The organism is Paenibacillus contaminans (genome assembly GCF_003285015.1).
Classification (GTDB): domain Bacteria; phylum Bacillota; class Bacilli; order Paenibacillales; family NBRC-103111; genus Paenibacillus_V; species Paenibacillus_V contaminans.
In genome coordinates this window covers 173,014-230,684 of the sequence record NZ_QMFB01000013.1, presented here as the reverse complement: position 1 = coordinate 230,684, position 57,671 = coordinate 173,014, and the positions used below count along the sequence as shown (strand labels likewise).

General features: G+C 52.4%; 37 protein-coding genes (2 of these 37 only partly in view). 31 read left to right on the top strand and 6 right to left on the bottom strand.

What is annotated here, in order from left to right; genetic code table 11:
* From DQG23_RS22185 to DQG23_RS22060, 26 genes are all read left to right on the top strand, one after another.
* Positions 1-190: the 3' portion of a carbohydrate ABC transporter permease gene (locus DQG23_RS22185; RefSeq protein ID WP_238177976.1), read on the top strand. The gene continues 671 nt to the left of window position 1, outside the view; only the last 190 of its 861 coding nucleotides appear in the window; its start codon lies off the left edge, out of view; its stop codon occupies positions 188-190.
* Positions 191-316: 126 nt separating this feature from the next.
* Positions 317-1,642, top strand: a complete 1,326-nt coding sequence (locus DQG23_RS22180) for a neutral/alkaline non-lysosomal ceramidase N-terminal domain-containing protein (RefSeq protein ID WP_158560642.1) — start codon at positions 317-319, stop codon at positions 1,640-1,642.
* Positions 1,643-1,750: 108 nt separating this feature from the next.
* Positions 1,751-6,211: an FIMAH domain-containing protein gene (locus tag DQG23_RS22175; RefSeq protein ID WP_113033067.1), complete on the top strand. Its 4,461-nt coding sequence runs from the start codon at positions 1,751-1,753 to the stop codon at positions 6,209-6,211.
* Positions 6,212-6,828: 617 nt separating this feature from the next.
* On the top strand, positions 6,829-8,400 hold the full coding sequence (locus DQG23_RS22170) for an extracellular solute-binding protein (RefSeq protein WP_158560641.1): 1,572 nt from the start codon (positions 6,829-6,831) through the stop codon (positions 8,398-8,400).
* Positions 8,401-8,490: 90 nt separating this feature from the next.
* Positions 8,491-9,399: an ABC transporter permease gene (locus DQG23_RS22165; protein WP_238177975.1), complete on the top strand. Its 909-nt coding sequence runs from the start codon at positions 8,491-8,493 to the stop codon at positions 9,397-9,399.
* A 13-nt stretch (positions 9,400-9,412) separates the two neighbouring features.
* Positions 9,413-10,288 (top strand): carbohydrate ABC transporter permease, encoded by an 876-nt coding sequence (locus tag DQG23_RS22160; RefSeq protein ID WP_113033065.1) that lies wholly within the window; start codon positions 9,413-9,415, stop codon positions 10,286-10,288.
* Positions 10,289-10,550: 262 nt separating this feature from the next.
* Positions 10,551-17,999 carry an Ig-like domain-containing protein gene (locus tag DQG23_RS22155; RefSeq protein WP_113033064.1) on the top strand — a complete coding sequence of 2,483 codons (7,449 nt, stop codon included), beginning with the start codon at positions 10,551-10,553 and terminating at the stop codon, positions 17,997-17,999.
* Between the two features lie 725 nt (positions 18,000-18,724).
* On the top strand, positions 18,725-20,515 hold the full coding sequence (locus tag DQG23_RS22150) for a sensor histidine kinase (protein ID WP_113033063.1): 1,791 nt from the start codon (positions 18,725-18,727) through the stop codon (positions 20,513-20,515).
* Positions 20,516-20,518: 3 nt separating this feature from the next.
* The gene (locus tag DQG23_RS22145) at positions 20,519-21,571 is read left to right on the top strand and encodes a response regulator transcription factor (RefSeq protein WP_113033062.1); all 1,053 of its coding nucleotides are present in this window, start codon (positions 20,519-20,521) and stop codon (positions 21,569-21,571) included.
* Positions 21,572-22,179: 608 nt separating this feature from the next.
* Positions 22,180-26,697 carry a DUF4838 domain-containing protein gene (locus tag DQG23_RS22140; protein WP_113033061.1) on the top strand — a complete coding sequence of 1,506 codons (4,518 nt, stop codon included), beginning with the start codon at positions 22,180-22,182 and terminating at the stop codon, positions 26,695-26,697.
* A gap of 130 nt (positions 26,698-26,827) precedes the next feature.
* Positions 26,828-28,408: an extracellular solute-binding protein gene (locus tag DQG23_RS22135; RefSeq protein ID WP_113033060.1), complete on the top strand. Its 1,581-nt coding sequence runs from the start codon at positions 26,828-26,830 to the stop codon at positions 28,406-28,408.
* 93 nt (positions 28,409-28,501) lie between these two features.
* Positions 28,502-29,407: an ABC transporter permease gene (locus tag DQG23_RS22130; protein WP_113033059.1), complete on the top strand. Its 906-nt coding sequence runs from the start codon at positions 28,502-28,504 to the stop codon at positions 29,405-29,407.
* Positions 29,408-29,423: 16 nt separating this feature from the next.
* Positions 29,424-30,299: a carbohydrate ABC transporter permease gene (locus DQG23_RS22125; RefSeq protein WP_113033058.1), complete on the top strand. Its 876-nt coding sequence runs from the start codon at positions 29,424-29,426 to the stop codon at positions 30,297-30,299.
* Positions 30,300-30,338: 39 nt separating this feature from the next.
* Positions 30,339-31,715, top strand: a complete 1,377-nt coding sequence (locus DQG23_RS22120; protein ID WP_158560640.1) for a neutral/alkaline non-lysosomal ceramidase N-terminal domain-containing protein — start codon at positions 30,339-30,341, stop codon at positions 31,713-31,715.
* Positions 31,716-31,797: 82 nt separating this feature from the next.
* Positions 31,798-33,588 (top strand): sensor histidine kinase, encoded by a 1,791-nt coding sequence (locus DQG23_RS22115; protein ID WP_158560639.1) that lies wholly within the window; start codon positions 31,798-31,800, stop codon positions 33,586-33,588.
* A gap of 3 nt (positions 33,589-33,591) precedes the next feature.
* Positions 33,592-34,644, top strand: a complete 1,053-nt coding sequence (locus tag DQG23_RS22110; RefSeq protein WP_113033055.1) for a response regulator transcription factor — start codon at positions 33,592-33,594, stop codon at positions 34,642-34,644.
* 210 nt (positions 34,645-34,854) lie between these two features.
* Positions 34,855-35,664 carry an IclR family transcriptional regulator gene (locus DQG23_RS22105; RefSeq protein WP_158560638.1) on the top strand — a complete coding sequence of 270 codons (810 nt, stop codon included), beginning with the start codon at positions 34,855-34,857 and terminating at the stop codon, positions 35,662-35,664.
* Entirely contained in the window at positions 35,639-36,778 is a 1,140-nt protein-coding gene (locus DQG23_RS22100) for a mandelate racemase/muconate lactonizing enzyme family protein (RefSeq protein WP_158560637.1), read from the top strand. Before DQG23_RS22105 ends, DQG23_RS22100 begins: the two co-directional genes overlap by 26 nt.
* Entirely contained in the window at positions 36,775-37,722 is a 948-nt protein-coding gene (locus DQG23_RS22095; RefSeq protein WP_202865942.1) for a thiamine pyrophosphate-dependent dehydrogenase E1 component subunit alpha, read from the top strand. Before DQG23_RS22100 ends, DQG23_RS22095 begins: the two co-directional genes overlap by 4 nt.
* A gap of 22 nt (positions 37,723-37,744) precedes the next feature.
* On the top strand, positions 37,745-38,716 hold the full coding sequence (locus DQG23_RS22090; RefSeq protein WP_113033052.1) for an alpha-ketoacid dehydrogenase subunit beta: 972 nt from the start codon (positions 37,745-37,747) through the stop codon (positions 38,714-38,716).
* Between the two features lie 47 nt (positions 38,717-38,763).
* Positions 38,764-40,005 (top strand): dihydrolipoamide acetyltransferase family protein, encoded by a 1,242-nt coding sequence (locus DQG23_RS22085; RefSeq protein ID WP_113033051.1) that lies wholly within the window; start codon positions 38,764-38,766, stop codon positions 40,003-40,005.
* Positions 40,006-40,054: 49 nt separating this feature from the next.
* On the top strand, positions 40,055-40,459 hold the full coding sequence (locus tag DQG23_RS22080) for a RidA family protein (protein ID WP_113033050.1): 405 nt from the start codon (positions 40,055-40,057) through the stop codon (positions 40,457-40,459).
* Between the two features lie 13 nt (positions 40,460-40,472).
* On the top strand, positions 40,473-41,900 hold the full coding sequence (lpdA, locus tag DQG23_RS22075; RefSeq protein WP_238177974.1) for a dihydrolipoyl dehydrogenase: 1,428 nt from the start codon (positions 40,473-40,475) through the stop codon (positions 41,898-41,900).
* Positions 41,897-43,342, top strand: a complete 1,446-nt coding sequence (locus DQG23_RS22070; RefSeq protein ID WP_113033048.1) for a hypothetical protein — start codon at positions 41,897-41,899, stop codon at positions 43,340-43,342. Before lpdA ends, DQG23_RS22070 begins: the two co-directional genes overlap by 4 nt.
* A 17-nt stretch (positions 43,343-43,359) precedes the next feature.
* Positions 43,360-44,145 carry an SDR family NAD(P)-dependent oxidoreductase gene (locus DQG23_RS22065; protein WP_158560636.1) on the top strand — a complete coding sequence of 262 codons (786 nt, stop codon included), beginning with the start codon at positions 43,360-43,362 and terminating at the stop codon, positions 44,143-44,145.
* Positions 44,146-44,227: 82 nt separating this feature from the next.
* Positions 44,228-45,316: a DUF4432 family protein gene (locus DQG23_RS22060; RefSeq protein WP_113033046.1), complete on the top strand. Its 1,089-nt coding sequence runs from the start codon at positions 44,228-44,230 to the stop codon at positions 45,314-45,316.
* A 96-nt stretch (positions 45,317-45,412) separates the two neighbouring features.
* Here DQG23_RS22060 and DQG23_RS22055 read toward each other — a convergent pair whose 3' ends face one another.
* The 3 genes from DQG23_RS22055 to DQG23_RS22045 all read right to left on the bottom strand — a co-directional run bounded on the left by DQG23_RS22055 (position 45,413) and on the right by DQG23_RS22045 (position 47,339).
* Entirely contained in the window at positions 45,413-45,778 is a 366-nt protein-coding gene (locus tag DQG23_RS22055; RefSeq protein WP_113033045.1) for a hypothetical protein, read from the bottom strand.
* A gap of 15 nt (positions 45,779-45,793) precedes the next feature.
* Positions 45,794-46,516: an EcsC family protein gene (locus tag DQG23_RS22050; RefSeq protein WP_113033044.1), complete on the bottom strand. Its 723-nt coding sequence runs from the start codon at positions 46,514-46,516 to the stop codon at positions 45,794-45,796.
* Between the two features lie 160 nt (positions 46,517-46,676).
* On the bottom strand, positions 46,677-47,339 hold the full coding sequence (locus tag DQG23_RS22045; protein WP_113033043.1) for a GntR family transcriptional regulator: 663 nt from the start codon (positions 47,337-47,339) through the stop codon (positions 46,677-46,679).
* A 214-nt stretch (positions 47,340-47,553) separates the two neighbouring features.
* On the opposite strand from DQG23_RS22045, the gene DQG23_RS22040 reads away from it, so the two are divergent.
* The 3 genes from DQG23_RS22040 to DQG23_RS22030 all read left to right on the top strand — a co-directional run bounded on the left by DQG23_RS22040 (position 47,554) and on the right by DQG23_RS22030 (position 52,002).
* The gene (locus DQG23_RS22040; RefSeq protein ID WP_113033042.1) at positions 47,554-49,044 is read left to right on the top strand and encodes a M81 family metallopeptidase; all 1,491 of its coding nucleotides are present in this window, start codon (positions 47,554-47,556) and stop codon (positions 49,042-49,044) included.
* A 68-nt stretch (positions 49,045-49,112) separates the two neighbouring features.
* Positions 49,113-50,837 carry a dihydroxy-acid dehydratase gene (gene ilvD / locus DQG23_RS22035; protein ID WP_113033041.1) on the top strand — a complete coding sequence of 575 codons (1,725 nt, stop codon included), beginning with the start codon at positions 49,113-49,115 and terminating at the stop codon, positions 50,835-50,837.
* Between the two features lie 403 nt (positions 50,838-51,240).
* On the top strand, positions 51,241-52,002 hold the full coding sequence (locus tag DQG23_RS22030) for an SDR family NAD(P)-dependent oxidoreductase (protein ID WP_158560635.1): 762 nt from the start codon (positions 51,241-51,243) through the stop codon (positions 52,000-52,002).
* Positions 52,003-52,196: 194 nt separating this feature from the next.
* Here DQG23_RS22030 and DQG23_RS22025 read toward each other — a convergent pair whose 3' ends face one another.
* Positions 52,197-52,664: a GNAT family N-acetyltransferase gene (locus DQG23_RS22025; RefSeq protein ID WP_113033039.1), complete on the bottom strand. Its 468-nt coding sequence runs from the start codon at positions 52,662-52,664 to the stop codon at positions 52,197-52,199.
* A gap of 304 nt (positions 52,665-52,968) precedes the next feature.
* Between DQG23_RS22025 and moaA the strand changes: the two genes are divergently transcribed.
* On the top strand, positions 52,969-53,973 hold the full coding sequence (moaA, locus tag DQG23_RS22020) for a GTP 3',8-cyclase MoaA (protein WP_113033038.1): 1,005 nt from the start codon (positions 52,969-52,971) through the stop codon (positions 53,971-53,973).
* A gap of 293 nt (positions 53,974-54,266) precedes the next feature.
* Here moaA and DQG23_RS22015 read toward each other — a convergent pair whose 3' ends face one another.
* Positions 54,267-55,472: a serine hydrolase domain-containing protein gene (locus DQG23_RS22015; protein ID WP_158560634.1), complete on the bottom strand. Its 1,206-nt coding sequence runs from the start codon at positions 55,470-55,472 to the stop codon at positions 54,267-54,269.
* A gap of 290 nt (positions 55,473-55,762) precedes the next feature.
* On the bottom strand, positions 55,763-57,001 hold the full coding sequence (locus tag DQG23_RS22010; protein ID WP_113033036.1) for a C40 family peptidase: 1,239 nt from the start codon (positions 56,999-57,001) through the stop codon (positions 55,763-55,765).
* Positions 57,002-57,308: 307 nt separating this feature from the next.
* Here DQG23_RS22010 and DQG23_RS22005 point away from each other — a divergent pair, with 307 nt between their 5' ends.
* On the top strand, positions 57,309-57,671 hold the beginning of the coding sequence (locus tag DQG23_RS22005) for a GNAT family N-acetyltransferase (RefSeq protein ID WP_113033035.1). The gene runs 846 nt beyond the window's last position; the window shows 363 of its 1,209 coding nt (coding positions 1-363); it begins with the start codon at positions 57,309-57,311; its stop codon lies off the right edge, out of view.

The window sequence follows — 57,671 nt, the reverse complement described above, 5'->3', positions numbered from 1 at the left end:
CTTGCTGCGCAGTCTGATCATCGAGGATGACAGCGTGCTGAACAAGCCGTCCGGAGATTTGCTCGCGGCGACGCCGGAAATGATGAAGGCTGGCATTATTTTATTTGCAACGCTGCCGATTTTGCTCGTGTACCCTTTCCTGCAAAAATATTTTGTCAAAGGGGCGCTGCTGGGATCGGTGAAGGAGTAAGGCAAATGAAATGAGGCGGGGCGGTTGATCGGCTATTTTGAATAAGCATGTCGATTGGTGATGTCATCAAATTCTTATTATTTTACGGAGGCGTTTGTGATGAGGTTTTGCCTGAAGAGTGAGCGAATGACACCGGAAAGACCCGTTTTCATGCATGGATTCGGCGGCAGAACCCAAAAAAGCGAAGGCGTTCACGACGAACTCTACGTAAAGGCAGCCATGTTGGAAGCGAACAAAACGCTTCTTATCCTGACGATCGACGCGCTCGGTTCGGACCGCAGCTTCGTCGTCGGCATCAAGGACGCACTTCAGGAGAAGTTTGGGCTGGGGCACGACGAAGTGCTGATCAATTTTTCGCATACGCATCATTCGGTATTTTTGACCGGACTTGATGCCGGATTGCGCCGCGGTGCATACAGCATGGCTCAGGAGGGGTGGACCGATAGCGAAACGCAGCTTGATTACAGCGAGGATGAAGCTTTCTTTCGCTTCATGCGGGATACGATCTTGCAGATGACGGCATACTGCCGCGATCATTTGGAAGAAGGCGAGCTTGCGATCGGGCGGGGGAAATCCGATTTTGCGGTCAGCAGACGCAAGCCTGACGGGGACGGGGTAATATGGGCGCCTTACTACGAAGGCGAAATCGATAAGGAATTGCTAGTCGTGACGCTTACGGACCGCTCGGGCATGGTGAAAGGCATTTTGTACAATTACGGCTGCCATACGACAGCGATGGGACCGGATAATATGCTGTTGTCCAACGACTTCGCCGGTCAAACCTCGTGTGTGCTGGAAGAGTCGTATCCGGGTGCAACCGCGCTATTCCTTCAAGGCTGCGGGGGCGAATTGAAGCCGCTTAGAAGTGCTGCCGGAAGCCGCTTCAAAAGCTTGTCCATCGCGGAAATGATCGATTCGGGTACGGAGCTTGCGAACGATGTCAAAGCTATTCTGAAGCAAGGGGAGCTTACTCCTGTACGCTGCAACTTTAAAACGGCGCTGGCGGATCCTCTTCTATATACGGAGCAAACGGAGGCCGCTTTCTATGAGCCGATGACGAATCACCCCGATTATAATGCGTTCTATTGGAATTCTGCAAAACGGACGATGAGGGCGATCGAGGACGGAACGATCAAAGACCGTCTGCCTCATTGCATTTGCATTTGGCATCTTGACGACGATACGCGGCTGGTCGCCATGGAAGGGGAAGTTTCAACCGAGTACTCGCTTCTCATCAAAAAGCTGTTCGGCAGCTCGCGCACGACCCTGACGCTGGGCTATACGAACGGCGTATACAGCTACGTGCCGACGCGTAAAATGATTCGCGAAGGCGGATACGAGGCGGAATGCAACTTCTTCTTTCATTTGCGGGGACCGTTCGTACCGGAAATCGAAGATATTATCGTCGGACAAATCGTTCTTACGGACATGAAGTTATCGAATACCATGTAGGGAATGATCCCGCACTTTGCGGCAAGAGGATGTTTCATGGCAGCAGATTCGCTCTGCCGCTTCGATGCATCCCCTGGCTGCTAATCCGTTAAGGAGGTTACCTTGAAGATGAACAGTAAGTTGAAGAGAATGACGAATGTTGCTTTAAGCTTTGTTTTGTTGCTGATCGCTTTCACCGGTTCGGTTACGGTCGGTTCGAAGAAAGCCGAGGCGTCATTTTGGACCGACCCTTACGCGCATCTAGCGAATGGCAAGCTCCAATTGAAGGGCCCGGCCAACGCACATGATTTGCTGCTGCACGCGCTAAACTGGCAAAATACGCCCGGCACGGTTGTCGCCGAAGCGGACATTGAGCCCGTAACCAATCCGGGCGGTACGTGGGCGCCATCGTTGGCGTTGTATTGGGACACGGCCAAATACGTGTCGATCGGCGTATCCGTCGGCGGCGAATATACGTTAATGCCGGGAGGTCGAGTCGGAACCGCACCGCTCGGTAAAACGTATCGGGTCCGTATCGTATGGGAGAACGGCAACGTGCAGTTGTGGGGAAGCGAGAAGGGAACACCTCCTGTGCTGCTGCATACCGCTTCGGCTCCGGCTTCGGGACCGCCGCCGTATTTGATCGTAGGCAAAGGCTACGGAAGCACGTCCGCACCTTATACGAATGCTTTCCTTGCAAACGACTTTACCAGTCTGGGGACAAATGGCAGCGTTTACATGGACAACGTAGCGGTCTATGCGGACGGCGCGTCAAAGCTTGACGAAACATTTGCAAATGGTATCGATTTCAGTCGTTGGCGGATTGTGACGTCGCCGGCAAATGGAGCAACGCCGTGGAACGATCCTTATGCGCATGTATGGGACGGCAAGCTCCAGTTTAAAGGCCCGGTCAACGCGCATGACCTGCTGTATCAACCGTTTAACTGGCAAAGCGCGCCCGGCACGGTCGTCGCCGAAGCGGACATCGAGCCCGTAACCAATCCGGGCAGCACGTGGGCGCCATCGTTGACGTTGTATTGGGACACTGCCAGATTCGTATCGATCGGCATATCCGGCAGCGGCGACTTCACTTTAGTGCCGGGAGGGCGAGTTGGAACCGCGCCGCTCGGTAAAACGTATCGGGTCCGTATCGTATGGGAGAACGGCAACGTGCAGTTGTGGGGAAGCGAGAAGGGAACACCTCCTGTGCTGCTGCATACCGCTTCGGCTCCGGCTTCGGGACCGCCGCAGTATTTGATCGTAGGCAAAGGTTATGGCAGCACATATGTACCTTATACGAATGCTTTTCTTGCAAACGATTTTACCAATGTAGGAACAAACGGAAACGTTTACATGGACAACGTAGCGGTCTATGCGGACGGCGCGTTGCGGATTGACGACTCGTTCACGAACGGTGTGGATTTCAGCCGTTGGCAACTGCTCAAGTCGGGTCTCTTCCAGGCTGTAACAATTGAAAACTTGTTCCCCAATTGGGTGACTCCGGCGGAGCGGGGAGCCGCCTCGCCGCCTAAGGTACTCTACAAACAGGAGCTTTGGGACGATTACTATACGAACGTGCAGTCGTCGGCGGAGCTTCAGGCTTTGGCGGATGCACAGATCGCCGCGCTGGTCAGCGACGTGGCGCTCGCTATGAGCTACAACGATGCGCAAATCGCCAATATGATTCCGGTAACGACGCCGAACGCGGACTTGTTCACTCCGTGTCCGAGCGATCCGAATACGGGTTTCCCGCATGGCAGTTGGAGATGGGACCCGCAAGATCCGGATGTTATCTACTGCAAGGACAAGGCGTATCCGAATGCGGAGTATCCCGAGGAAGGCGTCTTGATCGCGAACTGGGGCGGTCTGGAGCAGCGGATTACGTTCTACAACAGAGAGACATACGTTTTTAACGGCTTCAAGCTGAACCCGAGCTTTACGTCCTACATTCGCGCCAAAAAAGTGACGTATATGTCCGAGATCGTCCGCAAAATCGCGATGCTGTACAAGCTGACCGGCGACACTTCTTATGCCCAGCAAGGCAAAAAAATATTGCTGCGCTTCGCCGAAGTGTATCCGCACTGGCTGCTTCATTCCGGATACGGAGAATTTGCCGATATGGATCCGAAGGAAGCTGCGTTCCGGATCAACAAGCTGCCTAACCCGGAGCTGACGTGGCCGGGCAATGTCCCCGATAAGGTGCTTCATGCCGGCTATTGGGCGGCAGGGCGCGGCAACGCCAACGGTATTGAGGGCTATTTCATCCTGCCTCTCGTCGTTGCCTATGATCTGCTGGGTGATGTTCAGGCAGGGGGACAGGCGTTGCTGACGAGCGCCGAACGGCTTGCGATCGAGCGGGATTTGCTGCTGGAGTCGGCTTCGCTTCTCATGGCCGATCGGTCCATGAACAATAAGACGATACACAATCTTACGGCGGCGGCCGCGATCGGCATAGCGGTAGGGGAGCCGACGCTCGTACAGTTAGGGGTGCAGGCGTTCAACCAGTTTTTGTCCGAGTGGTTCAAGGCTGACGGTTCGACGATTGAGACGCCTGCTTACGGCATGCAAGTGTTCACTCCTTTATTTTGGCTCGGAGAAATCCTCAACGGTTATTCCGATCCGGTCGGTTACGTGCTTCCGGGAGGAGCGCGGACGGACAATTTCCCGGTTTATGAACGTTCCGCCTACCGAATGGTGTTTAAGGCGATGGGTGAAGCGTTGCTGCCTTCGATGAATTATCCGTCCGTGGGTGATTCTTATACAACTAGCAGACCGTATGGGTACTGGTTTGGGAGCGGTGCCAAACAGACGGGCATCCCTTTGCTGTCGAGCTTGTTCCGCTATGGAGGCTTTGTTCCGATCGGAGCGTATAGCTTAATGTACCGTCCCGATGATCTGGAGCAGACCGAACCGCTGCTGCTGCCGGACGTTCTTTTCCCGCAGTGGAAGCTGGCGTATTTGCGGGGAGGAACGACTAACAGCGATAGCGCAGCGATCCTTAACGCAAGCGACTGGGGGACCCATCACCATTTGGACAGTCTGGATTTGAGCTATTGGGCGAACGGCGGCGAATCGTTATCCGATCTCGGCTATTTATGGGACAATCCGCAGCAAGCGATGACGGTTCGCTCGGCCGCTCATAATCTGGTTGTTGTGAATCAAAAAGACCAGAAGATGCTAGGGAGAGGCGGCAGCATCGGCTTTTATGAAATGCCGGGATCGATCCATGCGACCGAAGCAAGCTCCAGCGCATACGCGGAGACGGATGTCTATTCGCGTACGCTGCTGCAACTGCAGAAGACAGATAATAAGCCGGAATATCTCGTTGACTTGTTCCGCGTCCGCGGAGGAAACACGCATGATTATATCCTTCACGGTTCGACGGATAGCTTGACGACGAGCGGTATTCAGCTTGGGCAAGGCGGCGATTCCGCCGTCACGGCATACGGGTTGACGAATGTGCAGACCGCCGGAACGGATCAGGTATGGACTGCCGGCTGGGAGAATGCCGGCGGCGCCGGTCAGACGCAAGTATGGCAGGTTCCTATGACGGTGTCGGAATCGGTATATATCGGCGAAGGCTGGGGACAAAGGGGAGTCAACGATGCAGGGGCTCAGTTGCCTTATTTGGTCAGAAGGCTGAATAACTCGACGGGCGGCAGCACGTTCGCTTCCGTAATCGAATCGTACTCGGGCGCTCCGGGCATCCAGCATGTCGAGCCGTTGACCGTATCCGGCAACGTATACCGCCCGGCTGTGGATGCGCCTGTCGGCCTGCAAATCGGCGGGAACGGATGGCATGATTATGTGTTCAGCTCGCAAGGATCTTCGGCTGTCCCTGCCGATTTTGCCGCTGCAGCCGGTTCCGATCCGATTGCGTTCGGCGGCCGTTACGGGGTCCTGTCCTATAAGGATGACAATGGAAGCAGCGAGCTGCAATACGCATTCCTGGCCGGCGAAGGCAAGATCGAGCAAGACGGTCTGGGTATAAGCATTGAAGCTGGTCAGCAGAAGGAAGGATCCATCGTGCAAAGGCTTCAAGACGGCTTCGTCGCATCCGGTATTGTGGCGGATGCGGAAACATGGATAGGCAGCCATGTGCTCGTCAAGAAAGGAGCGGACTGGACCGCGTATCCGGTATTGGATGTGCAAACGGAAGCGGGGAACACGCGGTTTGTCACATATACGCCAAATGAAGGATTCCCGTTCGACGGCGGGGAGGCTTGGAAACTCATCCCTTATGCAGTAGCGAAGCGGAACGCGAGCGGAGCATGGGAAATTGCGGAATCCGCCGGTGTGGCTACGCTGATTAACAATGTCCCGATCACCGTGCAATCGATCATGGGTCATGTTGCCCAATTGGCTGCGTCCGGCGACGTTAACCAGACGTTTGCAGCCGAACTGTCCTACCGGCTGAATATCATCCGAATTTTAGAAGAACAAGGAGCGGGGCAGATCGCTGTTGCGTATATGCAGGATTTTTTGAATCATATCAATGCTCCGGCCGTTCAGGCGCAGCAACTTGTGTCCGCGCAAGCGACGGCGGTTCTGAACGGTGACGGCACGGCATTTATGCAAAGCCGAAGTTAGGCTGCATCATGCAGCAGCCATGCAACTAGACACTTTGCGGCAAGGGGGATGCCTTGCGGCAGCAGATTCGATCTGCCGCTTCGAGGCATCCCCTGGCTATTAATCCGTTCAGGCTGGATTCGCCAGCGATGTCTTGAAATTGACGGTCGCCTGGATACTCGTTGCAAACCTATCGAGCGCCAACATTCAAGTTTATTGCTGCAACTTGACGTATTAGAACGATTCTTAAATAACGCATCGCACAAAAGGACCGTTGGGTAAACTTCCCGGACGGTTTTTTTTATTATGTAAGCGCTCATCCAGCTTATGTTTACAATGCCGCTTTCTTCGAAAGCATTTATTTGCGATACCGCTTACATCAGTTAAAAATAGTCATGAAAGTATAAATACTTTCATGTTGCGGGTTTCCTATAATCTATATAATACATGATATCAGGCGGTGGCAGCACGCGCGTTTCTACCTCCGTCATACAGATTGACGGAACACTGAAATTTATCTTCGTGCGGAGTCCGCGATGGCACCGCGCGCCGGGAGGCGCACGCGGTGCGGAAAGAAAGTTTGACCGCCGACGTGTGACCGAGCACCGCTTCGAAGCATGAATAAGGGGGAAATAGTGATGAAATGTAAGCGGAAACATGCCGCAGTGTCCGGTTTGTTGGTTATGTCGCTGCTGCTTTCGGCTTGTTCGGGCGAAAAGGAGATCAAAGAGAATGAAACCGCCGCTCCGGCAGGGAAGCCGAAAATCAGCATTTTGACGACATCGCCCGCCGAATATACGCAAACCGTATCGGACTGGAATCAGAATGCCTATGTGAAGAAAGTAGAGGAACTGACCGGAACGGATCTCGAATTCGAGTTTCTGAATTGGGGCGACTATCAGACGCAGCTGACGCTTCGCTTCGCATCCGGCGAGCTGGCCGACTTGGTGCAATCGGGCGCGTTCGATTCGCCGGCCCATGCTCGCGCTGCGGAAGAGGGAGCGATTCTGGAGCTGAACGAGCTGATCGATAAATACGGCCCGAACCTGAAGGCGAAAATTCCCGAGAAGGTTTGGAAGGATCCGAGCATTAGCAAAAACGGCAAAATTTACGCGATTCCCGGACTCGTGCCTCATGCTCATACTGCGGTGCCGTTCATTCGCGAGGATTGGCTGCAAAAAGCCGGAATGAGCATGCCGGTTACGCTGGATGACTGGGTCGCTTATTTCGAAAAAGTGAAAACGATGGATATGAACGGGAATGGGGATCCGAACGACGAGTACGGCTTTTATGTGCGAGAGAACCTGGGCAGCAGCGATATGTTTTTCTATGAATTCGGCGTTGCCATGAACCATTGGGTGATGCAAGGCGATCAGTTCGTGCCGTCCGTCATTACCCCTAACATGAAAGATGCGCTGGCGTTCTGGAGGATGCTGTACAAGAAAGGCTACATCAACCCGAATGCGATCACGAATAAATATGCGGATTGGCAGGCCGGCATCACGAGCGGCAAAGCGGGCAGCTGGCTGCACTACGTCGACAACCTGGCCAATATGTGGGCGCCGGATCAATTCGTCGGCCAGCCGGATGCGAAGCCGGTCGTCATCGAGCCTCCGAAGGGGCCTCGCGGACAAGGCGTAGGACTTGCGAATACGGGCATGTATTACGTGTGGATCATTCCCGCCAAGACGAAAAATCCGGAGAAGGTCATTCAATTTTTGGATAAAGCTTGGAGCGATCCGGAGCTGCAAAAATTTTACACGTTCGGCCTGGAAGGCCACAACTATGAAATGGTGGACGGCAAAATGAAGTGGGATCCGACATCGCCGAACAATGCCAACAATATGGAATCGTTCGCTTACCAGGTGAACACGAATGTAACGGGCCACAGCGTGAACAATGACGAGGCCATTAAATTAAGCCCGTTCGCCGAACAACTGCAGCGCGGCTTCGCCATTTCCGAAAAATACAAAATCGAGGCCGATTCGATGTACATGCCGCTTCCGGAGGCGTTCAAAACGAGACCGGAGCTGCTGCCGAATTTCGTGAGCGGCTCGACGCTGCTGCTCGATATGTTCGCCAAAGTAATCACAAGCGATGTGGATATCGACGCCGAGTTCGACAAATTCGTGCAGGAATGGAAGCGCCGGGGCGGCGACGAAGCGATCAAACAGGCGACGGAATGGCATAAAAGCTTTTTCAGAAAATAAAGGGTGAAAGCGGCAGCTTTGCCCGGGCGGCCGGACGGTCCAAGGATCGCTCCGGTCTCCCAAATCAGGCTACGATAGGCGGCGGATGAATTGAAAGAACAGATAAGGAAGCTGCGCAGCAGCGACTCCTCGATGCTGTGGCTTATCGCCATGCCGGGCATTTTATATTTTATCGTTTTCAAATACGGACCTTTGCTTGGCAATGTCATTGCTTTTCAGGATTACAGCCTCTTCAAGGGTGTTTGGGGAAGTTCCTTCGTCGGCTGGAAGCATTTCATTTATATGTTTCAATACGAGGAATTTGTCAATCTGTTAAAAAATACGATGATTCTCAGCTTTTATCAAATCGCTTTCGGTTTCCCGGCACCTCTGCTTCTGGCTTTACTGCTAAATGAAATACGGTTCGGCTTATACAAGCGGACGGTGCAGACGTTGCTCTACTTGCCGCATTTTTTATCCTGGGTCATCGTCGGCGGCATTTTTATCAATTTGCTGTCTATCGACGGAATGGTAAACCGCTTGACCGGTTTTCTCGGCCTGCAATCGGTCGACTTTATGACGAATAAAAGCTTTTTCCGCGGCGTGGTCGTGATGTCGAGCATTTGGAAAGAGGTCGGCTGGGGCATGATTATTTATTTGGCTGCCATGAGCGCGATCAACCCTCAACTGTATGAAGCTGCAATCGTAGACGGAGCGGGACGCTGGCGGCAAATGTGGTCCATCACGCTGCCCTCGATATCGCCGGCGATTATCACGTTGTTCCTGCTCGGAATCGGCAATTTACTGGATACGAATGTAGAACAGATGCTGGTTTTGCTCAATCCGCTCGTGCGTCCGATCGGGGAAGTGATCGATACGTATGTTTACCGGTCGGGCTTGCTGGGGGCGCAGTTCAGCTTTACTACGGCCATCGGGCTTTTCAAATCGCTGATCGGGCTGACCATGATCGTTTGTCTGAATAGGCTCAGCAAACAACTGACCGGCAGCGGACTATATTGAAGGAGGTGAGGAAATGGTTTTCAACAAATCGGAGCGTCTTTTTCAAGCGGTCAATAATATCGTGTTTTTCCTGATCGGCTTGACGATGATTGCGCCGCTCATTCACCTTCTGGCCGTTTCGTTCAGCTCCCCGCTTTATGTGAACAGCAAGCAGGTATTGTTTTGGCCCAAAGGCTTCAATACGAACGTGTACGAGACGATATTCGGCCTTCAGACGATTTGGCGCGCGATGGGGGTCAGCGTTTGGATTACTTTGGCGGGGACGGCGCTGACGCTGCTGCTCGGCTCCTCGCTGTCGTATTCCCTTTCGCGAAAAAGCATGAAGGGCAGGGCTTTCGTGCTTAAAGCGATCGTCGTCACCTTCGTTTTTACGGCGCCGCTTATTCCCACCTATTTGCTTGTCGGCTCGCTTGGCTTGAAAAATACGCTTTGGGCCCTTATCGTCCCGAATGCCCTGAGCGCTTTTTATGTGCTGATCATCAAGACGTTTTTCGAGGGGATATCGCAGGAACTGTTCGAATCGGCCAAAATCGACGGCTGCTCCGAATTCAAAATCTACTATCGGATCGTGCTGCCTCTATCCAAGCCGGTCCTCGCGACAATCGCGCTTTTTCATGCGGTCTACCAATGGAACAGCTATTTCGGAGCGTTGATGTATATTCGCGATCGCGGGTTGTTCCCGCTGCAGATCATTTTGCGGAATATGGTTGTGGACGATCAGGCGCAGAGGGTTATACAAAACGCGAGCGCCGAGGCGATCCGCAGCACCACCCCCGAGATGATGAAGGCCGGTATCATTATGTTCGCGACTTTGCCGATCTTGATCGTTTACCCGTTTTTGCAGCGTTTTTTCGTCAAAGGGGCCATGCTCGGTGCGGTTAAAGAGTGAGCCGCAAGCATGACGCCATGATATGAAACCGCTATCAGCCGTGTGATGAAGCATGCCGTGCGACGCAAAAACGATTGGCGACGATCCGATCCGGTCGTGCGGCGGGCTGCTATATAAGGCGCTTCTAATAAACAAAGCTGCCGCCTGCTTCAATCAGCCAATGATTTTGAAGGGGGGATGGCCAACCAAGCGGCTTCAAGAAATGCATCGTCCTGATTCAACATTCATTTTCGTATCTTAATCGGTACAAGGAGGAGTATAGATGAGCTTTCGTAAGCATCCAGTCCCAACGAAATGCTTTCTTGTATTAATGGCACTTGTCGTTATGCTTTCGCCTCTTTTAGACGTACGGCCTCAAATTTCGTATGCGGACGAACCGCCGGCCCCTACCGTCTATTTGTTTAAGCAGTCCACCCTGAACCCAGGGACACCCGAATGGCATCTCATCGGCGAGCCGTACGGTCAGACACCCGGGGTTGACTTGTACGATACGCTGATCAGCATTTCGGCTTTTCAAGACGGCCATGCGCGCTCGTTCGGGTTTAATGTGCCCGCTTCGGGCAGTTATGTCGTCAAAATGCAGGGGCAACTGATGGATTTAGGCGGCATCGGCGAAATTTCGATAGACGGCCAGTCCATTGGCATCTTCGATTTTTACGATCCGGTTACGATGGCCGATCAGTTCGAAAGCGAAGCGAGAGCGCTTAGCGTGATGCATTTGGAAGCGGGGATGCACGAGCTGACGTTCAAGGCGATCGGTCATACGGCTGGATCGGAGCGGCGTAATATGCATCCGACCAAGTTTATTTTGAATCCGCTTTCAGGGACGGTCGGCATGCAAGGGGTGGCGATCAAGGGGAATGCGCAGGCCTTGCAGATTGGCACGACTTCGCAGCTCGGAGTTGAGGCTGTCCTGACCGATCAAACGAAAACCGCTCTGCAGGGGGCGCAAACGACATACGCCAGCGCTGACACCGGGGTGGCGACGGTCGACGCGCAAACCGGCTTGCTGACCGCGGTCGGCGCCGGTCAAACGGCGATAACCGCGACCGTCATATACGAAGGAACGACGTATACGGCCAGTTTGCCGGTTACGGTGCAGCCGCCGCAGTTAAGCCCGGTCAGCTACCTGTTCAGGCAATCTACTCTTAGTCCAGGCACGCCCGATTGGCACCTGATCGGCGAGCCGTACGGTCAGACGCCCGGGGTGGACTTATACGATACGCTGATCAGCATTTCCGCGTTTCAAAACGGCCATGCGCGCTCGTTCGCTTTTAACGTGCCGGCGACCGGCAACTACGTCGTCAAAATGCAGGGACAGCTGATGGATCTGGGCGGCATCGGCGAAATTTCGGTAGACGGCCAAGTGGTCGGCATCTTCGATTTTTATGATCCGGTAACGATGGCCGACCAATTCGAAAGCGAAGCGAGAGCGCTCAGCGTGATGCAATTGGATGCAGGAATTCACGAGCTTACGTTTAAAGCGATCGGCCATACAGCCGGATCGGCGCGCCGCAACATGCATCCGACCAAGTTTATGTTGGATCCGCTGACAAGCTCGGTCGGAATCGAAGAAGTGGCGATCAAGTGGAATACGCCCGCGCTATATGTCGGTACGACTGCGCAGCTTGGAGTCGAAGCTATTTTGACTGACGAAACCCGGGCGGGGTTGGCCGGAGCGCAAACGACATACGCCAGCGCCGATGCGGGAGTAGCGACGGTTAATGCGCAAACCGGCTTGCTGAGCGCGGTCGGGGTCGGCCAAACGGCGATCACCGCAACCGTCGTATACGAAGGAACGACGTATACGGCCAGCCTGCCGGTTACGGTGCAGCAGCCGCAGCCTGAAAAACAAACGTTTCTATTTAACCAGTTTACCCTGAATCCGGGCACGCCCGAATGGCATCTCATCGGCGAGCAGTACGGTCAAACGCCGGGGGTTGATTTGTACGATACGCTGATCAGCATTTCCGCTTATGCGGACGGCCATGCGCGCTCGTTCGGGTTTCATGTGAATGCCGACGGCCTATATAAAGTGCAGCTGCAAGGCCAACTGATGGATCTGGGCGGCATCGGCGAGCTGTTTATCGACGGCCGTTCCATCGGCATCTTCGATTTTTACGACCCTGTAACGATGGCCGACCAGTTTGAGAGCGAAGTGCGGACGCTCGCCGCAATGGAACTGCAAGCAGGCATGCATGAGCTGACCTTCAAAGCGATCGGCCATACGGCGGGATCGTTTCGGCGCAATATGCATCCGACTAAGTTCATCATAGATCCTGCGGGGGGAGGGCTTGAAATCGGCAGCGCATCGATCAAGTGGGACTCCCCGGTGCTGTATACCGGCTCGCGAGCCAAGCTGAGCACCGAAACCTTTTTGACAGACGGCTCGAAGGCGCTTTTCCCGGGGCTGCAAGTCAGCTATCAAAGCGCGAATGGCAATGTGGCGACCGTCAATGCGCAAAGCGGCCTGCTGGAAGCGACCGGGATCGGCCAGACGACGATTACCGCGACCGTCCAATATGGCGGAAAGACGGTTACTGCGAGTCTAAACGTCGAGGTTATTGAGCTGATCAATGCGAAAACCCGCAGCACTCTCTACACGACAGCCAAAATTCAGAATGCGCGCGACAATATCGCCAGTTACGATTGGGCAAAAAGCATGAAGGACGCCGCAGTGGCCAAAGCGGATGTTTTTATCGCGCAAGGTTTGGATTTCTTGTGGAATCTGGTGCCGCCGCAAAGCTTGCCGAGAAGCGCCACCGTGAATCTGGAGCTGGGGAGTCCCGTTACTGGCAAGGAGGTCGACAAGTACGGCAATTACCCATATATTCTGGACCCGATCAACGACCCGTGGAAAATAACCGATCCGAGCAGCGGCTACCGGTTTCCGACGAACGATTTCAAAAGCTACTATGAAAGCGGGTTGAACGAACACGGCATTTTTGACCGGACGCTGGCAAACCCGGCTTTCCTCGTCAATACGCTGTATCCCGAAAAAGGGCCAACCTGGGGCGTTGATGATGGCAGAGGCTGGATTGACGAGCACGGCAACTACTATACGTTCGTCGCTTATTATGTTCATTGGCTCTGGGGAGCGTGGGATGGGACAGGCGAAATGCGCATAGCGCTCGGAGCGCTGCGCGACGCCTACCTGTACACCGGCGATATCAAATACGCGCGTGCCGGGACCGTATTGCTGGACCGGATCGCGGATGTATACCCAAGTCAGGACATTTCCGTATATGGCATGGAGCATTATTTTAACTCCCACGGTTTTACAGGACTCGGCAAAGCTGTCGGTATGATGTGGGAGCCTTTCCTAGTCAAAGACTTATTGCGAGCGTATGACGCATTCTACCCGATGATGGACGATCCGCAGTTAATCGGCTTCTTGCAAGAGAAGTCGCAGCAATTTGACCTCGGGCCGCTCAAAAGCACGGCTACGGGCATTCGCAAAAACATCGAAGTCGGCATCGTGGAACAAGTATATCCCGGCATTAAGAACGCGCAAATGGACGGCAATAACGGTGTTCACCAAAGCGCGCTGGCGATGGCTGCGGTCGTCTACGACAAGTTCCCGGAAACGAAGGAATGGATGGACTTCAATTTCAAGTCGGGCGGCTTGATCTGGCCTCCGTACTCCGTAACCGGCGGCAATATGGGCGTCACCTTCGTCAATGAGGTGGATCACGACGGAGCGGGCAACGAATCTTCGGCAGCTTACAATCTGCTGTGGCTGTCCTCTTATTTGGAAGCGGCGGACATTCTGGACGGCTATGACGGGTACAGCGGCGCCGATCTGTATGATCATGTCAAGTTCCGCAAAATGTTTTCGGCGATTTATCCGCTGACTCTCGGGCAGCGTTATACAGCCGGCATCGGCGATGCGAGCAAAGCGGGAAATCCTTGGCTTCTCATAGATCAGGCGCAAATGCTGAAAGCGTTCCAGAAATATGGCGATCCGATCTATGCCCAGCTTGCCTATTTCATGAACAATAACAGCACCGCCGGTATGCATAGCGATATCTTTACGCAAAATGCGGAGCAAATCGTCGGCGATGTTCAGGCGGCCATCGATGAACACGGCTTGTTGAAGCTCGACAGCATCAATATGACGGGTTATGGCTTCGCCGCGCTGCGCGACGGGGAAAACCCGGCGGACATTACGGGAACGCGCTATCCGCTCCAAATGCTCCCGATCGTCTCGATGACGCCGGACAGATCCGCGTCGATCAAGAGTGGCGCGCTCGAATTTGCCGGCGCCGCTGTCGGCGATTCGATCGCATTCTCGTTCGACGTGGCGCAAACGGACAGCTACGAGCTGCTGCTTAAGCCGCAGCGCTCAATCTGGTATGGCGGCTCCGGCATTTACAATGTAAAGCTCGACGGACAGGAGATAGGCGAGATCGATTTCTACGGCACTCGTCAAGATCGCGAAACGTTCGGTATTCGTCAGCTAAGCGCGGGAACGCATGTGATCGAATTTGTGAATACGGGCAAAAACCCGCTCTCCAAAAGCTTCAAAATGGCACTGTTCGAGCTGGCGATTCTCGACGAGCAGCAGCGCCAGGAACGAATCGAGACGCTCGGTCCGAATACGCTGCGGGATTTGTGGCTGTATTATGGACGCAACTATGCGCACGGGCATAGCGATAATTTAAATTTGGGGCTGATCGCTTTCGGACTCGATTTGAGCCCGGATCTCGGTTACCCAGAATCCACGAGTAACACGGATACGCATAACCATGAATGGATGAGAAATACGATATCCCATAATACGGTCGTAGTTGACGGAACGAAACAGAGCCAGCAGTGGGTAGGCCAGCCGAAGCAGTTCGACGACCGCTCGATCGTGAAGCTTATCGATGTGGAAGGACCCGAGGTATACCCGCAGACGGAGCTGTACAAACGGACATCGGCGATGATTCGCGTCGATCGCGACAATTCGTATGTCGTCGATTTCTTCAGGGTCAAAGGGGGAAGCGAGCATCATTTCAGCTTCCATGGCGCGGAAGGCGACGTGACGGTCGAAGGACTGACGATGACGCCGCAATTGACGGGCACTTATGAGGGACCGAATGTCGAGTACGGCCAGCGGCCTTCGGATGAGCACGGAACAGGATCCGAGTATACCGGATCGGGATTTCATTATTTGAAAAACGTCGAACGGGACGAAGCCCCGTCTTCGCCATTCAGCGTCGATTGGGCCGTCGAGGACACGTGGGAGGTACTCTCACAGCCTGAAGACATTCACCTTCGGTTGACGATGCTGAACGATAACGATGAGGTGGCGCTTGCAGACGGCGTTCCTTCGCGGACCGAGATCGGCAATCCGGAAAGTCTGAAATATATGATCGCCAAGCGGACGGGGACGAATTTGGAGAGCACGTTTACGTCGGTCATCGAGCCGTATAAGGACGCAAGGTTCGTCAGCTCGATCGAGAGTGCCGTGGTGAAAGCGGGCGGAGCCGTTGCAAGCGATATGGACGTCAGAGCGGTGAAGGTTACTTTGGAGAACGGCCGTGTGGACTATATCGTTAGCGCACTGGATTCCGATACGACGTATACGATTGACGATAAGCTGCAGTTTAAAGGAAGCTTCGGGGTCTATTCCGAAATGAACGGGCAGCGCGTATACGGCTACGTCAATGACGGCACGGTACTGGGCTTGGCTGGAACGCCGGAAATCGATGAAGATTTCGGCAGCCTTTCCGGCACGGTCGCTGACTTTACGAAACTTTTGCAAGTAAACAATGAAATTATCGTCAATATGGATTTGCAGGGACATCCCGCTAGCGATTTGGTAAATCGGATGATCTACGTGGAAAATGACGATCTCCGCAACGCGGTCTATACGATTAAAGGCGTTACGGACCTCGGAGACGGGCAATATTCGCTCGATATAGGAGATACCACATTGATCCGCAGTTATCAAGACGACGATGATTTCAGCGCAGGATTCGTCTACAATCTTGCGGCTGGAGCTGCGTTCCGCATTCCGTTGTCCTTCGAGAAACAGGCGCCGGCGGGAATCGCAGCCTCGCTGAATAAAGCGAAGCTCATCGTCGGGGAAACCGGCCAAATCGCCGTCTCCGGCAAAAGGCTGGACGGAAGCGCTGCCGATTTGACGGGAGCCGACTTCACATTCGCAAGCGACCGCACGGATCTTGCCTCCGTTTCAGCAAACGGCGTCGTCACCGCGCATAGCGCAGGCGAAGCGACGATTACGGTGCAGGCAGCATGGCAAGGCTTGTCGTTCAGCACCGAGCTGGCCGTTACGATCGAGGCGGCGAATCCGGGGAACGAGCTGCTAAGCATCCGGCTTGATGGCGCGCCTGCTTCGATGAACATCGGAGCGGCCGCACAGTTGAGCGCAACTGCCGCTTACAGCGATGGAGCGGAAAGGGATGCGACGGCGGACGTCCTGTTCGAGAGCAGCAGGCCGGAAGTGGCGAGCGTTAGCGCAGGCGGCAAGGTGACCGCGCTGCGTCCCGGCGAGGCGAGCATAACGGTATCGCTGGACGGTAAAACGGCGAATGCGAAGGTAATCGTCGCATCGCCGGTCGTCCCGGAAGTTCCCGAAAATTCCGGAAATTCGGGAGGAAGCTCGTCGCCTAATTCGGGGCAGAACGGCGGGCAGCCCGATGAGAACGGAAATATTACGATCGTTCTGGAAGAAGGGAAGCCGGAAGTATCCGTAAAGCGGAATGCTTTGACCGATGCGGAGCAATTGACCTTGATTCAAGGCGATGCTTCGGTGAAGCTTTCGAAGGATGCGATCAAGCGCATTTTACAGCGTTTGGAGTCTTCAGGAACAGGCGGCGATCAGGCGCTCCAACTATCCTTGACCGTAGTCTGGGGCGAAGCCGAGGAGCTGGCGATCGCCGCGGCCGGCGAGCAAGCCCAGGCCGTATTGACTCCGGCCAGCAAGGTGTATGATTTTCAATTGCTTACAGGGCTTGAAGGAGAGGCGTTCACATCGCCGGTTACGGTCAGCATCACGTTCGATCCGCAGGCGGATGCCGGATTGCTCGGCGTCTACATGATTGGAGAGAATGGGGAACTGGAATATTTGGGCGGCACCATTAAGGGCGGCCAAATCGAGGCGCAGCTTCCTCGTCCGGGTAAAGTGGTCGTGCTGGCGTTCGACAAATCGTTCGACGATGTCGCGCCGGATCACTGGGCTTTCCGCATGCTGAAGGAAATGGCGGCCGCGCATATGGTTGACGGAGTAAGCCCGTCAAACTATGAGCCGTCCCGCGATGTGACACGTGCGGAGTTTACGGCTATGCTCGTCCGCATGCTTGGGCTGGAAGCGAAGGAAGGGGAGCGTTTCGCCGACGTGGACCCGGCGGCATGGTATGCGGGAATCGTATCCGCCGCTGCGGCTGCGGGGCTTGTCGACGGTAGCGGCGACGCGACCTTCGCGCCGGAACGGAGCATTACCCGCGAAGAGATGGTCGTCATGCTCGTCCGCGCTTACGGATTAAAACATGGCAAACCGTCTCCGGCCGGCACGAGCGGGTTCGCCGATCGCGGCCAAACAAGCGTATGGGCGCAGGAGGCATTGGATGCGGCTGCGGCTCTCGAGCTGATCGGCGGCAGAGGCGACAATCGCTTCGTTCCGCAAGGGCTGACCAACAGGGCGGAAGCCGCGCAAGCGATTTACAACTTGTTGAGAAGCAAGGCTTCAGGCGGGGCGGAATAATTCAGCTTATATACAGCTGACGCCTCGCAAAGGAAGGATTCGCAGCGCGGAGCTGGGTCGCTGTCTTTAACCTAGGGCTGTCCCGAAGCCATGAATATGGCTCGGGACAGTCTTTTTTTTGAAATTTTATGTTTGACCTATTAAGTGCTTACATTTCAACGGTAAACGCGCTCCTCCATAAGGACGGCGAAGTGCCTGTATTAAATCTGTACGATTTTTCGCATAGAATTGCCGAAATGAATGCTAAAAGATAAATTCTGTATGAATTTTCATATAGAAGATTCGTCGTCAGTCATGCAGCAGGAGCTGCGGTAAATGTGAGATGATTTTCATGCTGAAGTTGTGATTGGAAGACAATGGCTGTTTTTATCTACATTTGAACGGTGAACGGCAAATCCCCAAATTAAGAGTAGGTTTAGCTAAGCAGAGGGCGTTGAAAACTCAGTATCGTTAAACGCTAAAAAGGACTTGCCGCTTCAAACGCGATATGTTTTGATGAAGGTAACCTGCCGCAATGCGGTGCCGGCTTGCAGTTGATTGTAGTTGATCCTAAGGGGCCGGCAGTGAACGGAAGTTAAAAAAGGATATGAAAAGTTAAATTTTTTCATATATAAGCGCCCTCCTCCTTGCTAGAATCTACTTGTCGGCATTATGTTCGGCTCTTAAAGCCTTTGTAAATGTAAGCGGAAACATGCTGCGATTGAACACGGAATGGGGCGTGCGACATGAGGTTCTCGCTAAAACGAAAGCTTACGATCATCATCATCATCAGCTTGTTCCTGCCGTTCATGCTGCTCGGGTATTTGTGGTACAGCCGCACCGCAAAGACGATCGAGGACAACGCGGCCTATTACAGCCGTCTGCTGCTGGAGCAAACCAACAATTATATAAATTCCTATATGTCGGATATGGACAGACTTACGGTTCCGTTCCTGTTGAATCCTTCGATACAGGACTTCCTTCATCTGAAGCCCGATGACTACTTAGGACAATACGATCTGCAAAAGCGGATTCGCAGCGAGCTGTACCGGAACCTGTATTCCAGCCGCAACGATATTTATAAATTTACGCTGATTATGAATGAAAATCTCCACTTAAGCACGCAGGAATACGCCTTGGACACCCGGCACCAGCGGTATTTGGACATGCTCAATCTGAAGGATCCGACGACCGATTTTACGATCGAGGGCGTGAACAGGATCGGTACGATCCCCGTGATTACCGCCTACAAAATCATTTACGACCCGCTGCAGCCGTCGAGCAGAGGCATTCTGATCGTCGATCTGAAGCTGAATAAATTCGCCGAAATCCTCAGCGGTCTTAAGCTCGAGAATGTCGGCCAAGCTTATTTGGTGAACAATCTCGGTCAATATATTTATCATCCGGATAATGAGCTTATCGGAACGATAGCGGATAAAGCGATATGGAGCGGTGTTGAAGGGAAAGAAGGCTACAGGATGCAAGGCAGCGGACAAGAAAGAAGCATGGTCAGCTACCGGACCTCCGACTTGACGAATTGGACCCTCATGTTCGAGGTGCCCATGAAGCATCTGACAGCCGATTTGGTGAAATTGAGAACGACGGCGTTCGTTATTTTTTTCTGTATCGCGGTTGTCGTCTTGCTGCTGCTGGGAAGCTTCACCTACCATTTGATCAAATCGCTTTCGCTTATCCAGAAGCTGATGAAGCGCGCCGAAAGCGGCAATCTGGACGTGCGGGCCCCCGTAAAAGCGAAGGACGAAATCGGCATTTTGTACCGCAGCTTTAATACGATGATGGACGAATACCGCAGGCTGATCCATGTGGAGCATACGTCCCAGCTGAAGGCGAAGGAGATGCAGGTGCGCCATAAGGAATCGATGCTTATCGCGCTTCAGTCGCAGATCAACCCCCATTTTTTGTACAACACGCTCGGGATGATTCACTCTTTCGCGATACTGGCCGGCGTACAGCCGATAAGCAAAATGGTAGCCAATCTGGCGGATATTTTCCGCTACAGCATGGATAGCGACAATCAGATCGTCTCCTTGTGGAACGAGATCCGCTATATTCGCACGTATTTGGAAATCCAGAACGAACGGTTTGAAGAGCTTCGAACGGAGATCGATGTCGACCGTGAAGCGCGTCTAAAAGAAATTCCATGCGTGAAACTGATGCTCCAGCCGCTTGTCGAGAACGCTCTTATTCACGGATACCAGGATTACGATTTGCGCCCGGACTATGTAGGCATTGAAGGAGGAGCGACCGCTGACGGCTACGAAATTCGCGTGATCGACAAGGGAAGGGGCATGCCGCCCGAGGTGAGCGATCGATTCAACTTGTTGTTCCAGGGTCTGACCGACAACAAGCTTGTCGAGGACGATCAGCTGGCCATAACGGGGAGCATCGGCTTATACAACGTTCATAAAAGATTACGGCTTGTTTACGGGGAACCGTACGGCTTATGGATCGAAAAATCGGACGCCGGCGGCACGGTCATCCGTGTTTTGGTGCCAGGCGACAATAAGGCGGTGTAGTCGATGCTGCAAGTGCTGGTAGTGGAAGACGAGCGTTGGATCAGACAAAGCATATGCAAAATGATCGAGGAAATCGGAGGCTACGAAATAGCGGGGGAAGCGAAGGACGGGCAAGAGGGGCTGCGCATGCTTCAAGAGCTTAATCCCCATGTTCTGATGACCGACATCCGCATGCCGTACATGAACGGGCTGCAGCTGTCCGACGAGGCGAGGCGACTCTTGCCCGGGCTCGAAATCGTGCTTTTCTCGGGCTACAACGAGTTCGACTATGTGCGGGAAGGGCTGCGCCAAGGCGTTCACGATTATTTGCTGAAGCCGGTTCAGCCGGAGGAGCTGGAGCGTGTCATGCAGCAGCTTACACGCAAAATCGAGCAGAAGCGAGAGAAGCTGCCCCGACGGTTCGTCTGGGTCGAGGCATGGCGCGACAACTTGAAGCGGCTTGCAGAATCCATTTGGCTCGTGGAAAAGGCGAAATTCGATGCGGAATGGTCCGTTTTGTCATCCGAATGGCTCAAGCACGAGAAGGAAGCCGAGGATGCGTACGAGTTTTTTCATCTCATCATCTACGTCCTGAACGAGTTTATCCGGGAGCATTACAGCGCGCAGCTGCCGGACACGGCTTTCCATCCGCTGGACTTCACTAGCGATGCGCGGCGCGATGCCGAGCTGATCCGTGAGCATTTGCTCGGCATTATGAACGAGTTGCTGACACAGCGAAATTGGCGAAAGAGCCATGTTGTCGAAAAAGCGCTGACCTATATCGAGGCCGAGTACGCGAATCCGCATTTGTCTTTATTCGACGCCGCCGAACTGATCGGGCTGTCGCATCCGTATCTCAGCCGCTTGTTTAAGGAAGAGATGGGCAAAACGTTCGTGGAGTACGTAACGGAGCTGCGCATCAATAAAGCGAGAGACATTCTCGGCGATCCGGACTTTAAAGTATATGAGGTGGCCGGAGCGGTCGGATATACGGAGTATTCCTACTTCGTCCGCGTGTTCAAACGTATCGTCGGGCATTCGCCCTCCGATTACCGCAAGCAGTTGGGGATCCGGTAGCTGTTTATTCCAGTGCACGGTTGATGAAAGGTAATTTGTAATTGAATGCGTTAAATATTTTTGATAACTGTAAAATAACCTTTCGTTTTAAGGTTGCCCTGATTTCTTAGGGTAACTTTTTTTAAATATCAGCCAGAATTTATATGTCTCACATACTTAAGCATGATATTTCACCGGTAAACGCGCCAGTCCTTAAAGGACGGCGAAGCCGTTTATCCTTGTTTAACAAAGCATTGGACTGTACGTACTCGCAATGTCAGAAATTAATAATGAGCTATGAAATCTTAAAATGCTGCATATTACTGTCTCTTCGTTTTTTTTATAATTAAAATTGTTCCTGATTGAAAGCGATTACATATCCATTTGTGAAATGGAGGGAAAATTGGATGATGCCGAAGATTGCGTAACCTGCAGCGCTCAGAAACGGATTGTCGTCTTGAAGGCGCCTCGAAAATGGGGAAGAAAGGGAGTGCCATGTTCATTCGGCATCGATCACAAGGGATGCGGCTTTGCAAGTTTGATATTTCCATTTTGTTAGGGTTTTGCGAGATTGATAATAAAAAAATCTTAATCTGTGAGCGTTACAATAACGCTTAAGGAGGGAAGTCATGTCTCTTGTTTTGAAGAGAAAATCAAACAAGGCGGTTCTCATTTTTATGATGCTATGTCTCGTCCTTTCCACATTCGGATCGGCTTACGGTACTGCATGGGGAGAGGAGAAAAACAGTTCGGAGGCTGTAGGAGCATCAGGGGCTGAATCAGCTGCTTTTTCCGATCTGGCCGGTCACTGGTCGGAAAGCTGGGTAAAGGAATGGACAAAATCCGGTATCGTCAAAGGGTATCCGGACGGCACTTTAGGGCTGGATCGGGCCATTAGCCGCGGTGAAGTTTTGGCGCTCGTTAACCGCTCGTTCGGTTTCAACGACCAAGCAGCGTCTACTTTCAACGATTTATCGAAGGAGAACTGGGAATACGAGGATGCAGCCAAAGCTATTAAGGCGAAATACATTGCAGGCTTTGAAGATAACAGCATTCAGACGGACAAACCGATTTCCAGGCAGGAAGCTGCAGTAATCGTCAATCGACTGCTGGAGCAGGCTCAAACGCAACAAGCTTCTGCGCAAAGTTTTACAGATTTGGCCTCGTTCCCGGGATGGAGCAAGGAAGCGATTGGAGCGGTGGCGGCTGCTAAAATCATTGAAGGCTATGAAGACGGCAGCTTCCGTCCGGAAGCGTTGATCACGCGCGCAGAGCTGATCGTCATGCTGGATAGAGCGCTGAAAGCGATTCGTTCAGTAAGTTTCAATGAAGCCGGTACTTTCGGCCCCGTACAGGGAGTTCGCGTTATTAATGGGGATGTGGTCGTGGCTGCAGCCGATGTAACGCTCCGGAATATGAAAGTTAACGGAAGCTTGCTTCTGGCGGAAGGAATCAAGGAAGGCGATGCATTTCTCGAAAATGTAACGGTGCTTGGAAAAACAACCATCCGGGGCGGCGGAACGGAAAGCATTCATCTGCTGGACAGCAGCCTGGGCGAGATGTTCATCGAGAAAAAGGATGGAACCGTTCGAGTAGTTGCCGAAGGAGCAACGCTTGCAAAAATTGTTCACGTGAACTCTAGTGCGGTGCTGGAAGAGTCGGCCTTGACGGGGCAAGGCTTCGTGAAGATACTGGTCGCCGGCGCTCAATTGGAAGGTCTGAAGCTGACATTAAAAGGGACATTCGAGCAAGCGGATATTTCTTCTCCGCAAACGGCGATCGAGCTTGCTTCCGGCAGCGTTCGGCTTCTGCAGCTCCTTGAGGGAGCCGATGGATCGACACTCCGTATCGGGGTAAACACGGTGATCGGTAAGATCGTCCTGGATGCTCTGCTCAAGACATCCGGTCAAGGCACGATTCAAACCGCCTTGATAAACGCCAAGGGGAAAGGCTCGACCTTCGAGAAGCAGCCGGACGCGGTGAACGGGGAAGGAGCACCGACGACGGCTCCATCGTCGAATAACGGCGGCTCTCAAACGACGGCAACGCCGACGCCGTCGCCAAGCGATACGCCATCAACGGCGACGCCGACGCCATCGCCGAGCGATTCGCAGTCGACGCCAACTCCTACGCCAACGCCGACCGATAACAACGAAGACGTCCTCGAGATTGTGAAGAACGGACAGGGGAATGCAACGGTTGTCGTCATGGATGCGCATGCGAACGAATCGTTGAATCCAAGTCCGGCTTGGAACTATCTCACGCCGGCTGCACTTGCGCAAAAACTTGTGGAATACATCCAAAAGTCGACGGGAGTAGCGCTTCCCATTGTAACCGGTGACCCGGCGGAATATGACGGCGTGAAAATTTATGTAGGCGGCAGCAGCGCCGCGGAGAGCAATCAGCATCAGCTTGTGCTGCAAACGCTGAATGAACAAGGCTTTTTCATCGATTCTCAAGGCGATCACGTTACGATCGACGGCAATAATCTGGGCGGATTGGAATACGGCATTTACGAATTCCTGGAGCGTTACGTAGGGATAAGCTGGCTGATGCCGGGGCCTGACGGCGAGGATATTCCACAGCATTCGACGCTTGTGATTCCAAACGATCTGGTTCAAGATGAGCCTCGGACGCTCTCGCGTTATATGTATTCGACAATAACCCCGTCGCTGAGGGAATGGCAAAGAGTGATTCGGACGGATAACAATATGATGATGCATCATAATTTGTATCAGCTGTTCGACCCTCAAGTTTTTGCGGATCATCCGGAGTATTATGTGGGCGGGGTTGTTCCGACAAGCTTGGAAAGCTGGCAGCCGTGCTTCAACGACGATACGGCACAAGCGGCGATTGCGCGGATTATCCAGTATTTTAATGAAAATCCTTCACATTCTTCCTATTCTTTGGCAATTAACGACTTGGGATACGAGTACTGTGAAACGCCGACCAAGAGGAATTCGGTCGGGGCCTGGCATATGTCCGATTTTTACTATCCTTGGGTGAACAAAATTGCCGAGGGCGTGCTGACGCAGCATCCGGATAAATACTTCGGCGTGCTGGCATACAGAGAAATGTATGATCCTCCGATGAAGGTGGACGATACTCCATTCAAGCTTAATTCGCACGTAGTTCCATTTATTACGGACGACCGTATGACTTGGAAAGATCCGGATCTGGGGGCCGTCGGGATGCAGCTGACGGAGAATTGGCTCGAATCGGCAACGAATCTTGGCTTTTATGAATATTTGTACGGTACTGTGTACAATGTGCCTAGAACGTACGTTCATCAAATGGCGGCCAACTATAAATACGAGCAGGATCATGGCGCGATCGCGCATTTTGCCGAGCTGTATCCCAACTTCGGAGAAGGGCCTAAAGCGTGGATTGCCGCTAAACTGCAGTGGAATGCGGATCAAGATGTGGACGCATTGTTGCAGCAATGGTATGAGCGGGCGGTGGGAGCCGACGCTGCGCCATATCTGGAACAATATTATGATCATTGGGAACAATTCTGGACAGCTCGGGTTTTCCAGTCGGCTTGGTATTTGGATTGGAAAAACAAAGTTAAAAGAAGCAATTATTTGAATATATATGAACACTATTATCTTAAAGAGATCACCAAGGAAGAGCTTGCGGACAGCCGCAGCTTGCTGGAACAGGCCGTGGCCCATGCGGGATCGAATGCTCAAAAGACGAGAGCTCAGCTACTAATGCGCGCATTCGAATACTATGAAGCTTCTGCATTAAGCTATCCGAAGGATCGACCGGCGACGCCGGCCAATGAGCAGGCCGCTATGGAGCTTTTGGCTGATATCGAGAAAAGCTATGATATGGGACAAAAGCGCAAGCAGCTGGCGATTGAATTTGCCGGACATCCTGTGCTGGATTTAATCAGCGTAAGCGGCACATGGGATGGCGTTCAGAGACAAATGATTGCTGCTTTGCAAGCCTACACGGCAAATGAGCCAGGGAATGGTCCCGTGCGTCAAGCATTGAACGAGTTTTTAAACGGGGTCCCGGAATACCAAGGGCTCACGGATCACTTGTCCGCTTATGCCGTCAAGACGAGTGCCGGCAAAGCAGCGATTTTGCAATCGCTAGATTTTAGTTCCGGTCCGTGGACTGCTGCGGAGCCCTTATCCGATTTCCTGAAGATGGAGACGAAAGCCAGTCCGCCTGTAGAGACGAAAGTTTATCTGCTGTGGGATGAGGAGAACCTGTACGTGGGCTATGAGAATTTCTTTGACGATGTGAACGATCTCGTGATTAGCAACGATGCAACCGGCGGATGGTGGAGCAGCGGCTACGACGATTCGAATGAGACATACGTTACGGCGGATACGTACTCGGATTTCAAAGGTTACTTTACCAATCCGAATGCGGTCAAGCTGGTGTTTCAGTACAGCCATGCTAACGGAGGCCCTGCTCCGTCGAGCGACCCGAATTGGGAGGCCAATGCTAGTCTTAAAGCGGATCGCTGGAATCTCGTTCAGGTCATTCCTTTTGCGAGCATCGGTATAAACGATCCCAAAAATAATCGCAACCTGAAAGGCTTCTTCATGCGCAATTACATGGGGGCTACCCATTATATCAGCTGGGGTGGAGGCAATCCATGGACTCCCAAGGATTTCCAAACGCTACAGTTGGTCGAGAGCAAAAATTTGATCGGAAATCCGTCGTTTGAAGAGGGTACCGGAAACATTCCGGCTCCTTGGGTGGATTATGTCATTAGCCCTGCGGTTGAGTACCGGTCGGATACTATTGCGCATTCGGGAAGATACAGTTTGACCGCTGAGGGCTTGTGGGGAGGAATGGGGCCCTATCAGAACACGCTGATGGCTGAGCCCGGCAAATACAGAGCATCCTTCTACTATTTCAAGGCGGGGAGTGCGCCAACCGACGGGAAAATCCAATGGTTCACAATTGTAGCTGATGGCTCGGACAGACTGGATACTCTGATATCGGAGCAGGTTCCGCTGGATTGGACCAAAGAAATGTGGAACTACCTCGAATTTGAGTATGAGATCAAAGAAGACTATAACGGGCAAGTGCCAACGATTCAGGGCTTGGGTATTGGCATCTGGTATATGAATCCGGACGAGAAAGTGTATATTGATGATGTGAGCGTTTACAAGATCGAATAGTTTTCGCTCTATCATGCAAGACATGTGGTTGACCACTGTCATGTGACGCCAGGCACCGCGCGCTGGGAGCTGTGCGCGGTGCGGATGGAGTCAATATGCCATATTTTTTTAAAAAAGGGGGAAGTCTTCAATGGTATTCAAGCGGAAACATAAGGCACTAGGAATGGCGATTCTGATGGTGCTGGCGCTGTCGGCTTGCAGCGAAAGCAAAAATAGCGGCGGAACCGGTGAAAACAGCGACATATCCAATCAGGAAATGAAATCGGCCGAGCGGCCGAAAATCAGCGTACTGGCGGCCAATGCGTACGGGTTTACCCCGAACGTATCGAATTGGGATGACAATATTTATGTGAAAAAATTGGAGGAGTTGACCGGAACGGATCTCAAAATCGAGTTTATGTCCGGCACCGATTATGAAACGCAGTTATCGCTTCGCTTCGCCTCCAAAGAGCTTGCCGATCTGGTGTATACGACAAGAATCGATTCTCCAGCCCACTCGGGCGCGGTAGAACAAGGAGCGATCTGGGAGCTGAACGAACTGATCGACAAATACGGCCCCAATCTGAAGGCCAAAATTCCCGAAGCTGCCTGGAAGTCTCCGGATGTAAGCAAGAACGGCAAAATTTACGCCATCCCTGCAGTCGTACCTCATCCGCATACTACGGCCTTGTACATTCGGGAGGATTGGCTGAAGAAGCTGAACATGAGCATGCCGAAAACGTTGGACGACTGGCTTGCCTACTTTGAAGGAGTTAAGAAGGAGTACAATGCGTACGGTTTCATGGTGCGGGAAAACTTCAGCAGCAGCACGGCATTTTTCTATGAATTCGGAGTGATGATGGATTATTGGGTGAAGCAGGGCGACGAGTTCGTACCGTCCGTAATTACGCCGAATATGAAAGATGCGATGACGTTCTGGAGAAAGCTGTATAAGAACGGTTATATCCCGCCAAATGCGTTCACGAACAAATTTGCCGATTGGCAAGCCGGTATCGTGAATGGCAAAGCAGGCAGCTGGCTGCATTTTGTCGATAATCTTGGCACCTTCTGGGCTCCGTCTATGTTCGTCGGCCAACCAGACGCCAAGCCGACGATCGTCGAGCCGCCTGTAGGACCTAAGGGACAAGGATTAGGATTGGCAAATCCGGGCTTGTACTACGCTTGGATCATCCCGAAGAGCGTAAAGGACCCGGAACGGATCATCAAATTCCTTGATGCCAACTGGGGCAATCCGGAGGTACAGAAGTTTATCTCTTACGGGATCGAAGGCTATAACTATGAGGTTGTGGACGGAAAAATCAAGTGGGATCCTGAATCGCCCAATAACGTCAAAGATCCGCAGAACCCGGAAAGAACGCTTTATCAAATCAATATGAATTTTACCGGACACAGCATTAACAATAACGAGCAAGTGAAGATGAGTCCGTTCGCGGAACCGCTTATGCGCGGATTTGACATTTCCGAGAAATACAAAATCAAAAATGAAGCGATGTATATGCCTGTTCTGGAAGCGTTCAAGAAAAGACCGGAGCTGATGCCCAACTTCGGCAACGGCGATACGCTGCTGGCGGATATGTTCGCGAAAGTGCTAACGAGCGACGTCGACATCGACAGCGAGTTCGATAAATTCGTGAAAGAGTGGAGAAGCCGCGGCGGAGACGAAGCGATTAAGCAAGCTACTGAGTGGCATAAGCAATTTTACGGCAATTAGCGGGGGAAATTCATCTTAGACATGAGCTTGACATCCGGGATGTTCAGTAGAGCGTCCCGGGATGTTCAAGCTGCGGAATGGTGGTGTATGGGAATGAAAACTATTGCAAGACGAATGAACGGCGATACGGCGATGCTGTGGCTCATCGCCATTCCCGGCATTGTTTATTTTCTTGTTTTCAAGTACGTGCCTATGCTGGGGAATGTGATTGCGTTCCAAGACTACAACATATTCCAGGGCGTTGCGGCGAGTCCGTTTGTCGGATGGAAGCACTTTGTCTTTATGTTTCGCCATGAGGAATTCGTAAATATTTTAAAGAATACGGTTCTGCTAAGCTTTTATCAGATTGCGTTCGGGTTTCCCGCGCCGCTTATTCTTGCGTTATTGCTGAATGAAATCCGCCTTAGCCTGTTTAAGCGAACGATTCAGACTTTCTTGTACCTGCCCCATTTCCTGTCTTGGGTCATTGTCGGGGGCATTTTCATTAACCTGCTGACCATCGACGGCATCGTAAACCGTCTCGCCGGCATGCTTGGCTTATCGCAGATCGATTATATGATGAATAAGAGCTACTTCCGCAGCATCATCGTCGGTTCCGGCATGTGGAAGGAAGTCGGCTGGGGGATGATCATCTACTTGGCCGCCATGAGCGGCGTGAATCCGCATCTCTACGAATCGGCCGTCGTTGACGGCGCTTCGCGCTGGAGACAAATGTGGTCGATTACGCTTCCTTCGATCACCCCTGCGATCATTACGCTTTTTCTGCTGCGTATCGGCAATTTGCTGGATGCGAATATCGAGCAACTGCTCGTCATGCTGAACCCGCTCGTGCGCCCGGTTGGGGAAGTCATCGACACTTACGTATACCGGGTAGGCTTAATGGGAGGTCAATTCAGTTTTACGACGGCAGTCGGATTGTTTAAATCGGTGATCGGACTTGTATTGGTCGTAAGCTTGAATCAACTGAGCAAGCGAATGACCGGCAACGGAATTTATTAGAGGGGGAGGAGACGACTTGGTAACAAGCAAATCGGAGCGTATTTTCCAGACGATCAACAATCTCTTCTTTCTTCTGGTCAGTCTGTCCATGCTTGCTCCGCTCATTAATTTATTGGCGATTTCGTTCAGTTCTCCGCTTTATGTGAACGCCAAACGCGTGTATTTCTGGCCCAAAGGGTTTAGCTTGGACGTGTACGAAACGATATTCAGACTTCCGTCCTTGTGGCGTTCGATGGGGGTAAGCGTCGTCATCACGTTGACAGGCACGCTGATTACGCTGATTCTTGGCTCTACGCTTGCATTCGCGCTATCGCGCCGGCAGATGAAGGGCAGATCTTTCGTTTTGTTGGCGATCATCCTCACCTTCATTTTCACCGTGCCGCTCATACCGAGTTACTTGCTTGTCACATCATTGGGGCTGAAAAATACGCTGTGGGCCGTCATGGTCCCGAATGCGCTCAGCGCCTTCTATATTTTAATTTTTAGAGCATTTTTCGAGGGGATTTCAAGCGAATTGTTTGAAGCCGCGAAAATCGACGGTTCCTCCGAGTTGGGCATTTACTTTCGGATCGTACTGCCTTTATCCAAAGCGGTTTTGGCGACGATCGCCCTTTTTCATGCCGTCTATCAGTGGAACAGTTATTTCGAAGCCTTGATCTATATCAGCAAACCGAATTTATACCCGATGCAAATTATTTTACGAAATATGGTCGTGAACGATATGGCGCAAAATACGCTGACTTCTTCCATCAATGAGTCGATGCGGCAATTGACGCCTGCTATGCTGAAAGCGGGCATCATCTTGTTCGCAACGGCGCCCATCGTGGTCGTGTATCCTTTTATCCAGCGTTATTTTGTCAAAGGCGCCATGTTAGGGGCTGTTAAAGAATAATAGGAATAGGGAAATATCCCTTATACAGGAGGGTTCTTCTTGAAATTTTGTATCGGCAAAGACAGCATTACACCGGCTGAGCCGGTCTTTTTGAGCGGATTCGGAGATCGGACTCGCAAAAGCGAGGGTGTACATGATCCGATTTATGTAAAAGCGGCGCTGTTGCAATCGAATAAATCCCTGTTGATCGTTACGATCGATGCATTAGGCGCTGACCGGAGTTTTATTCAAGGAGTAAAGGACGAACTGAAAGCTAAGTTTGGGCTTGAGCATGATGAGGTAATGATCAATTTTTCACATACGCATGCGTCTGTTTACCTCACGGGCAGAGATGCTCGTTTACGCAACGGCGGGTACAGCATGGGGCAGGATCAGTGGACAGATCATGAAGAAGAGCTTGACTATACGTATGATGAGCTCTACTTTGATTTCGTGAAGGAGAAGCTGATTCATCTTGTACAGCATTGTTTAGACCATCTTGAAGAAGGGGAACTCCTGATCGGCCGTACAGCTTCGCATTTTGGCGTCAGCCGGCGTTATCGAACAAACCAAGGAATCGAATGGCGTCCCAGCTATGACGCGGAAATCGATCAAGATTTATTTGTTCTGAAATTAATGAATGCCAAACGTGACGTGAAAGGCATTCTGTATGCCTACGGCTGCCATCCGACGTCGATGGGATCAAGCAATTACTTCATATCCGGCGACTATTCCGGCGCAGCATCCCGTCATTTAGAGCAATCCTATCCGGAAGCTGTCGCCATGTTTCTGCAGGGCTGCGGCGCCGAGATCAAACCGAGGAAAAGCGCAGACGGCGTTACGTTTAAAGAATGCAGCATCGAGGAAATGGAGGAGGCGGGCGCCGGACTGGCGATTGAAATCAACGATTTCATGCAGAACGGCGCGTTCAAATCGGTAAGCTGCAGTTTTCGCACCATGCTCTTGGAGCCCAATCTTTATACGGAGCGGACTCCTGTGGAACATTATCACCAAATACTTGATGACCCCGAATCTTCTGAATTTAATAAAATACGGGTGAAAAAATTATTGAAAAAATTTGAAGACGGGTCGATTAAAGATCAGGTGCCATTGTATATCGCAATATGGCAATTGGATGAATCTACCCGGATCGTTGCGATAGAGGGAGAAGTATCGACAGGGTATTCGCGAATGATCAAGAAGCTGTTCGGCCCTGACCAAACCATGGTGCTTGGCTATACGAACGGGATCTATTGTTATATTCCTACCCGCGAAATGATTTATGAAGGCGGCTATGAGGTGGATAACTTTTACTATTACGGACATAGAGGGCCTTTTGTTCCGGAAATCGAAGATATCATCATCGGGCAAATCGCGTCGGCGTTTGGAAGACTGTCTGACCGGCCTGTCGCCGCGCTAAGAGTCAACAAAGACTAGCGCTTCATAATATGCATCTGTTTTCTCGCGTGCTATAATTTTCTAAATATGATAGTACCGGTAAAGATTGGAGATGCATAGCATGAGATGGTCGCTTAAACGGAAACTGATTCTTGTCATCATAATCAGCCTCTTCCTTCCTTTCTTGCTGCTGGGTTACTTATGGTATAACCGGACCGAAAGGACGATCGAACAAAATGCCGCCAACTATAGCCGGCTTCTGCTGGAGCAGACGAATAACTCGATGAACGCCTACTTGACCGAGCTGGACAGGCTGGCGATTCCGTTTCTGCTCCATCCTGCGATCCAGAGCTTCCTTCATCTGAAGTCGGACGATTATTACGGACAATTCGAGCTTGAGAAAAAAGTCCGCAGCGAGCTGTACAAAAATTTGTATTCCAGCCGCAACGATATTTATAAATTTACGTTGATTATGAACGAGAAGCTTTACTTAAGCAGCAGGGATTTTATTCTGGATGAACGGAACCGCAGTTATTTGAAGCTCCTCGATCTCGATCGTCCCGGTACGGAATTTACGATTGAAGGCGTCAATCGGGTAGAAGGACTTCCGCTCATTACCGCCTACAAGGTGATTTACGATCCTAACCAGCCTATGAACAAGGGCGTTCTGATCGTCGATCTGAAGCTGAATAAATTCACGGAATTGATGAGCAGCCTTAAGCTTGACGGCTTTGGTCAAGCTTATTTGTTGAACAATAGAGGCGAATATATTTATCATCCGAATCAGGAGCTTATCGGTAAGGCCGCGGAAAGTTCCAATCTGAGCGGATTAGCGGGAAGAAGCGGCTTTATGACGATAGGGAGCGGCGCGAATCGAAGTATGATCAGTTACCGGACATCCGAACTGACGAACTGGACGATTGTGTTCGAGATGCCGATGAAATATTTGACGGCGGAGCTCGAGCAACTGCGGACGATGGCCTTTATCATTTTCGGCTGTATCGCGGCGGTCGCGTTGTTGCTGCTAGGCAGCTTCACTTTTTACTTGATAAAATCGCTTTCCTTTGTGCAATTACTGATGAAGCGCGCCGAGGCGGGCAATCTGAACGTGCGTGCGCCGGAGAAATCCAAGGATGAAATCGGCATGCTGTATCGCAGCTTCAATACGATGATGGATGAATATCGCAGGCTGATTCATGTGGAGCATACGTCCCAATTGAAAGCCAAGGAAATGCAGGTGCGGCAAAAGGAATCGATGCTGACTGCACTGCAGTCGCAGATTAACCCCCATTTTCTGTATAATACGCTTGGTACGATTCATTCTTACGCGAATTTGGCCGGCGTTCAGCCGATTAGCCGCATGGTAACGAATTTGGCCGATATTTTCCGCTACAGTATGGACAGCGATGCGCAGGTGGTTTCTTTGTGGAGTGAGATCCAGTATATACGCACTTACTTTGAAATTCAGCAGGAACGGTACGAGGACCTTCATACGGAAATCGAGGTCGCGGAAGAGCCGCGGCTGAGAGAGATTCCTTGTATCAAGCTGATGCTCCAGCCGCTTGTAGAAAATGCGCTTATCCACGGATATCAGGATTACCAATTGAGCCCGGACTATATCGGTATATTCGGTATTTCGACCGATGCCGGATACGAAATCCGCGTGATCGACAAGGGACGCGGTATGCCGCCGGAGGAGAGGGAACAGTTCAACCATTTGTTCCATTATTTGACCGATTATAATATTCTTGAGTCCGATCGGCGACCTGCATCGGGAAGTATTGGGTTATATAACGTTCACAAGCGATTGCGTCTTGTTTATGGAGAACCGTACGGCTTGTGGATTGAAAAATCGGACGTCGAAGGAACCGTATTCCGGGTGCTCGTTCCTTCCGACAATGAGGCGGGATAAGGGATGCTGCAAGTACTTGTAGTGGAGGACGAGCGTTGGATCAGACGGAACATGTGCAAGATGATCGAGGAAGTTGACGGTTATCAGGTAGCGGGAGAGGCGAAGAACGGCGTTGAGGCGTTGCAAATGCTGCAGAGCCGGCCGCCTCATGTACTGATGACGGATATCCATATGCCGTTCATGAACGGCCTGCAGTTATCGGAGGCGGCGAAGCGTGTGCTGCCCATGCTTGAAATCGTGCTGTTTTCGGGCTACAACGACTTCGAGTATGTGAGGGAAGGTCTGCGTCAAGGCGTCCACGACTATTTGCAGAAGCCGGTTCAGACGGAGGATCTTCACCGGACGATGCAGCAGATCGCGAACAAGATTGCTCATAAGAAGGGGAAGCTGCACCAGCAGTTCGTCTGGATGGAAGCCTGGCGCGTCAATGCAAATCGGCTTGCCGAATCGTTATGGCTCGTAGACAAACCGAAGTTTGAAACGGAATGGTCGGTATTATCGTCCGAATGGCTTAAAAATGGGGACGGGCAAGAGAACGTTTACGAGTTTTTCCATCTGCTAATCTATTTCATCAATGAACGGATTCGGGTAAATTATGGAGCGCAATTGCCGGAGCACGTGTTCCATCCGCTCGATTTCACCGGTGACGCCGCGCAGGACGCCGAACTGATCCGGCAGCATCTTATGGGCGTCTTAAACGAGCTGCTCACCCAGCGCAACTGGCGCAAAAGCCACGTCGTGACAAAGGCGCTGCACTACATCCATAGCGAATATGCGCATCCGCATTTCTCACTAATCGATGCCGCCGAATTAACCGGGTTGTCACAACCGTATCTCAGTCGCTTGTTCAAGGAAGAAATGGGCCGAACGTTCATGGAATACGTCACGGAGCTGCGCATTGACAAAGCCCGGGAATTACTCGAGAACCCGGACGCTAAAGTATACGAGGTGGTAGGGGCAGTCGGCTATACGGAATACGCGTACTTCGTTCGCGTATTCAAGCGTATCGTCGGGTATTCGCCATCCGATTACCGCAAGCAGCTCGGGTTGAAGTAGGAGTGTACTAATATTTTTGAAAAAAGACGCTTCCATCTCCACAAATACAGTGGTTTTGGCGGCGTTTTTGCGCATCTTTCGTGACCGCCTCACTTTGTATGGTCCTTTGAGATAGTAAAACATAGCACCTTAGCCCATTTCATAATATGAAATCAATTTCATTGAATTATACAATGGGATCGTTTATCTTGAACTCAGGATGTGATGACGATGAGCGATTCCAAAAACAAAACGACAATAAATTCGGTGACGAAGTCCCTAAGGGTGCTTGATTTGCTCGCTAAAAATCCGACAGGCTTGCAAATCAAGGAGATTAGCAGCGATTTAAAGCTTAATCTAAGCAGCACGTACCACCTGTTGAATACCTTTTTATTAGCGGGCTATATCCAAAAAACGAGCAACGACAAGTATACGCTAGGATACAAAATTCCGTATTTGAATCATGCGTATTTGCAATCCGGCGTTTCCTCTTACAATCTGTCTTCTTTTTTGCGGGAGCTTCAGGTGGAAACCCAGGAAACCTGCTATTTGGGCATTGAACAGAACCAGGAAATCATTATCGGTGAAATTTTGGAAAGCTCTCAGGCAATTAAAATCAGCGCGCTTTATGTCGGCTTCAAAGGTTATGCGCATGCAAGGGCGACGACAAAGGCGATCATGGCGTATTGGCCGGAGGAGAAAACGAGACTTTACTTCAGGGATAATCCGATGGAAATGCCGGATGGATCTCCTGCACCTTCTATCGATCGCTTGGTCAAGGAATTGCAGGACATTAAGGGTAGAGGCTACAGCCTGGATGAAGATGCGTTTGTGAGCGGGATCAGCTGCGTGGCCTGCCCGATTTTTAACGCAGGTAAGACGGTTATCGCTTCTTTCAGCGTATCGATGCCTTCCGATCGGTATCAGTCCAAACGTTCCGAACTGATTAGACAAGTTTGCGAGACTGCCCGGCGCGCGTCAAAGTTTCTGGGATATGCTGATGGAGAGGAGACGGATGATGGCGGGCAATGCGAAGATTGAACATTTGACGGTTCGCAATATAGTGGTCCCTTTGGATAATCCGGTATGGCTGGGGGGCGCTGCAATTAGCGAAAGAGAGTACTGTCTCGTCGAATTGACGGCCAGCGGAGGATTAACCGGACACGCGCTCGCTTTTACGAGAGGAGCGGATTTAACGACAATCATCGCGCAGCATCTCGCTCCGATTATTTTGCAGCAGCCTTTTGAACAGGTTGAACGATTATGGGAATCCATGTACCAGGGCGTCCGCTTGAATGGCAGACAGGGTGCCTATATGAGAGCCATCAGTCTTGTGGACATTGCCATATGGGATTTGAAGGCGAAGCAAAACGGCATCCCGCTGCACCGGTTGTTAGGCGGCTTTAATACTTCGGTTCCGGTCTTGATGGCGGGAGGATACTACCGAGCAGACAAAGGAATCGACGAGCTTTGCGAGGAGTTCGGACAATATGCGGAGCAAGGCTTCCGGCATTTGAAATTGGTGGTAGGCGGAGCGTCGATGGAAGAGGATTTGGCCCGGTTTATTGCAGTGCGAAACAGCTTGCCGGGCCAAGTCGAATTGGGCGTCGATGCGAACGGCGCCTGGAACGATCCGAAAGCGATTCTGAGGTGGATGGAGCGGGCTAACGGGGAAACAGCCGGACTGTCCTTCATTGAAGAGCCTTTGCCTCCGGAGCAGAGAGCGGACTTGGCATGGCTTAGGAATGCGTCCCCGGTTCCGGTCGCCGTAGGGGAGTTTATTGCGGGCAAATGGACCTTTCTTGACTATATGAGGGAAGGCTGCATGGATATCGTGCGGGCGGATGCGACGCTGTGCGGAGGCATTACGGAGTGGAGGAAGATTGCAGCCTTGGCCAATGCGTGGAATTTGCCTCTCTTTCCCCATTATTTCTCCGCCATTCATTTTCACCTGGCTATGGCGCTGCCGGGAAGCAGGATGATTGAGGTCGTTTCGACGGCCGGCCGCAACAGCAGCTTCGGTTTGATTGCCGGCTGCAGCTACGAGATGAAGAACGGCGAAGCTTTCTCTTTGGGGTTGCCGGGACTCGGGCTTCAACCGGATATGGAGTTTATTCAGGCTCATACCACACATGAAAGAAGGATAGGAACATGAGCGAAGCATTGTTGGGCTTTTACCGGGGCATGGTCACAATCCGAAATTTCGAAGAGATGGCCATCGAGCTCTATAAGGAAGGATTGATCGGAGGGTCTTACCATTCCTATATCGGACAGGAAGCGGTAGCGGCGGGCGTGTGCTCGGCTCTTCGCATCGATGATTACATAACCACTACGTATCGCGGAAGGGGCCAGCATTTGGCCAAAGGGGCCGATCCATACAAGCTTTTTGCCGAATTGCTGGGAAGAGAGGACGGTTATTGCAAGGGGAAGGGCGGCCCGATGCACATCACGGATATGACGACGGGCATTCTCGGCGCCAACGGCATCGTCGGAGCCGGCATTCCTATTGCGGCAGGCGCGGCTTTATCAGCCAAAATGCACAAGACGGATCGGGTGGCTGTAGCCTTCTTCGGAGACGGAGCCATGAATCAGGGCGTCGCTTCGGAAACGTTAAACATGGCGTCGCTTTGGGATCTTCCTGTCGTTTTCGTTTGCGAAAATAATTTGTATTCGGAAATGACTCCCTTTCATCGATCGGTTAAAAACAAAGATTTGGTTGAGCGCGCGGATGCATTTCGCCTCCCCGGAGTCATTGTGGACGGCAACGATGCGGAAGCTGTTTATGAGGTTGCTTCCACTGCGGTGGAACGCGCGCGCCGGGGCGGAGGTCCCACATTGATCGAAGCGAAAACGTACAGACTGCAGGGACATATGTACGGTGATTCCGAAATGTATCGGACGAAGGAGGAAGTGGCGAATTGGCGAAAGATGGACCCGATTGTCCGCTTGAAGCAAAAGCTGCTTGAGCAAGGACTTGCGACCGAAGCCTTGCTTGCCGAAATCGAGGAGCAGGCGATTGCCCGATTAAAACAGGCCGAACAATCGGCGCGGTTAAGCAATGAACCGGATAAAGAACAAATTTTGCTCGATGTTTTTTGACGGAGCCGGAAGGAGAGACAGGATGAAAGTACTGACGATGAGCGAAGCGCTGAATGAAGCTCTGCAAGAGGAAATGGCCAGGGACGAGAGAGTATTTTTGATGGGCGAGGATATTGGAGAATACGGCGGCATTTTTAAAGTAACGAAGGGGCTTTACGAGCAATTTGGCGGGGAACGGGTCAGAGACACGCCGATTTCCGAGGCTGGATTCATTGGAATGGGGATCGGGGCTGCCATTACCGGATTAATCCCGGTTATCGAGATTATGTGGGTCGATTTTACGGCTGTAGCGATGGACCAGATCGTGAACCAGGCAGCCAAGCTGAAGTATATGTCGGGCGGACAGACAAGTGTGCCGATGGTCATTCGTACCCAAGGAGGCGCAGGACGCGGCAACGGCGCGCAGCACTCGCAAAGCCTGGAAACGCTGTTTGCCCATATTCCGGGGTTGAAGGTAGCGGTGCCGTCGACGCCTTATGACGCGAAGGGTTTGCTTAAATCAGCCATAAGGGACGGCAGCCCGGTTATTTTTATCGAGAACAAGATGCTCTACAACAAAAAAGGCGAGGTTCCCGAAGGGGAATATACCGTTCCGCTAGGAAAAGCCGAAGTGAAACGGCAGGGCGGCGATGTGACGCTGATCGGCATTTCCCGAATGGTCGATTTTTGTTTGGAAGCGGCAGAGCAACTGCAGCTGGAAGGAATTTCGGCCGCGGTGATCGATTTGCGCACGCTTAACCCGCTTGATCTCGAGACGATTCTCGAATCGGTTCGCCAAACGATGCGCGCGGTTATCGTTCATGAATCCACCTACTCTTTCGGTTGGGGCGCTGAGATTTGTTCATTGGTTCAGGAAAACGCTTTCGATTATTTGGATGCCCCGATTGTGCGCGTGGCGACTAAGGATGTTCCTCTGCCATACAACCGGACGCTTGAAAAACAAACGATCCCCCAAGTTTCAGATATTGTGGAAGCCGTACGGAGGCTGGTGTGATCGGGTTCCGCGGGTGACAGACCATTGTGAAATTGGAGGCAATCTTGATGTCGAAAAGTGTTCGTTTACCTAAATTAAGCTTGTCGATGGAAGAAGGCACAATCGTAAATTGGACCGTTCCGCTGCAGCAGCCGATCGCCAAAGATGAAGTCATCGCAGAAATCGAAACGGATAAAGCGGTAATCGAGCTGCAAATGCCGTATGACGGCGTCATTGAAAGCTTTCTTGTCGAAGCGGGGGCTACCGTTGCCGTAGGTGAACCAATCGCGCTGCTAAAGGAAGAAGGGAACGAGAAGGACGCCGTTTCCGCCGAAAACGGCAAGCCGCTTGCGGAGCCGCAACAGCGCAGAACATTCCTTGCCATTTCCCCTTCGGCGCGGAGAAGGGCCCGCGAGCTCGAGATCGACTATTCCCTTGTGAAAGGAAGCGGCCCGAACGGACGCATCTTACACCGGGATATCGAGAATGCGAAAGGCCGGCTGCCATGTGCGGTTCAGGAGCAGCGGAAGGGATGTTTTACGCCTTCTTCTACTGCTGCATCCTCGGTTGCTTGCATCGCATCATCGGCGGCTTCGGCGGTTCCGCAAGGGCGGAAGCTCACGTTATCCTCGATGCGCAGAACGATTGCCCGCCGCATGCTGGATAGCGTCCAAACGGTTCCGCAGTTTGCCATTACCCGGCGCGTCGATGTTTCAAATATGATGAAGATCAAATCAACGATCCAAAACAGCTTGCTTCGCAAGAAAATCAAACTGTCGCTCACCGATTTCATGATTCGGGCGGTGGCGGAAACGCTCGTGAAATATCCGGCGCTTAACGCTTCCTTTATCGGGCATCCGGGCGAGGAAGGTTGCCACATCGTCGAGCATGAACATGTGAATGTCGGTCTTGCCGTTTCCTTGGACGGAGGCTTGATGGTGCCGGTCATTCATGAAACGGAGCGGCTTTCGGTCTCGGAAATTGCTATGGCGCGGGTAGGGCGTATCGATTCAATTCGCAACCGGACTTCCATGCCGTCTCACATGCAGGGAGGAACCGTCACGATATCCAATCTCGGCGCATACGGCGTCGAACAATTTCAGGCGATTGTCAATCCGCCGGAAGGCTGTATTCTCGCGGTCGGTGCCGTTAAGGACGTAGTCGTTTCCATCGCGGGTAAAATGGAGATTCGCCCGATGATGAATATGACAGGCAGCTTCGACCACCGTTTAATCGATGGAGCGCCGGCTGCCGAGTTTATGAACGATTTGGTCCGGCAGCTGGAATCGGATGATTGGTACTTGATTTGAGCAAGCCTTAAACCCTTGAAGCTTAAGTCTGAAAGGAGACAAAACAAAGATGCTGGAGCGTAAAAAAGCAATGTCAGGAGCACCGTGGGAAACGATTTTCGGTTATTGCCGGGCGTTGCGGGTCGGAAATATGGTGGAGGTATCCGGTACGACGGCGATGAAAGACGGGGAAGTCGTAGGAGCAGGGGACGCGTACCGGCAAACGAAACGCATTCTGCAAATTATCGAAGAAGCTTTGGAGGAAGTCGGCGCAAGCATGCAAGATGTCACCCGCACGAGAATTTACGTCACGGATATTAAGCTGTGGGAACAAATTGCCAAAGCGCACAAAGAAGCTTTCGGCGAAATTATGCCCGTTGCCTCCATGGTGGAAGTTTCGGCGCTTATGGACCCGCGCCTGCTAGTCGAGATCGAGGCGCAGGCCTATTGCGATTCCCAGCCTGCCGTTCGTTAAGGAGGCGCTTTTATTGGCTGGGGAAAATAGGCTGTTTACCATCGATGTGCTGGTGGTCGGAGCCGGACCCGGCGGTTATGTAGCCGCCATCCGTGCCGCTCAACTTGGAAAAAGCGTGATGATTGCAGATAAGTCCGAATGGGGCGGTATTTGTTTGAATAGCGGGTGCATCCCTTCCAAAGCGCTCATCTCCGCTGCCCATAGCTACGAAGCGGTATCCGCATCGCAAGCGATGGGGATTACCGCAGAACAAGTAAAAGTGGATTTCGCGAAAGTTCAGAGCTGGAAAAACGGCATTGTTAAAAAAATGGCGGGCGGTATCGCCGGCCTTTTAAGCGGCAATCAAATTCAAGCCATTCATGGCGAAATCACGTTGATCAATGATCATGAGGCGATTTTGAATAATGGACTGGAACAACTGCATATCCGGTTTGAATATTGCATCCTCGCTACCGGTTCTCACCCGATCGAGTTAAAGTCTCTCCCATTCGGAGGGAGAATCTTGTCCTCCGCCGATGCGCTCGAGCTTCAGGAGATTCCGGGAAGTTTGATCGTCATCGGCGGCGGCTACATCGGAATCGAGCTTGGTCAGACGTTCTCCAAATTCGGCGCGAAAGTGACGATACTTGAAGGCTCGGAGCGCATATTGCCCGGATTTGAACAAGAAATGGCGCAAGCCGTTGCGAAGCGGTTGAATAAGAAAGGCGTGACGGTGCATCATCAGGCGATAGCGATAAGCGCCAAGCAAACGAGTAAGGACGTTACCGTAACTTTTCTGGTCAATGGCGAGGAAAGACAGATTACGGCCGATTACGTTCTTGTTGCAGTGGGCCGCCGCCCGAATACAGATTCAGGGCTGGATCGTCTTGGGTTAAGGCAAATGGAAGGCGGGCTGGTGCACATCGACCGCCAATGCAGAACGTCCTTGCCGAATATTTTCGCCGTCGGCGATATTGTGGCAGGCCCCGCTTTGGCTCATAAAGCTTCCTATGAAGGCAAAGTTGCGGCGGAAGCGATTGCCGGGATGAGCAGCGAGGTGGACTATAGGGCGATCCCTATGGTTGTGTTCTCAGACCCTGAGCTTGCCAGCGTCGGTTTGTCCGAGGCGGAAGCGGCGGCACAGGGAATCGATATCGCCGTCGGCAAGTTTCCCTACGCTGCCAATGGGCGCGCGCTTTCTTTGCAAGCAAATGAAGGCTTTGTCAAATTGGTGGCCGATCGCGCAACGGGCATTATACTGGGCGCTCAGATCGCGGGGGCGGAAGCTTCCGGTTTGATTGCAGAAATGGGGTTGGCGGTTGAAATGGGCGCGACGCTGCAGGACGTTGCGATTACGATTCATGCTCATCCGACACTCGGCGAAATGACAATGGAAGCAGCCGAAGCGGCGCTTGGATATCCGATTCATCAATTATCATCGCGAGGGAGCAGGAGAACATGACACAACGTAATTTGCGGGCCGGAGCTGCGGTTTTGCCGATTACCCCGCCGCTGGGGATCGATATGCTGGGCTTCGTGAATCGGATGAAGGCCGGCACAGGATATGGCGAACCGATGGAAGTCGGCGCTATCGCCGTGGAGAGCGGCGGACAACGCGTCATCATCGTTTCGATCGATATGGCCGTCTGTCCTTTGGACAGAGCCGAGGAGATCAGAGCGAGCTTTGCCAAGGCCGGCTCGTGCCCGAAGCACGCGGTATTGGTCAATTTCAACCACAGCCACGGATTGCCGGGCTTCCCGGCTGCGGTCAAGTTGGGCGGGCAATACCCCGAGTACACGCTCAAGGAGCGCTTGTTTGCGGACTATGTGGCCGAGATGGCCGCCTCAGCGGTGGAGCTGGCTGTCTTTAGGCTTGAAGATGCCGAAATGGGATTGGGCGTATCAGCAGTAGAAGGATTGTCTGTCAACAGACGGGAACGCACGCAGGACGGAGGAACGATACTTGGCTGGAATCCGGACGGCGTTTGCGATCGCAGCGTACAGACGGTGTGTTTTAAGAGACAAGACCAATCTGTCATTGCGACCGCGGTTAATTTTGCCTGTCACCCTGTCGTAATAGGAAAGGACGTTACGGAGTATTCCTCGGATTTTGTCGGCCCGCTCAGAAAGACGGTCAAGCAAATATTGGGCGGGGAGTGTATTTTTCTGCAAGGAGCTGCGGGCAACATTTTGCCATTGGAAGGGTTTTGCCGGACGAAAGGGTTGGAAGTGGAGTTCGGAACGAAATTGGCTTTGAAAGCGATCGAGTCCGTGCTTAACCCGGTCGAACCCGCAACGGTCATAGAAAAGCATGATTTCGCATCGACGACGCCGATTTCACTCTATCGCAGAAAGGCAATGAAGAGTGACTGTGCCCAGGCGCAGCCGGTCATATCTGCCGCTGAACAGTGGGTTCGTTTTCCATATGAAAAGCTGCCGACCCGTCAGGAACTCTCAGCCGAAATCGAGCGGCGCGAGCGGGAATTGGCCGAATTGACGGCACACCCCGATCCTCGTACCTCGCCCAATACGATTCGATACCACATCGCATGGGCGAAAGAGACGATAAGAACTATAGAGGAGGGTTCAATCCAAACAGCCGCGGAAGCGCCTTTGCAGGCGATCCGAATCGGTAATTTCGGGATTTGCGCCGCGCCGGGAGAAATATTCAACGAGATCGGTTTAGCCGTAAAGGAAATATCGAAAGCGAAGGTGACTTTTTACTGCGGGTATTCAAACGGCGTTCTCGGATATTTCCCCACTGCCGCCGAATATGCTTTCGGCGGATACGAGCCGAGCGTCTCGCATCGCGGATACGCCCAGCCGTCAGCCTTTGACCCTCAATGCGAATCGATATTGATCGAAACGGGTGTTAATTTGTTGAATGAATTATTTAATGAATGAAATCAGGGAGGTACCCTATGAACAGCAATCGCAAGGGCAAAGTAGCTTTGGTTACGGGGGCGGCCGGCGGGATTGGGACATCCGTAGCTCGCAAGTTGATGCAATCCGGTATGAAGCTTGTGCTTACCGATTTTAATGAGGCTGGGCTGGAACAAGTCTTGCAAGAGCTGAGACAACTGGGAGCCGAAGCCGCGGCTATTCAAGCCGATTTATCGAAGACCGAACAGCTCGAAGAGCTGGTCAAGAAATCGGCCGGACAATACGGGACAATCGACGTCCTGGTCAATGCCGGCGGGATTATGGATACCCGTCCGTTTTTGGAAATATCGGTGGAGCAGTGGAACCTTATGTTTCAAATTAATGTAACGGCAACATTCCTTTTGACTCAGCTTGTAAGCAAAGTCATGATCGAGCAGGGGACGGGCGGCAGTATCGTCAATCTATCCTCAGCGGCAGGACGCAGTCCCAGACCGTTGGCAGCGCATTACGCAGCTTCGAAGGCGGCGATTATCAGTATGACCGGCTCTGCGGCGGTAGTATTGGCACCGTACAAGATTCGCGTAAATGCCGTTTGTCCGGGCTTGGTGGATACCCAGATGATGCAAAAAGTTCGCGAGGAACGGTCCAGAATATGGAATATGCCGCAGGAAGACGTACAGAAGCGGTGGGACCAGCTCATTCCTTTAGGCAGATTTGCAATCCCTGACGAGGTGGCCAGTTTAATTGCATTTCTAGCATCCGACGAGGCAAGTTACATTACCGGAGAAGCTATGGGCATCAATGGAGGAACGGATGTCTCTTAATTTTGTCATGAAGAAATGCAATTTTAGACTTTACGTTTGATATATAATAGATAATATATAATATAAGAGAGGAGGATAAATCATGGGAATACAAACGAAGCTTCATTTGGATGCGAGCTATTTTACTAGGGAGGAACAGCTGCTGGTGGAGCACGGAACGCTTCAAGCGTCGATTTTCCGTTATCGTTCCGGCGTATGCGGCGTCCGTTTGGCGAATTCCTCCGGCCGCTTGGTCGTATTGCCTTACCAAGGCCAGCAAATATGGTCGATCGAGTTCGCAGGACAATCTTTGGGGATGAAATCCATTTTCGAGGAGCCTCAGCCTACCCGCGACTTTCTGTCGACCTACGGCGGCTTCCTGCAGCACTGCGGGTTGACGGCCATGGGAAACCCGGGGCCGGAGGACGCTCACCCCGTACACGGAGAATTGCCGAACGCTCCTTATCAGCAGGCGTTTATTCAGGCGGGCTCCGATGAAAGAGGGGCTTACTTGGAGGTTGGAGGCAGCTATAGGCACGCGATCGCTTTTACATGTGATTATAAAGCGGAGCCGGTCATCCGTCTTTACGAGGATGCGACTACGGTGCAAATCCGATTCACGGCCACGAATTTAAGAACGGAGCCGATGGAGTATATGTACTTGGCTCATGTCAATTTTAGGCCGGTCGACTATGGAAGATTGGTTTACAGCGCGCCTTGCGGCGCCGATCAAGTCCGGGTGACACCCGGGGCGGTGGATAGCCCGCCTGCCGAATACTATGCATTCATAGACAGGGTATCGCAAAATCCTTCCTTGCTGAACGTGTTTGAGCCGGAGCATCTGTTGAACCTGGAGGTGCTGCAGTTCTTCAAGTACCTTGCGGATCGAGACGGCTGGGCTCACAGTATCCATATTCAGCCTGACGGCTGCGCAGGGTATGTGAAGCATCGCCCCGAGCAGTTGGATAAAGTGGTGCGCTGGATCGTGCGGAACGGAACGGAGGAGGCGCTTGGACTGGCTTTGCCGGCCACAGCGGAGCCGGGAGGATATACGAAAGAGAAGCAAAAAGGAAATATCCGGACGCTTCCCGCCAAGAGCAGCGTAACGTTCGAATTGGAAGCGGGGCTGTTGCTGCCGGAGCAGGCGATTGCAATGGAAAAGCATATTAATGACGTGCTGTCCGGCGCGTAAAGCTTATATCAAGCCCTGTCCGCTGTAAGCTTCGTAGCCTTTGCGGGTTAGCTCCTTCAGTTCGGCGAACAGACTTTCGTCGATTTCCTTGAAATCTCAGAAAGTATATCTCCGGGGATTGTTCGATTTCCCGGTAAACGCGCTTGCCCTTAACGGGCAGCGAAGCCGTTTATCCTTGAAATTAAAGCAGGATTTCCCCTGCATCCGTTTTTTCAGACCTTCGGAAGCGTCCTCAAGCAGTTGGGGACAGGCGTAAACGGGCATCAGGTAAAAGCTGACGTAATTTTTCTTGATGCTCGCCGCCCCGAAGAAAGCAGGTTTATTGTTGAGCGGATGAACCTTGTGGGTATCCAAATAGTAGCTTTCAGACGTATCGCTTTTGACATCCATCAACGCTTCATATGCCTTCAAAATTTCCCTCAGCCTTTCGAATACGCCCGTAAATTTGCTCTTGACGGTCATGTAAAATCCCTGCCTTTACGATAATGTGTCCAGCCTTCTGAGCCTGAAGCTGTTTTTGGCCGCTGTGCCGAGCTCGTCGAGCAAGCCGTAATTGGCCCAAGCGCCGACGATCGCACCGATGCCGGGGACCATTTGCAGCATTTTGCGCAAATCGATGGCGTCGCGGTACTGCTGCTGGAAATGCTCCCAGTCGACGCTGTCCGCTTTCGGCAAAGCGAGCGGATCGCGGCCCGCCCAATTTCGCACGATACCGTAAACGGCCGGCTTGGCATCTTGTCCCGAGAACGCCAGTTGAAAAACGTACAGCAGAAACAGCCTCTCGCTCTCCACATGCGTATCGAAGCCGTAAACGTGGGCGAGCTGGAACAGCATTTTCATTTTGATCGCAATCAACGCCGGGAAGTCCGCCACGCTCAATAGAATACCCCCGGCGCCGGTGCCCGCCCCTTCCGCAGCGGCGATTTTTTTGTACAGGGAAATAACCTCGTCAGCCCTCTTGTCGCGATCCGCCAGACTTACTTTGTACGATACCTTCTCGTTTGGCGTGAACTCCGCGCCGAACAAGGATGTTTTGACGATGCCCTTCACCGTTCCGGTTATGATATTGTGCACCCGCTCGGGTATTTTTTCGTTGATTTTGCCGCTCAGCTTTTTGGCAGCCTTCTCCACCATGCCGGGCGGCTTCAGCAGCGATTGCTCCCATTGCAGCAGCTCTTTGCGGATTTTTTGTTCGTACATACGGCTTGCCCTCCGTCATAAACGTTAAAATCTCAGAAGGTATATCCTCCGCTGATTGTTCGATTTCCCGGTAACGTGTCTGTTCGTAATCGTTCCTTCGAAAAGCGCAGACGTTTATCCTTGTGCAGTATATACGCAGGGATGTGCGTTACGTTACAGGTCATTTTTGGCTTGTGTACAGAAAATGCCGGTTGCCGTCCATATGGCTGATCAATTCGTCGCGAATCGCCTCCGGCTGTTTCGTCTTCAACCGGTCGAGCAGCTTCTGGTGATCGTCGACGATCGCGCCCTTCTCGAAGAAACGCAGGTTTTTCATAAAATGAAGCTTCATCTGATTGATAATGCTGCGCCAAGTCAGATGCAGCGTCCGTTCCGATGCCAGGGAAATGATCGTTTCGTGAAAAAGCAAATCGAGCTCGACCAGCCGGTCGATCCGTCCTTCCTCGGCATGCTGCGACATTTCCCGTACGATCTGCTGCAGCTTCTCGAAAAAAGCCTCGTCCATTGCGGACAAATATTTCTCGATCACGAACCACTCCAGATGAAAACGGATCGGGATAACCAAATCCCGTACTTCGTCGCCGTCGGTGTCGGCAACGACCGTGTCCTTATAAGGCTGGGTAATCAGCAGCCCTTCGCGCTCCAATTGACGGATCGCTTCGCGTACGGGGCCTTTGCTGATGCCCATCTGATCTGCGATATCCGCCTCCTTCAATCTCTCACCGGGCTTCAGCTCGCCGCTCAAAATCGCTTTCCGGATGTCAATGACGACCTTTTCTCTGAGCGAAATGTTGTTTTGCTGCATGAATGTAAATTTTGCCATACGTCCTCCTCCATCGGGAACCCTTTCCGTTTACAGTACGGGAGGCATAGCAGTATTGTCAACAACGTGGAAAAACATAACCTTTGATTAATAAAATATTGTTGACAATATTCAAATTCAATCGTTATGATGTCGTTAGATAAACTTTATATGGATGCCTACTTGTTCGTTTGAAACGAAAAGATGAGGCGAAAAGTCAGGAGCTGATAACGGTATGAGGATCGTTGCAGGCGGTATTATTCAGGAAAGTAATACGTTCAGTCTCTATCCGAGTTCGATCGAATATTTTCACAATCTCGTTTATTTGTTCGGCGACGAAATCAGGCAAATGGAGACGGTCCGCAATGAGATCGGCGGCTGTTTGACCGCTTCGAAGGAACAGGGCGTCGAAGTCGTGCCGGCCTTCTACGCGCAGGCGATTTCGGGCGGTACGTTGAAGCGGGAAGCCTTTGAGACGCTTAAACATAATTTGGTTCTGCACATCACGAACGCAGGACCGGTGGACGGCGTGTTTCTGGCGTTTCACGGCGCCATGGTCGCCGAGGGCTGCGACGACACGGAAGGCGATCTGCTGCGTGCGGTAAGGCAGGCAATCGGCCATGATATTCCGATCGTGACGACGCTTGATTCCCATTCGAACGTAACGCGGCTGATGGCGGAGCAGGCGAATGCGATCATCGGCTACAAAACGTTCCCGCACATCGATCATTTCGAAACGGGAGTACGCGCTGCGAAGCTGCTTTTCTCGATGATCCGCAAGGAGGTGCGGCCGGTTACGGTGCTTCGCAAGGTGCCGATGATGCTGCCGGCGGAGAACCACCAGACGACCGACGGTCCGATGCGGGAACTGATCGAGGAAGCGGCGGTCGCCGAAGAGAGCGGCAAATCGCTGGTCACTTCGCTCTTCCAGCTGCAGCCTTGGCTGGATATCGAAGAAATGGGCTTCGCGGTCGTCGTTGTGGCGGAGGACGAAGCATGGGCGATACAGGAAGCGGAGCGGCTGGCTATGCTTGCTTGGGAGAAACGGCATCGTTTTGACGTCAGGCTGTATACGGTCGAGGAGATTGTCGAGCTGACTGAGAAGCGCGCCTCTAGCGAACCGGTCATCATGTCGGATTCGGCGGATAGTACGGGCGCCGGCTCGCCGGGCGACAGCAACTTTGTCTTGAAGCGGATGCTTGAGTTGGGCGCGCAGGAACGAGTGCGCACCCTGCTGCATGTCGTTGACGCCTCTGCGGTGGAACAAGCGGTTCAAGCGGGTATCGGGGCCGAGGTTCGTCTGCCGATCGGTTACTCGCTGGATTCCCGGTACGGCGCTCCGATCGTCATCGAAGGCGTCGTTGCAAAGATCGGCGACGGCCGGTTTGCGTTCGGCGACGGCTTCCAGGCGAACCTGCAGGCCAATATGGGACGCGTCGTCGTGCTGCAGATCGGGCTGATCTCGCTGTTGGTGATGGAGCGTCAGGTGTTCACGGGAGATCCCGCGATGTACCGCTGCGTAGGGCTGGAGCCGAAGGATGCCGAGCTTGTGCTGGTTAAGTCGGCGACGCAGTTCAGATCGTGTTACCGTGACATTTCGTCGACCATGCTTATTATGGATACGCCGGGAAGCAGCACCGCGAATTTACGGAGCTTACCTTTTGAACGGATAGCGCGTCCGTTTTACCCGTTTGACGATCATTTTGAATGGAGCTTTGCTAAGTAAAGGCTATTGAACAGCGGGAAAGTCATATAAATCGAATGGAGCTTTGCAAAGCGAGGGAGGACGAACGGATGAACGAGCAATTAAACAGCCAGAAAGTCAGACAAATCAGCTTCGAGGGCGATGCCCTGCGCATGTCGATGGATTGGACGGTCGACGATCTGGACCGCGTTCAAGTCATGGTTGAAAGCACGGAGGGGCACAGCCATCCGAGCTCTTACCACTTAGGCGAATTGGTCAGCGAAATGGAGAAAGGCGTGCTGCAGCTCGGCGGCAAGCCGGCTGTATATACGACGACCGACATTTGCGACGGCGTGGCCCAGGCGCATGGCGGGATGCGTTATTCGCTCGCTTCCCGGGATATGATCGCCGGGATGGTGGAAATTCACGCGAAGGCGACCCCATTCGACGCAATGGTGCTGACCTCGGCGGGAGACAAAGCCGTTCCGGCCCATCTTGTTGCGATCGCGAGACTGAACATTCCGGCCGTTCATGTGCCTGGCGGCGCCATGGGCGCAGGGCCGTGCATGAAGTCGAACGAAGAGCTCTGGCATATGAGCGTGAAGGTCAGCGAGCAGTCGATGACCAAGGAAGAGTTTCTCGCGTTCCAGCGCGCCTGCTGTCCGACATGCGGGGCATGCCAATATATGGGCACGGCGGCGACGATGCAGGTTATGTCGGAAGCGCTCGGACTCGCATTGCCGTGGTCGGCTTTGATTCCGGCGACGAATGCGGAAATACGCCGCGCGGCGCGCGAGGCGGGCCAGCAGGTTATGCGTCTTGTGAAGGCCGATATCCGGCCGTCGGATATTTTGACGCGCAAGGCGTTCGAGAATGCGATTATGATCCATGCGGCGATCGGCGGCTCGCTTAATGCGGTCATGCATTTGATTGCGATAGCCAAAGAAGCGGGAATTGAAATCGATGCGGACCTGTTCGACAGCATTCATCGCCAAGTTCCCGTTCTGGTCGATACGAAAACGGCCGGCAAATACCCGACCGAGCTGTTCTGGTATGCAGGGGGCGTGCCGCAGGTTATGCTGGAGCTGCAGGATATGCTGCATTTGGACCAATTGACGGTGACAGGAAGAACGGTTGCAGAAAATCTGCAGGCGTATAAAGCAAGCGAAATGCCGCGTTTTGCGGAAATGTTCCTTGCCAACTATAAACTGAACCGGCGAGATGTCATTTATACGCTGAAGAAGCCGCTCAAGTCGGAAGGCGCGATGGCTTATCTGAAAGGCAACCTCGCAGAAGAGGGCTGCATCATCAAAACGACGGCGGTCGCTCCGGAGATGCATGTTCACGAAGGACCGGCGATCGTATTCGACGATGAAGCGACGGCGGTACAGGCTTACAAAGACAAAACGATCCAGCCAGGCGACGTCATTATTATCCGCTATCAAGGCCCGCGGGCTGCAGGGATGCCGGAAATGTTCTTTATGTCGGAGTTGATCGCATCCGATCCCGTATTGTCCAAGACGACCTCGCTCGTCACGGACGGCAGATTCTCGGGCGCGACGCGTGGCCCTTGCGTCGGCTACTTGTGTCCGGAAGCGATCGACGGCGGCACGATCGCACTAATCGCCAACGGCGATACCGTGCGCATCGATATCCCGAACCGTTCGATCGCGATTACCGGAATCGCCGGAGAAGCGCGGAGTGAGGAAGAAATCGCAGCCGTATTGGACGAGCGGCGTCAAGGCTGGCAGCGGCCGGACTTCAAGCATAAGGGCGTACTGGGTACCTACACCCGCTGCGCGAATCCGTCGCTGCAGGGCGGCGGCTTGGGCTGATTCGCCTGGAACGATAGCCCGCCGCCAGTCAGGCGGGAAAGTTAATCGATTGCAGCGTCTCGACCGGCGATACTAAATGGAAAAACTACATCTAGTTTTGAGCGGAAGGATGCAAATAGAGCATTAGCTGGAATTCATACAGTTATTTTTTGTGAAAATCCTCGTTTTCGGATAAAAACGCTAAAATAGATGTAGTTTTTCCAGCTAAATGCTCAAAACACCCTAAAAAGTGAAAAATAGATGTATGTTTTCCATTTAGCGTTTAGCCTTCAAATTGTCAGATCATAACCGGACTTTTGTCCAACTGATATGGAAGAAAATGCGGCATTCACGTAAAATCAGAGGAGTAACTTGCCTTTATACTTTTTCACACTTTGGTAGAACGATGGGAGAAGCGAACGCCATGAAATTGCGGAACAAAGTGGCCTTGGTTACCGGCGGGGCTACGGGGATCGGGAAGGCGGTTTGCCTTGCTTATGCCGCGGAAGGCGCCAAGGTTGTCGTCAACTACTGGAATACGCCGGTGGAAGCGGAGCAAGTCAGGGCTGCCATCATTGAATCCGGAGGCGAAGCGATCGTCCAGCAGGCGGATGTATCTAATGCAGCCGAGGTCGAGCGGATGATTCAAGCGATCGGAGAGATCTGGGGCGGTGTCGATATTGTCGTCAACAATGCCGGAATCTACCCGAACAAAACATGGTACGAGATCACCGAGGAAGAATGGGATCGTGTCATGAACGTCAATCTGAAATCGTGTTTTCTGATTTCCAAAGCAGTTTTCCCTTATATGAAAGAACGGAAATACGGTAAAATCATCAACGTCTCCTCGGTAACCTTTCTGAGAGGCCAAAAAGGCTTCGTGCACTACGTCGCCTCCAAGGGCGGCATCGTCGGGTTTACGCGCGCAATGGCGCGGGAGGTCGGCGAACATGGCATTACGGTTAACGCCATATCGCCCGGAGCGGTCAAGACGGAGCAGGAGATACTCACCTACGACGAGGAGCGTCTTGCGGAATCGGCCGCTTACTTGGCGAAGGAGCAATGCTTTGCCCGGCGCCAGCTTCCCTCCGACATGGTCGGCGGCTTTGTTTTCCTCGCTTCGCCCGACAGCGATTTTATTACCGGCCAGCTGCTTAATATCGACGGCGGCTGGGTCATGCACTAATTTTGTACGTACAAGAAAACCGCCGTCCGGATCGCAGGTAGCGATCGGACGGCGGTTTTCTGGTTTATGCCGGAAAACAAACCTTGGAAGCAGCTAGAAGCCTGCTATAGTCTGAGATGATAGAGCAGTCACAACCGTACTTTATATCGCTAGAATTGCTTCCATTAGAAAATCCGCCATGCACGTCGCAACTGCTATCCCCAATGCTTCTCCAGCGCATCCTCGCTGCGGGCGAAACCGTTTCTTTCATAAAAAGGAACGCTGCCGCTGCTTGGCCAGAGGATTAGAAATTCGACTTCGTTTTGCATGGACCATTGCTCCAAGGCCGAGTGGATTTTAGCCCCGATCCCAAGACTTCTGTGACTTGGCCGCGTATAAACGTTCGTTACGTATCCGAAATATGGATCGGGCGATTTTCCAGGACGCGGCACTTTGCGGATAAGCTGCAAATACATGTGTGAAACCAATCCGCCTTCCGCTTCCGCAACCCAGATGAACCAGCTGCCGCTCTCTATTGCCTTTTCTAAAAACGAGCTGCAAACGGCATGAAACTCCCCGAAGCTTTCCGAATGATCGGTGACACCCTCCAGCGAAAAGTCCCAGCGCATTTGTACAAGCTCATCGATGTCATGGATCGTGGCCAGCCGAACGTCGATCTCCATCGTTCATCCCCCCAACCATTTGATTTGCGAATCATCATCCAGTAAATTTGCAGCTATGAATAGGAGAACATTTCCATACCATCGTACATGATTGGCTGCCGGAATTATACTGCGTTCCTTAAAAGTTTTTTGAAGGCGGTTGACGACATTTACACAGCTCCCATAACAGGTTCTCCGCACACTGCCGTACCCAATATAACCCAAGTGAGGGCGCGATCTCTTCGTATATTTTTTGTATAAATTATGTCATAATGGAATAATCAAATAGGACGGAAACACCGGTCGGACGAAGGGGGGAATGAGGATGCAGCGGCGGCTTATCGACCGTTTCGGTCGCGTGCACGATTATTTGCGCATTTCGGTGACGGATAAATGCAATTTGCGCTGCGTTTATTGCATGCCTGAGGAAGGGATGGAGTTTGCGCCTGATGAACGGACGCTTACGTTTGAGGAGATTTACGAGGTCGTTCGCGTGCTTGCCGGACTCGGTGTCCGCAAGCTTCGGCTGACCGGGGGAGAGCCCCTCGTCCGCAAAAACCTCGAGCAGCTTGTCGGCAAGCTTTCCGCGATTCCGGGCATTGAAGATATTGCGCTTACGACGAACGGGATATTTTTTGCGGGGAAAGCGGAGCAGCTCCGGGCTGCAGGGCTGACCCGCGTTAATATTAGTCTGGATTCGCTGCGAGCAGACCGGTTTGCGCTTATCACGCGCGGCGGCGATATCCGTAAGGTACTGGACAGCCTCGAAGCGGCTTACCGCGTCGGACTCGATCCGATTAAGATTAATGTCGTGCTTATGCGCGGGCTGAACGACGATGAAATCGACGATTTCCTCAAGCTGACGCTGGAGCGCAAGCTTCATGTACGATTTATCGAATATATGCCGATCGGTCATGACGACGACGGCTGGCGAAATAAATACGTGCCGCTCAGCACCGTGCTGGAGCGATGCGAAGCGAACGGTTGGCGTGCGGCGCAATCGGAAACGGTGTACGGAAACGGTCCGTCGCAAAATTACCGGATCGAAGGGGCGGCAGGCGCCTTCGGATTGATCCATCCGGTCAGCGACCACTTTTGCCAGACCTGCAACAGGCTGCGTTTGACCGCGGACGGCAACATCAAACCTTGCTTGTATTGGTCCGACGAATTTAACGTGCGTCCGCTGATCGGCGATGACCGGGCGGTGGAGGATTTGTTTTTCAGGGCGCTCGACATTAAGCCGGAAAATCACGAAATGGCGGAAGCGCTGAAGCAGCAGGGCCAATCGCACACGCCGACGATCAGGCGCATGTCGCAAATCGGGGGGTAAGACGGAATAGCGTCCCCAAAAAGAAGCCTCGAGCTCCTCAACAACAGTTGAGCTCGAGGCTTTGTTCTATTAATAGCGCACTGGCGCATTACGCTGAACTTATCGTTATCACGGGTGAAACGTTGACAAGCGGCTAATTCGCGCATCGTTTGCCCGGTTTGCTTCGCTACCCCGAGCGTGAAGCAGCCTTCTATTCAACGGTTATTGCTTCGCTACCTCGAGGGTGAAGCAGCCTTCTATTCACGGTTATTGCTTCGCTACGTCGAGCTGATCACAGCCTTCTATGTCAGCGGTTATTCCGTCGGTACGTCGCTCGTTTGCTTGAACTGAGCGATTTTGTCCTGCAGCTTTGCGCTTGCTTCCTCATTGGCGGGCAGCGCCTTGGAGGATAACACGGAAGGAACGATATATTCGTCAATCAGCTTATCCATGAAAAAGCTGTCGCTGTTGTCGGCCGTAAAAGCGAGTACGAGATTTTGGGCCGGCACGACGACTATGCGCTGACCGCCTGAGCCGGTCGCCGAATACATCTCGTATTTTTTGTCGGCCGGAACGGCATTGCCTTTGGAACGAAGCCACCACAAGTAGCCGTAGCCGCGCATCGTGCCGTCCTTGAAGTTTTCTCCGACGTAACCGGTCGTTGCCTTCGTCACCCAGTCCTTCGGTACGACCGCATTTCCTTCCCATTTGCCGTTGTTCAGGATCAGGTAACCGAATTTGGCCATATCGCGAGTAGTCATCTGAAGACCCCATGCTCCGTTAGGCTGATTTTGCGGGTCGTTATCCCAGCTCACGTCGGTAATCCCGAGCGGCTTGAACAAAACTTCCTTCGCGTATTCGAAAATGTTTTTGCCCGTCGCTTTTTGCAGAATCGGCGACAGCAGATGGGCGTTGCCGTTGCTGTATGCAAATTGGGTTCCCGGATCTCCCGTCATCGGCTGGGATGTAATGTACTCGATCCAGTTCGGACTGTTTATCATATCCTTGGACGATTTTTCTTCTTCGTTGCTCCAAGAGAGGCCGGAAGTCATCGTCATCAGGTGCTTGAGCAGGATCGTTTGCTTGCGCGTATCCGGGTCCTGGGCAAGCTCTGGAAAATAAGAGTAAGCAGGCTCGTCCACGCTGCCGATTTTCCCTTGCTGAATCGCGATTCCCATAAGGGTCGACGTCACGCTTTTGGTTACGGAAAGCACGTCTTGCTTCTGATCCTGTTCGGTGCTGCTGTTGTAGGCCTCAGCTACGATATACCCGTTTCGGGCGATCAGCATACTGTGAAGATTTTGACCGGCAAGCGCATCGAACATGGCGGCGAGCTTGGCCGAATCCATGCCCTGCTCTTCCGGTGAGGATGTTTTCCAGCCTGTCGTCGGCCAGTAATCCGGCTTTTTGGCCATGACCGTCGTATTTAAATAGAAGACGGCGACCCCTGCGCAAACGAGCGCGATCGCAGCAATCAAGATGATGCGGCCTGTTTTTTTCGGTTCCTCTCTAACGTACATGAGTAGCGGGTTTCCTCCTTCGCGCCCCACGCCAAAATGAACGGAACCGCCCCAAAAGACAGTTCCGTGCATCAGGCGAGAGGGAATCTTTTCTCCTCCAAGGCAATTCTCTCTTCTATCTCTATCTATTTATGTACTCATTATAAAAAGCGGGTAGGCCGGGTACCTTAAATTAAGATTATAATTTCTAGGAAATGTAGATAACGCTATAAATCTGACAAATAGAAACGCCTGCGGGAATAAAAAAAACGCACCCTCCAAGTGGAAGATGCGTCGCATGTCATGATTGCTTATAGAGCCGATCCGCCGAAAATAAAGCGGTATTCCCAATGCTTCCCGGCAAGGTTGTCGATGCGCACGCCGCCGGATTCCTTGGAGTAGGTATGCAGGATTTGGCCGTTGCCGAGGTAGATGGCCACATGCGTAATCCGCTGCGAAGCTTTGTTGATGCCGGCATAGCTGGATGCTTTGGAGCCTTTGTACGACATGAAGAACAAGAGGTCTCCGCGCTTTAAATTATGCCAGTCCGTTGTCGTTTTGCCGACTTGCTTGACGTATTCGCCCTGACTGCGCGAATCGCCGGGCAAGCGGAGGTTCAGGCCGTTCAAGAAAGCTTGGCGGACCAAATCGGAGCAATCCATGGTCGTATTGTCGTACCGGCTCGAGCCGTATTCGTAAGGCGTTCCGAGAAATTTCATGCCGGCGGCGATCATTTTCTCAACGGATTGACTGGATGGAACCTGTACCGGAGGCTCGGGAGTAGGCGTCGGCGTTGTAGAATCGGTTTTGATATAGGAAGAGCTTGTGCTGACGTATCCGAGTTTGCCGTTTTTGTCCTGGATTTTATACCAGTAGCTGTTCACCTTTTGCAAAATAAGCACCGGCTCGCCGGCTTGCAAATATCGGATGCGGCTCGCATCCGTCGAAGGCCCCGTGCGGAACGAAACGGATTTGACGATGGTTGCGTTAGGATCGTCCTGGAATACGGCTTCCTCGTTATCGTCCTCTTCGGAACCGAACAACTCAATGTATTGATCGCTTGTGCTGACATATCCGGTTACGCCGGCACTGTCGATCGCTTTGTACCAGTAGCTGTTCACTTTATCGACGACGGTGATTCGTTCGCCTTCCTTCAAAAAGCGGATGCGTGCGTCGTTTGTTGAAGGGCCTTTGCGGAACGATACGCTGGCGACGACTTCGGCGTTTGCTTTGCCGCTCGATTGGCCTGTCGAAGGGGCGGTATTGGTTTTTAGGGTTATGTAAGTCTGTGACGAAGATATGTATCCGGTCTTGCCGTTGCCGTCTTTGACGTGAAGCCAATAGCTGTTCGGCTTGTCGATTACGGTTACGGTCTCGCCTTTCTGTAAGTAACGTATTCGTTCACCCGAAGTGGACGGCTTCTCTCTGAAGCTGACGGATTGAACGACGGTGGCGGTTTGCGTTGTTGTCGATTGCGCCAGTGCTTGAATCGGCATCATGCTGAAACAAAGGGTACCGGCGATGACCAGCTTGGCCATGTTTTTCCTCATTGTGTAGCGCCTCCTATTATGTTGTTTCAGACCGCGGCCGCGCGGGCATACGGTCGTGCACAGCCTAGTAAAATGCTTGTAACTGGGCGATTTCCCATCAAAATCTACTAGACTTCTAGAACGATCATAGCATAGGCGGCAGACGAATTTTAGCTGAAAAATATACCAGTCGGCGGTTCGTGTGTAATATAATGGAAATATTCGATGCGGACTTTGTACGTAACGTCAAATCGTTATCCGGCGTTTTGACGTGTATAATGGATACTAAAAATAGGACGCGGCATGCGGCGACGAAAGGATGAGACAAATGGAGGAAATTGCTATCAGACGGCTGAAAAGCGAGGAAATGACCGAGAGCTTGCGGTTGTCGCAGTTTGCGTTTCAATATTCGCTGACGCCGGAGCAAGTTGAGGAACGATTGAAGTATTTCAAGGCGGAGCATGTTTGGGGATATTTCATAAACGGGCGTCTTGCGGCCAAAATGGCGGTTTATCCGATGCGCACATGGCTGAACGGAAAACGTGTCGAGATGGGCGGTGTGGCAAGCGTGGCAACCTGGCCGGAATACAGGCGCCAGGGGATGGTCGGCAAGCTTCTTCGGCGGGGGCTCGAAGCGATGCGGGAGAACGGTCAGCTTGTTTCGTTCCTGCACCCGTTTTCGTTTTCGTTC

What these genes read in the sequence shown, in the direction of transcription:
- DQG23_RS22180 (WP_158560642.1), top strand. Translation starts at nt 317, where the DNA reads ATGACACCGGAAAGACCCGTTTTCATGCATGGATTCGGCGGCAGAACC.
- DQG23_RS22175 (WP_113033067.1), top strand. Translation starts at nt 1,751, where the DNA reads ATGAACAGTAAGTTGAAGAGAATGACGAATGTTGCTTTAAGCTTTGTT.
- DQG23_RS22170 (WP_158560641.1), top strand. Translation starts at nt 6,829, where the DNA reads ATGAAATGTAAGCGGAAACATGCCGCAGTGTCCGGTTTGTTGGTTATG.
- DQG23_RS22160 (WP_113033065.1), top strand. Translation starts at nt 9,413, where the DNA reads ATGGTTTTCAACAAATCGGAGCGTCTTTTTCAAGCGGTCAATAATATC.
- DQG23_RS22155 (WP_113033064.1), top strand. Translation starts at nt 10,551, where the DNA reads ATGAGCTTTCGTAAGCATCCAGTCCCAACGAAATGCTTTCTTGTATTA.
- DQG23_RS22150 (WP_113033063.1), top strand. Translation starts at nt 18,725, where the DNA reads ATGAGGTTCTCGCTAAAACGAAAGCTTACGATCATCATCATCATCAGC.
- DQG23_RS22145 (WP_113033062.1), top strand. Translation starts at nt 20,519, where the DNA reads ATGCTGCAAGTGCTGGTAGTGGAAGACGAGCGTTGGATCAGACAAAGC.
- DQG23_RS22140 (WP_113033061.1), top strand. Translation starts at nt 22,180, where the DNA reads ATGTCTCTTGTTTTGAAGAGAAAATCAAACAAGGCGGTTCTCATTTTT.
- DQG23_RS22135 (WP_113033060.1), top strand. Translation starts at nt 26,828, where the DNA reads ATGGTATTCAAGCGGAAACATAAGGCACTAGGAATGGCGATTCTGATG.
- DQG23_RS22130 (WP_113033059.1), top strand. Translation starts at nt 28,502, where the DNA reads ATGAAAACTATTGCAAGACGAATGAACGGCGATACGGCGATGCTGTGG.
- DQG23_RS22115 (WP_158560639.1), top strand. Translation starts at nt 31,798, where the DNA reads ATGAGATGGTCGCTTAAACGGAAACTGATTCTTGTCATCATAATCAGC.
- DQG23_RS22110 (WP_113033055.1), top strand. Translation starts at nt 33,592, where the DNA reads ATGCTGCAAGTACTTGTAGTGGAGGACGAGCGTTGGATCAGACGGAAC.
- DQG23_RS22105 (WP_158560638.1), top strand. Translation starts at nt 34,855, where the DNA reads ATGAGCGATTCCAAAAACAAAACGACAATAAATTCGGTGACGAAGTCC.
- DQG23_RS22100 (WP_158560637.1), top strand. Translation starts at nt 35,639, where the DNA reads ATGATGGCGGGCAATGCGAAGATTGAACATTTGACGGTTCGCAATATA.
- DQG23_RS22095 (WP_202865942.1), top strand. Translation starts at nt 36,775, where the DNA reads ATGAGCGAAGCATTGTTGGGCTTTTACCGGGGCATGGTCACAATCCGA.
- DQG23_RS22090 (WP_113033052.1), top strand. Translation starts at nt 37,745, where the DNA reads ATGAAAGTACTGACGATGAGCGAAGCGCTGAATGAAGCTCTGCAAGAG.
- DQG23_RS22085 (WP_113033051.1), top strand. Translation starts at nt 38,764, where the DNA reads ATGTCGAAAAGTGTTCGTTTACCTAAATTAAGCTTGTCGATGGAAGAA.
- DQG23_RS22080 (WP_113033050.1), top strand. Translation starts at nt 40,055, where the DNA reads ATGCTGGAGCGTAAAAAAGCAATGTCAGGAGCACCGTGGGAAACGATT.
- DQG23_RS22070 (WP_113033048.1), top strand. Translation starts at nt 41,897, where the DNA reads ATGACACAACGTAATTTGCGGGCCGGAGCTGCGGTTTTGCCGATTACC.
- DQG23_RS22065 (WP_158560636.1), top strand. Translation starts at nt 43,360, where the DNA reads ATGAACAGCAATCGCAAGGGCAAAGTAGCTTTGGTTACGGGGGCGGCC.
- DQG23_RS22060 (WP_113033046.1), top strand. Translation starts at nt 44,228, where the DNA reads ATGGGAATACAAACGAAGCTTCATTTGGATGCGAGCTATTTTACTAGG.
- DQG23_RS22055 (WP_113033045.1), bottom strand. Translation starts at nt 45,778, where the DNA reads ATGACCGTCAAGAGCAAATTTACGGGCGTATTCGAAAGGCTGAGGGAA.
- DQG23_RS22050 (WP_113033044.1), bottom strand. Translation starts at nt 46,516, where the DNA reads ATGTACGAACAAAAAATCCGCAAAGAGCTGCTGCAATGGGAGCAATCG.
- DQG23_RS22045 (WP_113033043.1), bottom strand. Translation starts at nt 47,339, where the DNA reads ATGGCAAAATTTACATTCATGCAGCAAAACAACATTTCGCTCAGAGAA.
- DQG23_RS22040 (WP_113033042.1), top strand. Translation starts at nt 47,554, where the DNA reads ATGAGGATCGTTGCAGGCGGTATTATTCAGGAAAGTAATACGTTCAGT.
- ilvD (WP_113033041.1), top strand. Translation starts at nt 49,113, where the DNA reads ATGAACGAGCAATTAAACAGCCAGAAAGTCAGACAAATCAGCTTCGAG.
- DQG23_RS22030 (WP_158560635.1), top strand. Translation starts at nt 51,241, where the DNA reads ATGAAATTGCGGAACAAAGTGGCCTTGGTTACCGGCGGGGCTACGGGG.
- DQG23_RS22025 (WP_113033039.1), bottom strand. Translation starts at nt 52,664, where the DNA reads ATGGAGATCGACGTTCGGCTGGCCACGATCCATGACATCGATGAGCTT.
- moaA (WP_113033038.1), top strand. Translation starts at nt 52,969, where the DNA reads ATGCAGCGGCGGCTTATCGACCGTTTCGGTCGCGTGCACGATTATTTG.
- DQG23_RS22015 (WP_158560634.1), bottom strand. Translation starts at nt 55,472, where the DNA reads ATGTACGTTAGAGAGGAACCGAAAAAAACAGGCCGCATCATCTTGATT.
- DQG23_RS22010 (WP_113033036.1), bottom strand. Translation starts at nt 57,001, where the DNA reads ATGAGGAAAAACATGGCCAAGCTGGTCATCGCCGGTACCCTTTGTTTC.